The sequence below is a fragment of the Sessilibacter sp. MAH3 genome (assembly GCF_054658275.1).
This window is the reverse complement of record NZ_BAAGIE010000018.1, coordinates 1-57,671: the sequence shown is the minus strand read 5'-3', so window position 1 is coordinate 57,671 and position 57,671 is coordinate 1. Positions and strand designations below refer to the sequence as shown.

At 43.1% G+C, this 57,671-nt stretch carries 47 protein-coding genes and 1 pseudogene (1 of these 48 running past the window's edge); 25 read left to right on the top strand and 23 right to left on the bottom strand.

The window, feature by feature from the left end; genetic code table 11:
- The 6 genes from glnT to ACYQ2C_RS12160 form a co-directional block, all read left to right on the top strand.
- A protein-coding gene (glnT, locus tag ACYQ2C_RS12185; RefSeq protein WP_460102912.1) for a type III glutamate--ammonia ligase crosses the window boundary here: on the top strand, window positions 1-569 show its 3' end. Its footprint begins 811 nt before the window's first position; the window shows 569 of its 1,380 coding nt (coding positions 812-1,380); its start codon lies off the left edge, out of view; the stop codon is at window positions 567-569.
- A 10-nt stretch (window positions 570-579) separates the two neighbouring features.
- Window positions 580-1,443 carry a phytanoyl-CoA dioxygenase family protein gene (locus tag ACYQ2C_RS12180; protein WP_460049216.1) on the top strand — a complete coding sequence of 288 codons (864 nt, stop codon included), beginning with the start codon at window positions 580-582 and terminating at the stop codon, window positions 1,441-1,443.
- Window positions 1,443-2,168, top strand: coding sequence for a type 1 glutamine amidotransferase (locus tag ACYQ2C_RS12175; protein WP_460102910.1), 726 nt, complete (start codon window positions 1,443-1,445; stop codon window positions 2,166-2,168). The genes ACYQ2C_RS12180 and ACYQ2C_RS12175 overlap by 1 nt, the downstream gene beginning before the upstream one ends.
- A 32-nt stretch (window positions 2,169-2,200) precedes the next feature.
- Complete coding sequence (locus ACYQ2C_RS12170) at window positions 2,201-3,556, top strand: ammonium transporter (protein ID WP_460102908.1); 1,356 nt, start codon at window positions 2,201-2,203, stop codon at window positions 3,554-3,556.
- A 17-nt stretch (window positions 3,557-3,573) separates the two neighbouring features.
- Complete coding sequence (locus tag ACYQ2C_RS12165; RefSeq protein ID WP_460049213.1) at window positions 3,574-3,768, top strand: hypothetical protein; 195 nt, start codon at window positions 3,574-3,576, stop codon at window positions 3,766-3,768.
- A 241-nt stretch (window positions 3,769-4,009) separates the two neighbouring features.
- Window positions 4,010-4,462, top strand: coding sequence for a DUF6795 domain-containing protein (locus ACYQ2C_RS12160; RefSeq protein ID WP_460102905.1), 453 nt, complete (start codon window positions 4,010-4,012; stop codon window positions 4,460-4,462).
- Window positions 4,463-4,863: 401 nt separating this feature from the next.
- On the opposite strand, the gene ACYQ2C_RS12155 is transcribed toward ACYQ2C_RS12160, so the two are convergent.
- Both ACYQ2C_RS12155 and ACYQ2C_RS12150 read right to left on the bottom strand, forming a co-directional pair.
- Window positions 4,864-7,122, bottom strand: a complete 2,259-nt coding sequence (locus ACYQ2C_RS12155; protein ID WP_460102903.1) for a hypothetical protein — start codon at window positions 7,120-7,122, stop codon at window positions 4,864-4,866.
- A 456-nt stretch (window positions 7,123-7,578) separates the two neighbouring features.
- Entirely contained in the window at window positions 7,579-10,038 is a 2,460-nt protein-coding gene (locus ACYQ2C_RS12150; RefSeq protein ID WP_460102973.1) for a putative Ig domain-containing protein, read from the bottom strand.
- Between the two features lie 304 nt (window positions 10,039-10,342).
- Between ACYQ2C_RS12150 and aroE the strand changes: the two genes are divergently transcribed.
- Window positions 10,343-11,167, top strand: coding sequence for a shikimate dehydrogenase (gene aroE / locus ACYQ2C_RS12145; protein WP_460102901.1), 825 nt, complete (start codon window positions 10,343-10,345; stop codon window positions 11,165-11,167).
- A 73-nt stretch (window positions 11,168-11,240) separates the two neighbouring features.
- Here the strand turns inward: aroE and ACYQ2C_RS12140 are convergent, their stop codons facing one another.
- Complete coding sequence (locus ACYQ2C_RS12140) at window positions 11,241-11,786, bottom strand: gamma carbonic anhydrase family protein (RefSeq protein ID WP_460102899.1); 546 nt, start codon at window positions 11,784-11,786, stop codon at window positions 11,241-11,243.
- Between the two features lie 119 nt (window positions 11,787-11,905).
- Between ACYQ2C_RS12140 and prlC the strand changes: the two genes are divergently transcribed.
- Both prlC and ACYQ2C_RS12130 read left to right on the top strand, forming a co-directional pair.
- Window positions 11,906-13,981 (top strand): oligopeptidase A, encoded by a 2,076-nt coding sequence (gene prlC, locus ACYQ2C_RS12135; RefSeq protein WP_460102897.1) that lies wholly within the window; start codon window positions 11,906-11,908, stop codon window positions 13,979-13,981.
- A 225-nt stretch (window positions 13,982-14,206) separates the two neighbouring features.
- Window positions 14,207-14,461 (top strand): YheV family putative zinc ribbon protein, encoded by a 255-nt coding sequence (locus tag ACYQ2C_RS12130; protein ID WP_460048988.1) that lies wholly within the window; start codon window positions 14,207-14,209, stop codon window positions 14,459-14,461.
- Between the two features lie 358 nt (window positions 14,462-14,819).
- On the opposite strand, the gene ACYQ2C_RS12125 is transcribed toward ACYQ2C_RS12130, so the two are convergent.
- On the bottom strand, window positions 14,820-15,569 hold the full coding sequence (locus ACYQ2C_RS12125) for a hypothetical protein (protein WP_460102894.1): 750 nt from the start codon (window positions 15,567-15,569) through the stop codon (window positions 14,820-14,822).
- Window positions 15,570-15,601: 32 nt separating this feature from the next.
- Window positions 15,602-16,945, bottom strand: coding sequence for an MATE family efflux transporter (locus ACYQ2C_RS12120; protein WP_460102892.1), 1,344 nt, complete (start codon window positions 16,943-16,945; stop codon window positions 15,602-15,604).
- A gap of 1,358 nt (window positions 16,946-18,303) precedes the next feature.
- Between ACYQ2C_RS12120 and coxB the strand changes: the two genes are divergently transcribed.
- The 4 genes from coxB to ACYQ2C_RS12100 are packed head-to-tail and all read left to right on the top strand — an operon-like array spanning window position 18,304 to window position 22,565.
- Window positions 18,304-19,461 carry a cytochrome c oxidase subunit II gene (coxB, locus tag ACYQ2C_RS12115; protein ID WP_460048985.1) on the top strand — a complete coding sequence of 386 codons (1,158 nt, stop codon included), beginning with the start codon at window positions 18,304-18,306 and terminating at the stop codon, window positions 19,459-19,461.
- 24 nt (window positions 19,462-19,485) lie between these two features.
- Window positions 19,486-21,036 (top strand): cytochrome c oxidase subunit I, encoded by a 1,551-nt coding sequence (gene ctaD, locus ACYQ2C_RS12110; protein ID WP_460102889.1) that lies wholly within the window; start codon window positions 19,486-19,488, stop codon window positions 21,034-21,036.
- 18 nt (window positions 21,037-21,054) lie between these two features.
- Entirely contained in the window at window positions 21,055-21,615 is a 561-nt protein-coding gene (locus tag ACYQ2C_RS12105; RefSeq protein WP_460048983.1) for a cytochrome c oxidase assembly protein, read from the top strand.
- An 11-nt stretch (window positions 21,616-21,626) separates the two neighbouring features.
- On the top strand, window positions 21,627-22,565 hold the full coding sequence (locus ACYQ2C_RS12100; protein WP_460102887.1) for a cytochrome c oxidase subunit 3: 939 nt from the start codon (window positions 21,627-21,629) through the stop codon (window positions 22,563-22,565).
- Here ACYQ2C_RS12100 and ACYQ2C_RS12095 read toward each other — a convergent pair.
- Window positions 22,562-22,813, bottom strand: a complete 252-nt coding sequence (locus ACYQ2C_RS12095; protein WP_460102885.1) for a DUF2909 domain-containing protein — start codon at window positions 22,811-22,813, stop codon at window positions 22,562-22,564. The two genes, ACYQ2C_RS12100 and ACYQ2C_RS12095, sit on opposite strands and share 4 nt — an antisense overlap.
- 425 nt (window positions 22,814-23,238) lie before the next feature.
- Between ACYQ2C_RS12095 and ACYQ2C_RS12090 the strand changes: the two genes are divergently transcribed.
- From ACYQ2C_RS12090 to ACYQ2C_RS12070, 5 genes are all read left to right on the top strand, one after another.
- Complete coding sequence (locus tag ACYQ2C_RS12090) at window positions 23,239-24,057, top strand: SURF1 family protein (protein WP_460048977.1); 819 nt, start codon at window positions 23,239-23,241, stop codon at window positions 24,055-24,057.
- Window positions 24,032-24,697 (top strand): hypothetical protein, encoded by a 666-nt coding sequence (locus tag ACYQ2C_RS12085; protein WP_460102882.1) that lies wholly within the window; start codon window positions 24,032-24,034, stop codon window positions 24,695-24,697. Before ACYQ2C_RS12090 ends, ACYQ2C_RS12085 begins: the two co-directional genes overlap by 26 nt.
- Window positions 24,698-25,014: 317 nt before the next feature.
- Window positions 25,015-26,205 carry a COX15/CtaA family protein gene (locus ACYQ2C_RS12080; protein ID WP_460048975.1) on the top strand — a complete coding sequence of 397 codons (1,191 nt, stop codon included), beginning with the start codon at window positions 25,015-25,017 and terminating at the stop codon, window positions 26,203-26,205.
- Window positions 26,206-26,311: 106 nt separating this feature from the next.
- Entirely contained in the window at window positions 26,312-27,214 is a 903-nt protein-coding gene (gene cyoE / locus ACYQ2C_RS12075) for a heme o synthase (protein ID WP_460048973.1), read from the top strand.
- Window positions 27,215-27,229: 15 nt separating this feature from the next.
- Window positions 27,230-28,030: an SCO family protein gene (locus ACYQ2C_RS12070; RefSeq protein ID WP_460048971.1), complete on the top strand. Its 801-nt coding sequence runs from the start codon at window positions 27,230-27,232 to the stop codon at window positions 28,028-28,030.
- A gap of 2 nt (window positions 28,031-28,032) precedes the next feature.
- Here the strand turns inward: ACYQ2C_RS12070 and ACYQ2C_RS12065 are convergent, their stop codons facing one another.
- Window positions 28,033-29,043 (bottom strand): lysophospholipid acyltransferase family protein, encoded by a 1,011-nt coding sequence (locus ACYQ2C_RS12065; protein ID WP_460102878.1) that lies wholly within the window; start codon window positions 29,041-29,043, stop codon window positions 28,033-28,035.
- Between the two features lie 210 nt (window positions 29,044-29,253).
- Here ACYQ2C_RS12065 and glyQ point away from each other — a divergent pair, with 210 nt between their 5' ends.
- The 4 genes from glyQ to ACYQ2C_RS12045 all read left to right on the top strand — a co-directional run bounded on the left by glyQ (window position 29,254) and on the right by ACYQ2C_RS12045 (window position 33,722).
- The gene (gene glyQ / locus ACYQ2C_RS12060; protein WP_460048968.1) at window positions 29,254-30,234 is read left to right on the top strand and encodes a glycine--tRNA ligase subunit alpha; all 981 of its coding nucleotides are present in this window, start codon (window positions 29,254-29,256) and stop codon (window positions 30,232-30,234) included.
- Window positions 30,231-32,303: a glycine--tRNA ligase subunit beta gene (gene glyS / locus ACYQ2C_RS12055; protein ID WP_460102876.1), complete on the top strand. Its 2,073-nt coding sequence runs from the start codon at window positions 30,231-30,233 to the stop codon at window positions 32,301-32,303. Before glyQ ends, glyS begins: the two co-directional genes overlap by 4 nt.
- A 26-nt stretch (window positions 32,304-32,329) precedes the next feature.
- On the top strand, window positions 32,330-32,878 hold the full coding sequence (locus ACYQ2C_RS12050; RefSeq protein WP_460102875.1) for a D-glycero-alpha-D-manno-heptose-1,7-bisphosphate 7-phosphatase: 549 nt from the start codon (window positions 32,330-32,332) through the stop codon (window positions 32,876-32,878).
- Between the two features lie 124 nt (window positions 32,879-33,002).
- On the top strand, window positions 33,003-33,722 hold the full coding sequence (locus ACYQ2C_RS12045) for a lysophospholipid acyltransferase family protein (protein ID WP_460102873.1): 720 nt from the start codon (window positions 33,003-33,005) through the stop codon (window positions 33,720-33,722).
- Between the two features lie 274 nt (window positions 33,723-33,996).
- Here the strand turns inward: ACYQ2C_RS12045 and ACYQ2C_RS12040 are convergent, their stop codons facing one another.
- From ACYQ2C_RS12040 to ACYQ2C_RS12030, 3 genes are all read right to left on the bottom strand, one after another.
- Window positions 33,997-35,469 (bottom strand): PepSY-associated TM helix domain-containing protein, encoded by a 1,473-nt coding sequence (locus ACYQ2C_RS12040; protein WP_460102872.1) that lies wholly within the window; start codon window positions 35,467-35,469, stop codon window positions 33,997-33,999.
- A gap of 6 nt (window positions 35,470-35,475) precedes the next feature.
- Window positions 35,476-36,021: a hypothetical protein gene (locus ACYQ2C_RS12035; protein ID WP_460048961.1), complete on the bottom strand. Its 546-nt coding sequence runs from the start codon at window positions 36,019-36,021 to the stop codon at window positions 35,476-35,478.
- 255 nt (window positions 36,022-36,276) lie between these two features.
- Window positions 36,277-38,409 (bottom strand): TonB-dependent siderophore receptor, encoded by a 2,133-nt coding sequence (locus ACYQ2C_RS12030; protein ID WP_460102870.1) that lies wholly within the window; start codon window positions 38,407-38,409, stop codon window positions 36,277-36,279.
- 453 nt (window positions 38,410-38,862) lie between these two features.
- Between ACYQ2C_RS12030 and ACYQ2C_RS12025 the strand changes: the two genes are divergently transcribed.
- From ACYQ2C_RS12025 to ACYQ2C_RS12015, 3 genes are all read left to right on the top strand, one after another.
- Window positions 38,863-40,506: a sodium:solute symporter family protein gene (locus ACYQ2C_RS12025; protein ID WP_460102869.1), complete on the top strand. Its 1,644-nt coding sequence runs from the start codon at window positions 38,863-38,865 to the stop codon at window positions 40,504-40,506.
- Window positions 40,507-40,593: 87 nt separating this feature from the next.
- Window positions 40,594-40,806 (top strand): hypothetical protein, encoded by a 213-nt coding sequence (locus ACYQ2C_RS12020; protein WP_460048957.1) that lies wholly within the window; start codon window positions 40,594-40,596, stop codon window positions 40,804-40,806.
- Between the two features lie 3 nt (window positions 40,807-40,809).
- Window positions 40,810-41,136, top strand: coding sequence for a YbjQ family protein (locus ACYQ2C_RS12015; RefSeq protein ID WP_460048955.1), 327 nt, complete (start codon window positions 40,810-40,812; stop codon window positions 41,134-41,136).
- 55 nt (window positions 41,137-41,191) lie between these two features.
- Here ACYQ2C_RS12015 and ACYQ2C_RS12010 read toward each other — a convergent pair whose 3' ends face one another.
- The 13 genes and pseudogenes from ACYQ2C_RS12010 to ACYQ2C_RS11950 all read right to left on the bottom strand — a co-directional run.
- A complete protein-coding gene (locus ACYQ2C_RS12010; protein ID WP_460102867.1) occupies window positions 41,192-41,944 on the bottom strand; it encodes a dienelactone hydrolase family protein in 753 nt (250 codons plus the stop codon).
- A gap of 228 nt (window positions 41,945-42,172) precedes the next feature.
- Window positions 42,173-43,006 carry a DUF6999 family protein gene (locus ACYQ2C_RS12005; RefSeq protein WP_460102866.1) on the bottom strand — a complete coding sequence of 278 codons (834 nt, stop codon included), beginning with the start codon at window positions 43,004-43,006 and terminating at the stop codon, window positions 42,173-42,175.
- Window positions 42,999-43,706, bottom strand: a complete 708-nt coding sequence (locus ACYQ2C_RS12000) for an iron-containing redox enzyme family protein (protein ID WP_460102865.1) — start codon at window positions 43,704-43,706, stop codon at window positions 42,999-43,001. The genes ACYQ2C_RS12005 and ACYQ2C_RS12000 overlap by 8 nt, the downstream gene beginning before the upstream one ends.
- A 2-nt stretch (window positions 43,707-43,708) precedes the next feature.
- On the bottom strand, window positions 43,709-44,818 hold the full coding sequence (locus ACYQ2C_RS11995) for a beta-ketoacyl-ACP synthase III (RefSeq protein WP_460115688.1): 1,110 nt from the start codon (window positions 44,816-44,818) through the stop codon (window positions 43,709-43,711).
- Window positions 44,819-45,640: a hypothetical protein gene (locus ACYQ2C_RS11990; protein ID WP_460102863.1), complete on the bottom strand. Its 822-nt coding sequence runs from the start codon at window positions 45,638-45,640 to the stop codon at window positions 44,819-44,821.
- A 1-nt stretch (window position 45,641) separates the two neighbouring features.
- On the bottom strand, window positions 45,642-46,202 hold the full coding sequence (locus tag ACYQ2C_RS11985) for a diguanylate cyclase (protein ID WP_460102861.1): 561 nt from the start codon (window positions 46,200-46,202) through the stop codon (window positions 45,642-45,644).
- Between the two features lie 21 nt (window positions 46,203-46,223).
- Window positions 46,224-49,271, bottom strand: coding sequence for an efflux RND transporter permease subunit (locus ACYQ2C_RS11980; protein ID WP_460102859.1), 3,048 nt, complete (start codon window positions 49,269-49,271; stop codon window positions 46,224-46,226).
- Window positions 49,272-49,286: 15 nt separating this feature from the next.
- Window positions 49,287-50,375, bottom strand: a complete 1,089-nt coding sequence (locus tag ACYQ2C_RS11975; RefSeq protein ID WP_460102857.1) for an efflux RND transporter periplasmic adaptor subunit — start codon at window positions 50,373-50,375, stop codon at window positions 49,287-49,289.
- Between the two features lie 357 nt (window positions 50,376-50,732).
- Entirely contained in the window at window positions 50,733-53,150 is a 2,418-nt protein-coding gene (gyrB, locus tag ACYQ2C_RS11970) for a DNA topoisomerase (ATP-hydrolyzing) subunit B (RefSeq protein WP_460102855.1), read from the bottom strand.
- A gap of 13 nt (window positions 53,151-53,163) precedes the next feature.
- The gene (gene recF, locus ACYQ2C_RS11965; RefSeq protein ID WP_460102853.1) at window positions 53,164-54,279 is read right to left on the bottom strand and encodes a DNA replication/repair protein RecF; all 1,116 of its coding nucleotides are present in this window, start codon (window positions 54,277-54,279) and stop codon (window positions 53,164-53,166) included.
- Window positions 54,280-54,298: 19 nt separating this feature from the next.
- Window positions 54,299-55,408, bottom strand: coding sequence for a DNA polymerase III subunit beta (gene dnaN / locus ACYQ2C_RS11960; protein ID WP_460102851.1), 1,110 nt, complete (start codon window positions 55,406-55,408; stop codon window positions 54,299-54,301).
- A gap of 171 nt (window positions 55,409-55,579) precedes the next feature.
- The gene (gene dnaA / locus ACYQ2C_RS11955) at window positions 55,580-57,331 is read right to left on the bottom strand and encodes a chromosomal replication initiator protein DnaA (RefSeq protein WP_460102971.1); all 1,752 of its coding nucleotides are present in this window, start codon (window positions 57,329-57,331) and stop codon (window positions 55,580-55,582) included.
- 51 nt (window positions 57,332-57,382) lie between these two features.
- A pseudogene (locus ACYQ2C_RS11950) lies at window positions 57,383-57,571 on the bottom strand (DnaA N-terminal domain-containing protein); the annotation flags it as partial.
- Window positions 57,572-57,671 lie beyond the last annotated feature (100 nt).

Sequence of the window (57,671 nt, the reverse complement as noted above, 5' to 3'; positions counted from 1 at the left end):
TCCACGATGCCAATGACCCAAATGGAATGGGATTATCAAAGCTTGCCTATCAGTTTTTAGCGGGCGTTACTCTCCACGCTAAAGCACTCACCGCCCTACTGTGCCCTTCGGTCAATTCTTATAAGCGTTTAGTGTCAGGCACGCCCGAACGACCCAGCTGGGCCCCGGTATACATCGCTTACGGAGACAATAACCGATCGGCCATGCTGCGAATTCCCTACGGACGCATTGAGATTCGAATAGGCGACAGCAGCATGAATGCCTACTTGGCCACCGCCGCAATCATCGCCGCCGGTCTGCACGGTATTGAACAAGAATTAACACCCAGCAAACCAATCAACACCAACTTTTTCACACTCACCCACGCGCAGGTTGATGAGTTGGGCGTTGAGCGCCTGCCAGAAACCCTAAACGAAGCATTGGACGAGCTTGCCAGTGATCTGGTGCTGCAAGAAGCCTTAGGTCCCGAGCTGATCAACGCCTTCATAGCCATCAAGCGTACCGAATGGCAGGAATATCACCGGCACGTTTCAGAGTGGGAACTTAATCGCTATCTCGAATTTTATTGAGGTCAAGACCATGAAAGCACTTACCGATGCGCAAGTCGCACAATTTAAAAAAGACGGATTTTTAATCGTCGATAAAATTATTGAGCCAGAGCACGCCATTGAGATTCGCAATCGTTTTGAGGCGATATTCAATGAGGGGGAGTATCTAACCGGCATCAAGCCCGATGAGGTTAATTTACCGGTTGGTGATCCTCCTTACACCAAGCAAATCTGTAACGCGTGGAAGTCGGATTTAACCGTAGCGCGACAAGTACTCAGTGAGCAGATGGGTCGATTCTGTGCCCAACTTGGCGGTTGGACCGGAACGCGTCTGATGATTGATAACCTGTTGTGGAAGCCGGTTGGAGGCCGATCTATAGGTTTTCATCAAGATAGTATGTACTCACTATGGATCGATAAGCCCGCTTTAGTGAGCTGCTGGATTGCGCTCGATCAAACAACCGCTGAAGGTGGCACCTTGGTGTACATCAAAGGTTCCCACACCTGGGGTGAAGCAAAACCCATTATGCAGTTCCACGGACCCGAAGACGATCTGAAAGAGGTTCGTGAATGGGCCGAGCGTCACGGCTTTGAGTTGGAGCTTGTGCCGGTGGTGGTGCCTCCCGGTGGTGGCGCCTTCCATGATGGTTGGTTGTGGCACGGGTCGCGAATCAATAAAGCCGACGTTCCTCGCCGGGCCCTAGCGATGCATTGCTTCCAGTCCGACATCGAATTCAACCCCAATTTGATGACCATTGGTAATGGGCCAATTTACGGTAAGTACAAAAAGTTTGGCTCAAATGAGGTCGATGAAAGCTACTTCCCAATCACCTATCGAGAGGACGGTTACCGAACGCCGGGTCTAGACGATTTCTTAGAAAAGGGAGTGTTCTGATGAAGATCGCGGCCATTATGGCTGGGAGCATGGATGGCCCTGTGGAATCAGGTGCCATCGGTGCAGTCGTGGCGGAGCGAGGAGCAGCGTTAATCTGGCATTACCGGCGCCAAAATCACCCGATGCCCGCGCCGGATGACTACGATGCACTGATTGTCTTTGGCGGTGAGGTCAGTGTTCATGACCTCGCCTTAAAACCGTATTTTGATTCACTGGCACAATGCATTCTGGCGTTTCACAAGCTTAACAAGCCGATTCTAGGCTCGTGTCTTGGATCGCAGGCCATCGCCTACGCGTTTGGCGCCAAGGTATTTGCGCAAGGGTTTTTAGAATATGGATTTACACCGCTAACGCCAACCCAAGCCGCCGAGACTGATCCGCTACTGGAGGGATTGGATTTCACTCCGACAATCTTTGAGATGCATTCGGATACCTTTGAATTACCTGTAGATGCCTCTTTGTTACTCACCGGAGAAGCCATTCGTCACCAAGCGTTTAGATTGGGCGAGAGCACCTACGGTTTTCAATGCCACTTCGAGGTGAATCCCAACATAGTAACAACCTGGACTGAGCGCGAACTGATCGGTAATCCCAATCATTCGCCCGCAACCGTGAGCGAGATTTACCAACAAGTCATGCTTGACTTTGAGCGTTATCAGTCCGATCAGCAGCGTTTTGCGCATCAGGTGGTGAATCGTTGGCTGGATCTGATCCCTAATTCTTAACGGGCGACCCGTACTAATCCGAGGTAGGTGCAATGAATCAAGAGAATTTGAGCCTAGAACAACTTAGTGAGATGGTGCAATCGCAACAAGCGGTGATTGAAATGCACCAAACCATGAATATGGAAGTATTTTACTGGTGGTGCACAGCATTGATGATCATGATCCATGCTGGGTTTTTGGCCTACGAAATGGGCGCCTCCCGGGGCAAGAATGCCTTAGCCGCCGGAATAAAAAATATTCTGGCGCTCGCTATGATTATTCCCGCTTTTTACTTGGTGGGTTGGTGGATATACCTGTCTTTCCCAAGCGGGATTGTGCCTTCATCTGTTGCAGAAGCATTACCTTGGTCGACCAGCATGGGACCCAAGCTCGATGAGATGGGCACCGGCGTATTCTGGGCGGCCTTTGCGCTTTTTGGCGCAACTACTGGATCAATATTATCCGGAGCGGTTATCGAGCGGATTCGCGTCAGTGCGTTTTTAATTCTCACGATCTTGGTGGGTAGTGTCATTTGGATTTTGGCCGCTGCTTGGGGGTGGCATGGCGAAGGCTGGCTGTTGACCAAATACGGGTACCATGATGTTGGCGCAGCTGGAGTTGTCCATGCGGTAGCTGGATTCTTCACCCTGGGCGTGCTAACTAACCTTGGCCCTCGCACCGGTAAATTTATTAACGGTATCGCGCAAACCATCGCACCGCACAGTCTGCCAATGACATTGATCGGCCTGATGATGATTATTTTTGGCTTCTTCGGATTTTTGGGTGGCTGCATCATCTTCAATACCGGAGACACCGGTTGGACGACGATTTACAACACGCCAACCAATCTATCCGCGTTTGCGTTCAATACGCTGATGGGTTTTGCCGGTGGCATTATTGGTTGTTACATCGCCACTCGCGATCCGTTTTGGACAATGTCGGGTGGTCTTGTTGGCATCATTTCCGTTGCCGCTGGACTCGACCTCTACGATCCCGCGTTGGCCTTTATTGTCGCTGTTGTCGCCGGGGTGCTCAGTGTCCAAAGTGCTAAATTTCTTGAGCGATGTGGCATTGATGACGCCGTTGGCGCGGTTGCTGTACACGGTTTTGCGGGCATTTTCTCTGTGATCATGGTGGGTGTTTTCGCGACAGGAACACCAAATGCCGAGGGCATGCCGCCCATTAGCTTCACCGGGCAACTGATCTCTGGCTTGGTCATGGTGTTACTCGGATTTATACCGGGCTACGGAATATCTCTGCTGTTGAAGACATTGAATATGCTTCGCGTGCCTGAAGCGGTCGAAGAGTTGGGCATTGATGAAGTAGAGCTTTTGGCTAAACCCTACCCAGAGGCCAATGTTCCGGCAACGCGTCAAAGTGATGTTCCAAACAAACTCGCCAACGTATAAATAGAGAGGAATTTCAAATGGGTACATCTATTTCTCAATGGGACGGTGCAACAGCTTACTTTATTTTCGCGAATTCTCCGTTAGCCTTGGTATTGTTCGCCCTTTTGATGCTGGTGATATGCGTGGGTCTGATTGCGCTTATCAAGCGTCACGAAGATAAAGCATTTGCTAAATACACCTCGATTGCTGTTAAAAATTCCCGGCACAAATAAAGCTGCGGCCCAATGGGCCGCACCTTTTTCTCAGATACTCTCAAGCAACCTCTGATTAGTTCGTCCTCGATCTGATCAGAGGATGGCCCAAAAATCTCCTATTCTCTTATTCCAACCTTTCACAAGCCGCGTCGTAAGCGCGGTTTATCGCACTTGCCCGTTCAATGAAGAACACCGGATAGCGTGTCATAATTAATTGCATTATTGTCTAATTAAGCTGTTACCCTTAACGAGAATTAAAATGCTTTTTTTGTTGAATCTATTTGCTCGAAAACCCAAAACCGAAATCGTTTTGTTCGCCGGTCTTGAGGGTGTGATATGTTTTCGTGGCGAACCGGCCAAGGGCGCCGAGGTTAAGTTGGTTGTTAAATGGGACCCGGTAAAACCCGAGACCTGCTCGGTTGTTACCGATGAGCGGGGTTGGTTTTCATTAGAAAGAAAAACCAGTTTTTATCGCCCTACACCATTGGCGCGAACCATGGTGTCTCAACGAGTTACCGTAAACTATTACGAGCAGGAGTTTTTAATTTGGAGTTTAACGTCAAGCGATGGCATTTTGCCCGAGGACAATTTGTTTGAAAAAAACACAATAACCTGCGAGCTGACCGACGAAATAAAACAATACTCTTGTGGAAGGCTCGGTGTTAACACCAATTGCCAATGGAGCGAGATGCCTAAAGCAGAAGATTTTTGAATTAAAAATCAAGGCTAATTCCGAGGCAATCTAATAGACATTTATTTTCTTAAGATGCGTTTTAAAGTCTATTTTTAAATAAAAATTAAATGATTAATAAGTGCAGATGCCTTGTGTTGATATCGGCATTTTTCGCGAAAGACATTTAATTAACGGAATTCCAAACTAAAGGAACCTCTGATTAACTCATCCATGATTTAATCAGAGGACAGAAATTGAAAATGCGATTTCCAATTTCTTCACAAAGAAATTGGAAATCGCATTTTCAATTTCTGTCCTCTGATTAAATCATGGATGAGTTAATCAGAGGTTCCTATAGATTAATCAGAAATTTTTAGAAAAATATACAAAAATTTGATACTAGAAAAATCAGGCGATTCACACCTGATTTTTAGAGAAATTTATTGATTAAACAACGTGGGTTCCGCTAAGTATTCCTGTGGATAATCCCGAGCTAAATTAATCAGTTGTAACACATTAATTCTTGGTAATTCTTCGATAATTAGCTCGGCGGAATTTGTTTGCGTAAAACTGTGATCTAAAACAACCGCACGTTGTCGATCTTCATCATAGCTAAGAACCTGCAATTCACGGGTTCTATTAGCTAATGTTGGATTGTTCAAAATCGGCAGGTCCGACAACGTAATACGCTCACCTTCTAATCCAACCACAAGCGTATCTCTAACTTGAAAACACTCGATGGTGCTTGATTCAATACAATTAGAACCAAAAGCGCCAATTTGGTTGGCTTCGATCTCATTAATTACATCTAACGAACCGACACTTTGTGAAAATGAAAACCCGGTTACTAAACCGAAATCAACGTTTCCGTTTTCATCATAATCACGCGTTTCAAAAAATAAGTGCGCATCAGAAAGCCAGACTTCCGCAGATTCAACGGTAGGTTCTGCGCGAATAAATTCCGTTGCAAAACTAGACGTTTGTTCCGAGATTAATTTCGCCATGTTGGTGGCGATAACTGTGCGATCACCTTGGGGGTCTATACGCTCAAGAATCGCAAAGACATCATCCTGCGTTTCTAATAATGGATAATATCGCAGATTGTTATCACCTATTTCTAGGTTTAATACTCCGTCTGCAACATTCCAGTTACCACTGCGACTGTTAATTAACCCTAATCCAGTTGTACCATCATCGTTAAAACTGAGTAATTCTTGGCTAGGGCGGTCCGACGTTGGGCTATCAAATACACCTCTCACGTCAAACTCGGCAGTTAAAGCCCACTGTTCAGATACAAAGTCGGCACGGTTAAAAACTACTTGCGGATTGTTAACGGTAACAAACTCTCCGTTTAAAAATCCATTGCCAAAAATCTCTGGAACTTCACCTTCAAAATTCAACCCCTCAAGAACATTATCTAAATTTATGCGTACGCTATGATCAAGAAATAAATTCGTGGATATTTCGTTGACTGAAATCGGAATCAAATTAATTTCTTCGGTGATCATTAATATTTCAACAAAACCTCCTCCGGTGTTTTCTCGTATAAAATTGGCAATATCTCCGGGAACACCAAATAATTCCAGTTGCTCAGTCTGCACAAATACAAATGACTCCATTGAATCACCCGCAGTAACCGATGTTGAAATAACACCAGCTTCTGTTTGCTGCCAAGTCAACCTCGTTGATTCAAATTGAGCTAGATTTCTTTCGAAGAAATTAGCGGTACCATTGTCATTGAGCTCCAAAATATTTGTAGACATATCTGGATGTGTCCCACGCACGAACGGTCTAGACAATATCAGCGGCTGATTTGTTAATCCTGTAATTGTTGGCAATGTAAAAGATCCCGAAAATAGAACAGAGCCGAGAATAGTATTTAGTTGGTTTTGTAGTTCTTCACTGAAACTTCCCTGTGCATTTAACAAACCATTGAAATCAAATATTCGACGGCTGATTTCTTCAGAGCTATTTGCATTGGAAAAATAACTCTCTACGAGTGTTAAATCGCCTTCCAGTGTAAGATCAGATTCAATAATAAATCTTATGGCGGTCAATAATCTAATCGTGCTAAACGTACCTGCTTCTATTTCTAGAGCCTGAATTTCGTCCCAATTGTTAGAAATTACATTGTTGTTAACATCACGAGCTGCAATTGCAAGCGCTGTTGATAACGGCGATACGTTAAGCCTAGATAATTCCTCAGTAGTAACAATTTCGCCGCCACCAGAACTTGCTAATAGAAAATCGATATCTCCGACTTGGCTGATCAGTTCAATCTGCGATTGCTCCCCTACGCCTCGAATAGAAACGGTAACAAGTTCGTCACCGGAAAAATCGCCGGCAATGAATTGCGCGTTTATTTCGAAGTTACCGTCTTCGTCGACAATGGCTGTTAACATCTCACCATCTATTTTCTCGGAGTTTGCACTCAGCGTGGTGAGCTGATTGGCTTTAGTAAATCCGAGTTTACGCTGTAATTTATTTGACGATGAAGTTTCCGATAAATCCGGCGCTGTAAAGGTTAATGTAACTTGCGATCCAGGCAGCAATCCGCCAGTTGTCGAGCCAAGAATAGTGAGGTTTTCTGTTTCAACGCCAACGACAGCTCTTTCGCTGCTACTGTTTGATCCTCCACAAGCGGTAAGCATAGCCGCCGCAAACAAAATGCTATAACTCGATAGCTTTAGATTTTTCATCCAAACTCTTCCCTAGGTGTTGTTTTAAATAACGCTGGATAGTAGCAATACAGCTCGTAAACTTTTGCGTGATTTAGAAAGAATTTTCTAGTTAAGATCCCAACCGCTACTCTGAAATTAATGCATTGAATTGAAAGTATTGAATTAATAGTATTTAAAATATATCTGAACAGCTTGTCGTGTCTAATCTGTTGGAATGAATAAATCTTAGGAACCAAAAACCGGGTAGGTATCGTTGAAGATAAGGAATAGTATTTTGATTACGGAACTTCTTCACACGAAAAATATAATATTAATAAATCATGATAATTCATGTATTTTCTGAAAGTTAATTTTTCACTCATTTCCGATATTTTTTATCGTTTTTTCTCTAGATTATCTTAATTTGAATCGCACTAGATAGTTAGTGAGTATTAAAATATCAGGTGATTTACACCTGATATTTTAAGTTAACCTTTAATTAAATATGGTAGGTTCTGCCAAGTATTCCTCGATATATTCTTCTGATAAATCGATCAGCTCTAATACCGTAACTCGAGGATCGATAAGCACATTACCGTCAATACCCGGCACATCAAAAAAGACTCTTTCTAGGACAACAGCTCGCCCTAAATCTGGATCGTAATTGAGAACATCCCAGACTCTGCTTCGAAAGCGCCCATTACCTAATTCATTGACCTCGGTGATCGTAACTCTTCGGCCTTCAAACGTAAATGAATTCGTATCTAGCACTTCGAAGCAAGATCGGCCTACAAAAGCTATACAATCATCAATTTCACTTTGAGTTGAAGGTACTGCGGAAATTCGATCAACCAAATTCTCGTTACCAGCTCTAAATCCAAAGCCAGTTAAACCGGTAAAAACTCTGCTACCATCGTCCTCGAAATCAGCGGGAGATGAGAAAAACTCAACATTGGTAGCCCAAAATAATCCCTGCTCTGCACTCAGTTCTGGCAATACAAAATCTTGCGTGAATTGATCGAGATTACCTTCTATTTGTCTTGTTATAAATCCGGCAGATACGTTTCGTACACCGTCGCTTGTCAGGCGTTCGGATATTACGTAAATCCCATCTTGTGTTTCTATTAAAGGTGTAAGCGTCAATGTGTTAGATGCAGTAGTAAACTGTAGAGCACCGTCGACAACCTCCCATTGTGCTGACTCATCACTGAGCAAACCTATGCTTGTTGAACCGTTAGTGTTAAAGGTATATAGGTCTTGGCTAAGATGCCGAATACCACTAATCCCGCCTAATGGCTCGCCAAAATTCTGTTGGGCGGGTACAACCCAATTTTCGCCAGAAAAAGTTTCAGAGGTAAATTCAAACCTGGAATTTAGTACGGTTCTAGAGCCAAATAAAGCAGCTGTTACTGTATATTCTGGTAAAGTACCGGTATATCCCAACCCTGTTAAAACGTCATCTAGATTAAAAGTGATTCTATGATTGACATCAATAATTATCGAGCTTTCGGATACCGATACTAAACGTAATTCAATAACTTCACGTGTAGTTTCTGGATTTATTATTGTTCCAATTAACCCATTTTCTGCGAGAAAATTTTCAACCTCTTCATCAAGATCTAAGTTATTCCGATAAGTCATTGGTGTATCTAATGTATCATCTACGAAAGTATCAACTCCATTTATTATTAATACTCCATCTTCTCTTTTTTCCCATGTAATTGATCTGTTGTAAAGACTACGTCTGAAGTTATCGTAGAAATTCCCAGTACCATTAGAAGAAAACTCAAGAGCTGGTGTAAATATATCTTGGTAGGTTCCGAGTACAAATTCATTTGCAAATAAAAGAGGTCTATTTAATAGTGGAACAATATTTTGTTCACTAAAAGGAATATAATTATTTCCAGATTCTGTGATAGTTTGTAGTTGATCCGCTAACTCGGGTAATAACTGGCCGTTGTCACCTATAAATTCGTTGAACGCATAAATTGCATTGGTGTTAACCTCCGAATTTTCTTGATTAGATATAAACGCATCTAAGAGTGTGTCGCCATTCACGAAGTTCGCGTTATTGGAAATAAATAAAGAAATAGAATCTGCCAGTTGCAAAATCTGTTGTGCATTTAAGCTATTTTCTAATTGCTGAATTTCATCCCAAGTCCGCGACAATACGTTATTATTTCTATCTCTCGCCCTCAACGCCAAAGCAGTAGAAAGTGGCGAGATATTAATTCTTGATAATTCATCTACAGTTAATTGAAAATCATCGCCAGCACTTTCTAATAAGAAGTCGATATCGCCAACTTGGCTTAACAGTTCGATATTATCTTGATCGCCTACACCACGAGCGGTTATTTCTACAAGTTCTTCACCGGTAAATTCACCGGAGATTAGTAAGACATCAAATTGGAAGTTACCATTCTCGTCGCTTGATGTAGTAATTGTGGTATCTACTATTTTTTCGGATGTTGAATTTTGAGTGGTTAATTTATTTTTTTGAGAAAAGCCGCGTTTCGTTGTAAGTTGCGACTTATTATTTTGCGGGGCTGCAAATTGCGGAACAACAAAACTAACTGAGATTTCTGCATTAGGTAAATCCACATTAGACACAGAACCAAACACCGTCAGGGTTTCGGTTTGGATTACCTCAAGATCTAAGCTGGTATTTGCGCTCGCCCGACCATCGCTTACTGTTAAGGTAATACCTTGAGTTATACCAACATCTTGTCGCTCCGGTGTTCCGCTTAGTAAACCGGTAGAAGCGTTTATTGATAACCACTCCGGTAATCCTGTTGCCGAATAAGTAAGTGTGTCTCCATCGGCATCTGTTGCCGACAAGGCTAGGCTAAACGCTTGGTCTTCTAGCGCTGTTACGGGTGTTGGAGCTGAAAATACAGGCGCCGAGTTTTCACCGCCTGAGCCAGAACCACCGCCCCCACCGCAGGCCGTTAACATCGCCGCAGCACATAAAATACTAAAACTCGATAGCTTTAGATTCTTCATCCAAATTCTTCCCTAAGTGTTGTTTTAAGTGACGTTGGATATTAGCAATACAGGTAGTAAACTTTTGGATGATTTGAACACAGACTGTGGATAATAATCATGCAATTGTGTCTGATCCGAATGCCGTTAACGTTATCTATTTAGTGGACACGCTGATTAGATTTATCGTGTCGTTTAAACTTAAGCTAAGCGTTGATATTCGGTTAGAATTACGACTTGAAATTGCTATCTACGCTCATGAAGAAAAGGCTTTCCAATGACAGACAATTACGCGGTTTTCGGCAATCCCATTGCTCATTCCAAATCTCCGGATATTCATCGCTTATTCTCCGAGCAAACTCAGCAGACTATGAGTTACACAAAGCAGTTGGTTGAGCTGGATGAGTTTGAAAAAACGGTTACCGAGTTTGCCAGTCAAGGTGGTTGTGGTTTAAACATTACGGTACCGTTTAAATTGGAAGCCTTTGACTTTGCCGATGAATTAACTTCACGAGCACAAAATGCTGGTGCCGTTAATACGCTGTTATTTAAAGACAATAAGGTGATTGGCGATAATACCGACGGTTTTGGCTTAGTTTACGATATTACCGAAAATTTGGGCTGGTCTTTTTCTGGTAAAAAGGTTTTGATTCTTGGCGCAGGTGGTGCGGTTCGCGGTATTTTGCAGCCCATATTGGAACAACATCCTAATAACGTTTGCGTCGCAAATCGTACCGCCAGCAAAGCGGTTGAATTAGCAGAGCATTTTTCTAAATTTGGTTCTATTACGGGTTGCGGTTTTTCTGAAATCGAAGACTCACCGTTTGATATTATTATTAATGGCACATCCGCAAGTATTTCTGGAGATTTACCGCCATTACCTGAAAAGGTCGCCGATAACACTACTCACGCTTACGATTTAATGTACGGCAAAGAACCTACGGTCTTTATGAAGTGGGCAGCCTCTAAAAATTGCACTGCAATTGCCGACGGTTTAGGAATGTTGGTTTGCCAAGCGGCGGAATCGTTTTATTTGTGGCGCGGTGTACGACCAGAAACAAAACCTGTGATTACTTATTTACGTAATGCGTTAAATAGTTGATTGAATAACTTGTTCCGTTGAATTAACAACTATAAATCGTATTGGTAATTTATAGTTGTTAATTTTAACCATTCTATTCGTTAGGTTCTGCTAAGTACTCGTCTTTCAATTTTGCGTAATTTCCGGCGGTATATTTAAAGAAGGCTTTTTCTTTATCTTTTAACGGTCTTACTTGTTTGGCTGGCGAGCCCATGTACATGTAGCCGCTCTCCAATCGTTTTCCCGGTGGTACCAAAGAACCGGCACCAATAATGACTTGGCTTTCAACCACGGCACCGTCTAATACTGTGCAACCAATACCAATTAAGACTTCGTTGTGAATGGTACAACCGTGCAGGGTTGCACCATGACCAATGGTTACGTCATCACCAATAATCAGTGGCCAGCCGTCTTCGTTAAAAGGCCCGGCGTGGGTGATGTGTAAGGTGCTGTTGTCTTGCACGCTGGTGCGCGCGCCAATGCGAATTCTGTGCATATCACCGCGAATAACGGCGCATGGCCAAACTGAGCTGTCGTCGCCCAGCTCTACATCGCCAATAACCACGGCGGAATCATCAACAAAAACGCGTTCACCCAATTTTGGCGTTTTTCCTGCCAGAGTACGGATTGATCTTGGCATAGGTCACCCCCAACTTAGTTACATTCGATCATAGACTTTGAACGCTAGCATACTTCGCACTTTAGATTGCGTCGATTACCGTATAGTCTTATTCGCAATGTCAATCTTGAGGATTCACAATGAATAACCCAGCCAATACTGACAACCCTTTACTCAGTAATGCCGTTTTGCCACCGTTTGCGGATATCAAAGCCGAACACGTAGTCGAGGCAATCGATACGCTCATCACCCGTAACAAGGCATGTTTAGAAGATTTGTTGGCCGCTAACGACACACCCACCTGGGAAGGTTTGCTCGCAAAAATTGAATCCTTTGAAGATGACTTGAGTAAGGCTTGGTCACCCATCAGTCACTTAAATGGTGTGAAAAACAGCGCAGAGCTGCGTGAGGTTTACAATCAAGCATTAATGAAGCTCACCGAATACGGTACCGAGCTGGGCCAACATCAAGGCTTGTACGACGCCTATAAAAAGTTATCCACAAGCGATGCTTTTAATGCTCTCTCTAAAGCTCATCAAAAAGCTGTAGAAAACAGCTTACGTGATTTTACTCTGTCTGGAATTGGTTTACCCAAGCAGCAACAAGAGGCATTTGCCAACAACAGCAAACGTCTTTCGGAGTTATCCACACAGTTTTCTAACAATGTCTTAGATGCCACTCAAGCCTGGTTTAAACATTTAACCTCGCCAGAGCAGCTCGCCGGATTACCTGAATCTGCACTTGAACTCGCCAAGCAGGCCGCCAGCAGTAAATCGTTGGAGGGCTATGTGATTACACTCGATATTCCTTCTTACCTAGCGGTAATGACCTACGCCGACGATCGCTCTCTGCGTGAAGAGATTTATACGGCCTACTGCACCCGTGCGTCGGAGCTGGGCAAAAAGGCCGATGGCACCAGCGCCGCCGAATTTGATAACACCAACCTTATTTTAGAGACCTTAAAGCTCCGCCAAGAACGCGCTGAACTTCTAGGTTTTAGCAACTACGCGGAGCTTTCTTTAGCGCGCAAAATGGCGCAAACGCCAGAACAGGTTGAAGCGTTTTTATTAGACTTGGCCGATCGCAGCAAAGCCATGGCCGAACAAGAACTGCAAGAGCTGCGCGACTATGCGAGCAAGTCCGGTGTGAGCGAGCTGAAGCCTTGGGATGCGCCCTACTACAGTGAAAAACTCAAGCACGAACAACACGAAATATCCCAAGAAGCCTTGCGTCCGTATTTTCCAGCAGAGAACGTTATTAAGGGACTGTTTACCGTCAGTCAAAAGCTGTTTGGCTTAGAAATTCAAGAAGATAATACTGTTGCAACTTGGCATCCAGATGCCCGGTTTTACCGTGTTTATCGCAACATTGATGGAAAACCGCAAAACATCGCTGGTTTTTACCTAGACATCTATGCCCGTGAAAATAAACGTGGCGGCGCTTGGATGGACGAATGCCGAGTGCGACGCAACACTGGCGATGGCGTGCAACTGCCGGTTGCTTATCTAACCTGTAACTTCAACCCGCCCACGGCTAAGTTGCCGTCTCTGCTCACCCACGACGAGGTAACAACTCTGTTCCATGAATTCGGCCACGGCTTACACCATATGCTGACCGAAATTGATGTGGCCGCAGTGAGCGGTATTAATGGTGTTGCCTGGGATGCCGTAGAATTACCCAGCCAATTTTTGGAAAACTGGTGCTGGCACCCTGAAGTTATCGGTTTACTGTCGGGACACTATGAAACCGGCGAACCCTTACCCAAAGATTTGCTCGACAAGATGCTCGCCGCGAAAAACTTCCAATCGGGTATGCAAATGCTGCGTCAAATCGAGTTTGCGCTGTTCGATTTACGACTACACTGGCATTACCCCGAACTGAACCCGGTTGATGTCGCAAGCGTATTAAACGCTGTACGTGATCGTGTTGCGGTGATGAAACCACCAGCATTTAACCGCTTCGAAAACAGTTTTAGCCACATATTTGCAGGTGGCTACGCCGCTGGTTACTACAGCTACAAATGGGCCGAAGTATTATCGGCAGATGCCTTTAGCCTGTTTGAAGAAAACGGTATTTTCGACTTTGAAAGCGGCCAACGCTTTTTAACGGAAATTCTGCAAAAAGGTGGCAGCGAAGACGCCAATACTTTATTTGTGCAATTTAGAGGTCGCGAACCTAATACAGATGCATTATTGCGGCACAGTGGCATAAAATAATAACGCTAGGAACCTCGGATTGCCTCATCCATGACGTAATCCGAGGACAGAAATTGAAAATGCGATTTCCAATTTCTTCACAATTTCAATGATTTGCAGTTGTTGAAATTAACGACACATCCTTGTGTCGCGGGAAACTCTGGGTTAATCAGAGTTGCCTCTATCAAAACATGGGTCGCTAGTTTTAAACGCTCGCTCTATAAGCAATATTTTTTGGATGTAACCGTGGAAGAAAAACCTGTAAAACGATTTATTGCTGGCGCCGTTTGCCCAAAATGCGCGCAAATGGATCGTATTGTTATGTATAAAAAAGACGGCGGAGATTTTCGTGAGTGTGTTGAGTGCGGCTTTAACGACGAGCTACACATTCAACCGCAGGTTAGAGAACTTGAAACTCGCGTAAATATCAGTAAAGAAACCATCGAGGCCGAAACTCAAGTCCTACAGTTTAAGCCAATTGCAAAAAATAAAGACGACTAAAACTATTTAGATGTGATAAAAAACCTCGATAATGGTTTTATCAGTAACATTGCACACTTTATAAAAAGCAGCGCACGATAAAAAATCGTCGCTGCTTTTTTATAATGTTTTAGATAAACAACTTTTGAAAAGTTAAACGCTAACAATTTCAAAAGTTTCTATTTTAAATTTAAACGTATTAGAAAATATTCATTAACCTAAACTTTCTATCGACACCTGAATATATCGGCGATTTAAAGAACGTTAGGTGATTGAAATTGTGAAGAAGTCGGAAATGACTTTGTCAATTTCCGTCCTCTGATTAAATTGCGAACGCATTAATCAGAGGTTCCTTTAGTACGTAGTGTGGATATTTAATTTAGTACAAATATTTAATTTGTACCGAAAGGTCATCACCAAGACGTGGCCATTTATCAACGGCTTCGGCCAAAATATCTACAGGTACCGGCTGTAGTCGAGACACCGCCTCGCGCTCCAACTCGTGTTTACTCTCAAGGGCATAGTGCACCGCAAAATCCAGCTCATTGGCAAAGTCTTCGCCTAATAAATGATGAACGATTAAATTCGCCATCATCGTATCGGCTGGAATTAAGGGCTGCCCAACGTAACCGCAACAGCGATCGTTTAATTCTTCGAGTGTGCGATACGCTAAATAAGTTTGTGCCAATACCGAAACTAATTTACTGTCGGGATCGGTTACAAAATCGTCTTGCGTTAAAAAGTCTACGGCGATATTTAATAAAATACCCGTATACTCGTACACGTTAATACTTGAACTGATGTCGATGAACGCTTCTATACAACTGGGTAAAAATTCAAAGTACTGATCAACAAATTCCACCAGAGCTCGTTGCTGTTGCCCCTTCGGAATATGAATCATCTTGTGCAAATTCTTACTGTGCTCAATTACCCACTGACCGAAAATTTTATCCGAGCCGACCTCAGAGCGAGCTTCACTCAACTTTTTGCGAAGATGAATTAATTTATCTTGATCCATAACAGCAACTACATGACCACCTTCTTGCCCTAAAAATAAATCTCCCTTTACGATGTAAAAGGTACACTCGGAAATAGACTTCTTATGATAACCAGTTCTCTTTATTTTCAAAGTTAAAGTCTTTTTATATAATTAAGGCGTTACTAATAGATTTTTTGGATCGTCTTAAATTTATAGTTCACAAATCCCAATAAAGATATGCCTCTGAACACATTGAATAATAAAAATGCTAACCACAACCCATGATTGCCCAGTTCCCGACTTAACCACCACGCTGGAATAAAAATACAAAACGTACAAAATAGCATGCTGTTACGCATGGCGCCTGTTTTCCCCCAGCCAATTAAAATACCATCCAAATGATAGGCTAAGAAAGAAAAAACGGCGAACAACAACAGCCACTGGTAATATTCATCTAATAGAATTAACACATCATTAATATTCGTAAAAAAATGTACAATAGGAATTTTTAGCAGCCATAACATCAACGAAAAGAATAAAGCGGTTGCCAGCGCCCAAAAACCTGTTTTTAAACAGGCTTCTTTAAAAAGCTTAAGATTATTAGCACCAGTGGCACGACCAACCAATGCTTGAGCAGCGTGTGCGAATCCATCCAAACCGTAAGAAATAATGGCTACAATTTGCATAAGAATTGCGTTAGCTGCTAGGTAATATTCACCGAGACGAGCTCCTTGCGAAGTGAAAAATGTTATTACACCGAGCAAACACGCTGTTCGTATAAACAATTGTGAGTTTATTTGAATCAACTCAAAATATTTTTTTTGCACCGATAAGGCTTTTATCGATACAAACAATCTATTTGATATATTTAACCGTTTTAATACCGTGTAAATATAAATCAGGCCGAGTAAAAACCCGAGCACATCAGCAATGACACTTGCCCAGGCTGCACCTGTACTTTTTAGATCGAAACCAATAACAAAAATGTAATCAAATAAAATATTGATTAGGTTGATAAACACCATCAAAACTAAAGGCGTTTTGGTATTTTGAAATCCAATAAACCAACCAACTATCACAAAATTCATTAAAGTAAACGGAGCTGCCAATAACCGAATACTGGTGTATTCGAAAGCCCATTGGTAACTGTCTGGATTGGGATTAATTAACAACAACGCTGTCGGTAAAAAAGCCCACTGTAGTATCCAAATTAAAACAGAAAGGCCAATTGCTAAAACCGAACTTTGTAGTAAACAATCTAAAGCTGAATTTAAATTTTTGCTGCCGACGCTACGGGCCACTATGCCCGTTGTTCCCATCTTTAAAAAGCCAAAGCCCCACAGCAAAAATGTCAACAAGGTGGTGCCGCCGGCTACCGCGGCTAAATAGACAGGATCACCCAAATGACCAAGGATTGCCGTATCAACCACACCCAGCATGGGAATAGTTAGGTTACTTAAAATCATCGGCCATGCCAGCGACATAACTTGCCGGTGAGTGATACCAGATTCTTTCTCATTTAGCATCGCTTAGTTTGCATCTCGGTCGGTTATTTGATCCACATCAGATAATTTATCAGACAAAGGAATAAGACCCTTCATTTTCACCCAATTGGTAGATGACTCATTATGAGGTAGGCTTTGAGAGTTATTATCAAGCAATATTTTTGATATTGGAAGAATGAACTATAAATTAAATTTTTAATATCTTAATGGTATTAAAATAATCAACGTCAAGGATCAGAGACGTTTTTAACACTCAGAATGGATCTATATTGCTGACGATTGATTAAAATAAATAGTCATTTTAAAAAAGATCACTTATAGCAAAAAATGATATGGAGATTCTGTTGCATTGCCGACTATTACTTTTTTATCAATAAAATTCTCTATAACTTCTTTAATAATGTCGGCGAGTCATCAACAGCAAGATGCCTTAGAATTCTGTGATTAACCCTTTCAAGATGTAATCGCAAGTTCATTGACTCTTTAATCAAAAGCTCATCTTATGGCACTCGGTCTAATACTTATTACTCTGATGTAATACTGAGTTATCTTCAAAATCGCGCGTAGAGTAAAACATGTAAATATTTACAACACGATTACTTTTACTCCTTTATTTTTACCGTAAAACCGTTACAGGAATCTTGGATTTATTTTTCTATAATTTAACCGGAACACAGAGATTGATAATGCGACTATTAATTTCTTCACAATTTCAATCACTTACCTTATTTAAAATTGATAATTCGCAGGGTGTTGTTAAAAACGCGGCGTTAATCGGCGCACTCTTTACTTATTGGATGCTTAGCAGGATAAATTAGAAAAATGCTTTTCTAATAAACGTCTATATTAGAAAAGCAAATAATAATTTTTCTTTAATTTTATGATCGTTCGTTACTGTGATGGAAATATTTGTAATCATCCAATTATGTAGTAATCTATTATTTGAAGTAAGCGGAACTAAAACTATAGAAACCTCGGATTAACGAATTTATTGATTATTTAATCTGAGCGTAAATTTTCTAATACCATTATTTGTGAATTCGTTTTACTTTGAGTCTAAGGGCTCCGTGTTGCGATAACAGAACGTCAGCTGCTAAAACTAATGTGCATCTTGTTATTTTTGATCACATTTTTTGAAGATTAAAGACCTGAACACCCTATAAATATAAAGTAGGTAAGATAGGCTTGTGCCAAATAACAACAAACCTACTAAGATATTTCATAAAGCTGACCAATAAAGCGAAAATCTACGATATATAAGATTGAATCGCCGACTCTTTTAACCATAAAGAGAGCAACATCCTGCCTGCATTCGACTCAGCGGTAGATCACCAAAACATTCGATAATAATCAATTATAAAGTTGATGGAGATCTTGGCATGTTGCACATCGGGCCAAATAATCCGGCAAAGGCTTTTCATGCTTTTTATTTAGGAATAGCCGTTTCCACTCTTTGTTTTACTCAAAATGCGTTTTCATCCTCCTTAAATATGACCGAAGGTGTGACGTCGGTTAGTAAAGAAATATATTCATTGCACATGAATATATTTTGGTGGTGTGTTGCAATTGGTGTGGTGGTTTTTGGGGTGATGTTTTACACCATGATTGCACATCGTAAAGAACATGGTGCCAAAGCATCGAATTTCCATGAAAGTACATTTTTAGAAGTTCTTTGGACTCTCATTCCTTTTGTCATATTAATTGCTATGGCGGTTCCGGCTACCAGTAGTTTGGTAAAAATTTACGATACCGAAGAAGCCGATATCGATATTTTAATTACTGGCTATCAATGGAAGTGGAAATACGAATATTTGGGCGAAGATCTGAGTTTTTTCTCTAACTTATCGACGCCTAACAACGAAATTTATAATCGCTTAGAAAAAAATCCCAATTATTTATTGGAAGTCGATAATCCTCTTGTAATACCTACCGGTAAAAAAGTTCGCTTCTTATTAACATCGAACGACGTCATTCATTCTTGGTGGGTTCCCGATTTTGCCGTAAAAAAAGACGCTATTCCTGGTTTTATTAACGAAGCTTGGACTATTGTTGACGCTCCCGGAATATTTCGCGGCCAGTGCGCAGAGTTATGCGGAAAAAATCACGGTTTTATGCCAATTGTTGTCGAGGTAAAACCAGAAAATGAATTCAATCAATGGTTAAGTGAGCAGAAAGCCGTCGCAGCTAAATTAGAGGAATTGAATTCCACCACATTTACTTTTGAAGATTTGGTAACGCGCGGCGAGCAAGTGTATTTGAATAATTGCGCCGCTTGTCATCAAGCCAATGGCAAAGGTGTTCCCGGCGCATTTCCATCAATTGCCGGAAGTAAAATCGCCACCGGTGCGTTATCCGATCATCTCAATATCGTTATTTTTGGTAGTCAAAAAAACCCGGCAATGCAAGCTTTTGGCGCGCAACTCTCAGAAGCCGATTTAGCCGCGGTTATTACTTATCAACGCAACGCCTTTGGTAACAACATGGGCGATTCCGTTCAGCCAAAAGAAATTTTAGCGTTTAAACAAAATAATAAATAACACGCAAAAAATTGGAGAAAGTTCATGTCTCACGGTCCCGCAAAAGGCATTGGGCGCTGGCTCTTTACCACTAATCACAAGGATATTGGCACACTTTATTTGTGGTTTAGCTTTTCGATGTTTTTTATCGGTGGTTTTTTTGCTCTGGTCATTCGCGCCGAATTATTTGAACCCGGTTTACAAATAGTCGAGCCAGAATTTTTTAATCAAATGACCACGCTTCATGGCTTAATCATGGTCTTTGGTGCGGTGATGCCAGCCTTTGTGGGACTCGCCAATTGGATGATTCCCATCATGATTGGTGCACCCGACATGGCGCTGCCCAGAATGAACAACTGGTCGTTCTGGATTTTACCCTTCGCGTTTGCCATTTTGTTATCAACGTTATTTATGGAAGGTGGCGGCCCCAATTTTGGTTGGACCTTTTACGCACCGCTTTCTACGACCTACGCGCCACCAAGTGTAACCTTCTTTATTTTCGCCATTCATATTATGGGCGCGAGCTCCATTATGGGTGCCATTAATATTATCGCGACCATTTTAAATATGCGCGCGCCAGGCATGACGTTAATGAAAATGCCGTTGTTTGTTTGGACTTGGTTAATTACGGCGTATTTATTAATTGCTGTTATGCCGGTGCTAGCGGCTGTGGTTACCATGATGTTGATGGATATTCATTTTGGTACCAGCTTTTTTGATGCTGCCGGTGGCGGCGATCCGGTATTGTTTCAACACGTCTTTTGGTTTTTTGGCCACCCAGAAGTGTACATTATGATTTTACCGGCCTTCGGTATTATCAGTGCCATTATTCCAACCTTTGCTCGCAAACCTCTTTTTGGCTATGCATCAATGGTGTATGCCACCGCGTCTATCGCGTTGTTGAGCTTTATCGTTTGGGCACACCACATGTTTACTGTTGGTATTCCATTGGTTGGCGAATTATTCTTTATGTACGCCACCATGCTGATTGCCGTTCCCACCGGTGTAAAAGTCTTTAACTGGGTGACGACCATGTTTCGCGGGTCATTAACCTTTGAAACGCCCATGCTGTTTGCCGTCGCCTTTGTGATTTTGTTTACCATCGGTGGATTTTCTGGATTGATGCTCGCCATCGCACCGGCGGATTTCCAATATCACGATACCTATTTTGTAGTCGCGCACTTCCATTATGTTTTAGTGCCCGGCGCTATTTTCTCAATAACCGCTGGCGTTTATTACTGGTTACCCAAATGGACCGGACATATGTACAACGAGCTGATGGGCAAAACCCATTTCTGGTTGGCATTTATTGGTTTGAATTTAACGTTCTTTCCAATGCATTTTGTTGGTTTGGCGGGAATGCCACGTCGTATTCCCGATTACGCATTGCAATTTGCCGATTTTAATATGATATCGAGTTGCGGCGCGTTTTTGTTTGGTGCCGCGCAGGTGGTGTTTTTATTTAACGTTGTAAGAACCATCTTCAGTAAATCCAAAGCCAGTGCCGAAGTTTGGGAAAGACCCACCGGGTTGGAATGGCAGCTTCCGTCACCAGCGCCCTATCACACCTTTACTAAACCACCCGTTATTCAATAGTACTTGGAGGTGACCACGGTGGATACACGCACAAAAATACTACTACTAAAAATAAATACCGCTGTAGTGGCAAGTTTTGTTTTTGCGTTTTTTGTGCTGCCGCCTTTATACGATGTATTTTGTGATATTACCGGCCTAAATGGTAAAACTGCCGGTCGCTATACAGTTGAAGACGACCGTTTTAATCAAATTGAAGATGCCAGAAATATTCATGTGCAATTTATTGCTAATAACAATGAATCTATGCCGTGGATTTTTAAACCGAGAGATTTTCAGGTTGAAACCATTGTTGGTAAATCAAAAACGGTTTTTTATTTCGCACAAAACCCTACCCTTAACGATATGGTTGGCCAGGCAATTCCAAGTATTTCACCTGCCGAGGCCGCCCGCTATTTTCATAAAACAGAGTGCTTTTGTTTTAACAATCAACCATTAATTGCGGGTGAGTCCACAGACCTTGCTTTGCAGTTTATCGTTGATCCCGATCTGCCCAAACATATTAAAACCATTACCTTGTCTTACACGATGTTTGACATTACTCCCGAGAAAAGGACGCAACTAACGTACAACTCTAATTAAGTGAGATTCCTATGGCTGTCACTAGCGTGAATTCTCCGTCCGATATCTATTACGTTCCAGAGCAAAGTAAGCTTCCTATCTTTGCATCTATGGGTCTTGCCAGCAGTGTGATTGGCTTGGCCTTAATTCTCAACGGCCATTCGGCCGGAACCATGGTACTGATGTGCGGTTTTACCGTATTTGCGTTCGTATTGTGGTGCTGGTTTCAAGCCGTCATCACAGAAAATCTGGCCGGGCTGAATAACGATCAACTGAAATCTTCTTACGTTTGGGGAATGGGTTGGTTTATTTTCAGTGAGGTTATGTTTTTTGCGGCTTTTTTTGGCACCTTGTTTTATGTTCGTAATTTCGCCGTACCTTGGCTAGCGGGCGATGGCACTCATGATAATTTCACGAATTCCATTCTCTGGCCCGGCTTTGAACACACTTGGCCGCTAATGCAAACCCCAGACAGTGCAGTGAATGGCGATACCGCCGCTATGCAAGGGCCGGATCAAAACATGGGATTATCCAGCGCCGGATCTATTTGGGGTTGGTTACCTTTTTGGAATACGGTTGTACTTTTGACATCAAGCATTACCGTACACATGGCTCACACCGCCCTAAAGTTTGGGCATCGTAAACCTTTTTATTTATGGCTGGGCGCTACCGTTGTCTTGGGCGTAGTTTTTTTAATATTGCAAGCAGAGGAGTATATAGAAGCTTATCACCACATGGGTTTGACACTTAGTTCCGGTATTTATGGCGCCACCTTTTTTATGTTAACGGGGTTTCACGGCGCTCACGTCTTTTTAGGCACGTTTATGTTGTTGGTCATGTTTTTGCGTGCAACTCTAAAAAATCATTTTGACGCCAATAATTGTTTTGGTTTTGAAGCTGCAAGTTGGTATTGGCATTTTGTCGATGTGGTTTGGCTGTGTTTATTTATTTTTGTTTACGTGCTGGCTTAATTTTTGATGGTACTTTCATTAACCGGTTTAACTTCCCACGGAGCATGGCTATTTAAACGCCCCGTGTAATAACCAATAAATACTGTCACTAATAAAGCAATTGTTAATACTAATCGGATTGCCAAGGTAAAAAGTACTCGCTTTCTTTCGGGAAAATGACGATCGATGAAAAGCGACATCAAAGCTTTGGACAAGCTTAAAACAATAAGAAATAACAGCACAACGATGATTAACTTAAATGGATTCATTAGTAATTATTTTTCGTTAATTTTTAATATTTATCGTCAGAAATTGAAGTTCTTAGCATTTTTTTACGATTAATCGTTCAAAATAAAATAATTGATCTACGCTTAGTAAGCGATATCAAAAAATAGAATGAATATTGTATTTAATACATTTAATAGCTTTGTTTTTGGAATTAGTGCAATTGATTCAAACCAGAAGAACCTATTAACGTTTATGTGTTTGCGCTTTATAAATAGAATCTAAAATCTCTATCTATTTAATCTTTAAAAATTATTTATATCTATAAACAATTTATGCAAAACTGCTTATTGGATATATAGTAACCGCACAAACACATAATAATAAAGAAGTCGCCCGATAGCCTCCGAAATAAATTAGTAATAACTTAAGTTAGTTTTAGAGGTTTTTGGCGTCAAGAGAGAAGCATATGATTCATAGCCTCCATTTAGATCAAATTAAATTTAATACTAATTTTGCCTCCGTCGCTGTCTTTTCTGTCTTTGTTGTTCTATTTTTAATATTAGGAATTTGGCAAATAAATAGAGCCATCGAAAAGCAACATTTAGAAAACCAGTTCCAAAAATTCGACATGTTATCGCCGGATCATCCTTATTCATTAAAAGAGTTATCACCAACGGAATTTCAAAGCGTTTCTTTAGATGGATATTTCGATTTCGAATCTGCTTGGTTTTTAAAAAATCAGGTGATCCGCGGTGAATATGGGTACGACGCTTTAGTACCGTTTGTTACAAGAGATAAGATTTCAGTATTGGTAAATCTGGGTTGGATAGCGGGTCATCCGTCGCGAAATCCAAGTACAGAACAACTTTTAGCGCTCATGAATCAAAAAGGTTTGTTGAATACTAGCAACTTTAGTGTGAATAGAACGACCATCGAAGGTAAGTTTCGCGCACCGCTGAATTTACCTTTTGTAGATAACCTATATGCCGGTGAGCCTATGGCCACTGATTCATATACGATTAGTCCTACTACGTCGATTCTGGAAATTACACCAACAAGCTTTCCTTATCAGAACTTGTTGAGTAATTGGTACATTCAGATTTCACCACAGGATTCCCACGCGCTGAGAACACATTGGCAAGTGAGTAATATGCCTCCATCAAAACACATTGGTTATGCAATTCAATGGTTTGCGATGGCGATTACCGTTTTTATTGCCTTTACCCTAACACAGAGTAATTTCTCGCAATGGTGGCACAATGAATTCCATGGACATTTCCGTTGAACACGAACGTCGTTCCTACTTTACCGCGTTATTGTTAATTTTTACGGTGCTCGGTCCAATGGTCGGTGCTTACCTGATTTACAGCACCGGCTCGGGAATTCCTGAGGCTACTGTTAACAAAGGTGATTTGCTGTTTCCACCGGTTAACGTAAGTCATCTACCTATTGATAACTCTGGCACGGTTCAAACACTGCTGCCAAGTGAAGCCCAAGAAAAACGTAAATGGCGGCTCGTTATCCCTGTCAGCAGCAGTTGCGATGAAGCCTGTATGGGCAATTTGTACACAACCCAGCAGGTGCAAAAACGCCTAGGCAAAGATGCTAATCGTCTTGAGCGGATTTTGGTTTTGCTTGAACACGGTAAAACAACGGAAAACAATCTAAATACTGAATCTGACGCGAGTGTTGTCGATCAACTATCACTGCCACAACATTATTTTAATAATTTGCAGATTGGCTCTACCGAACTGAATGAATGGCAGCGCTACTTTAGTGATACCAGTGCGCTCAACAGCTTTCAAAATGACTCGGTTATTTTGGTCGATCAAGAAGGTTTTGCCATGATGTCCTACGCAAAGGGTTTTCAAGGCAATGATTTGCTGGATGACTTAAAACGCTTATTGCGTTATTCCTACGAATAAAATCTGGCATTCAATAAAGTCCTTCCAATGCTGTAAGAAAGTGACCAATAATTCACGCAAGACTGACTTTGAATAAATAATCGGTTTCAGTTCGTACAAACAACTGTAGCCAATCTCAAGAGCAGTCAGTCATTGAAATTAAAAAGAAATTGGAAATCGCACGTTCGATTTCTTTCCTTCGGTTAAATGTCTATTGAGTTAATCGTAGGTTCGTTAATAAATGTACCATTAGAAATTCAAATAGAAGTTCCTGTAAGAAGCTCCTGTAATAGTTTCACTAAGCATTCTCCAACAATAACAATGATAAAGGCTTAGTCATGACATTCTCGTATAAGTCACAGAATTCCTCTTTTTTTCCAGCAGATTCGCATGACTTAAGTAAATCCGCTAATGCAGATATACGGTGGCAGTTATCTCAATCAAAACTGCTGCTACGAATTACATCGGCAGCATTATGTTTTGCTTTTGTGGTGGTGTGCTTGGGTGCGTTTACGCGATTAGTTCACGCAGGTTTAGGTTGTCCTGATTGGCCCGGTTGTTACGGTCATTTAACTTGGCCGGATAGTCACCACGAAATTGCCGCCGCAGAACAAGCTTTTCCGGAATCACCCGTAGATACGTCTAAAACCTGGCCGGAAATGGTTCATCGTTATGCAGCCAGTATTTTGGGCTTGCTGATTTTAATCATCGCAGTTGTGTCGGTAAGAGTCCGATTAAAAAAAATCGATTCGTCTCACCCTTTTTGGTTGCCACTGGGTTTGTTGGTTCTGGTTATTTGCCAAGCATTGTTTGGTATGTATACCGTAACGCTTAAACTCTGGCCGCAGGTCGTAACGCTGCATCTTTTGGGCGGTTTTGCCACGGTGAGTTTGTTGTGGTTGCTAGCGTTGCGTCTAAGAACGCTTGTGTACATTGGTAGGCAAAAAACCGCAGAAAAACCTATAGAGAACACGATCACCTCGACTTCAAAATCTTTACAGCCTCGTTCGCTTGGGTTTATAAAATCCTTGTCTTGGTGCGCTGTTGCAGTGGTTTCTTTTCAAATTGCACTCGGCGGTTGGACTGCCTCAAATTACGCGGGCTTTGCATGTCACGATTTTCCGACCTGTCAAAACCAAATTATTCCGAACATGAATTTCTCAGAAGGTTTTAATCTTACGCAATCTATCGGCCCAAATTATTTGGGTGGCTTGTTGGAAGGCCCAGCGCGTACGGCCATTCATGTTACCCATCGCATCGGCGCCGCAGTTACATTATTTATTGTTTTGGCTCTGGCAATTACGTTATTACGAAACACGTCATTAAAAAAATCGTCTTATTTTTTAATGACTGTTTTAACGATTCAACTTGTTCTTGGAATCAGCAATGTTCTTCTGGCAATTCCCTTAACAATCGCGTTACTGCATAACCTTTTTGGCGCAATACTGTTACTAACCGTGATTTATGTGAGTTATCAATTAATTTCTATAAACAAACAGACGCTAATCTCTAAAAGCATCAATAATTAAATTCGTAAAAAATAGACAACAGCGGTTTAACTTTAGGCAAAATACTTTTTAAAACTGCATGTCTTAAAACTTTGCCAACAAGAACATAATAAATAGAGGCATATAGATGAGAGTTACTAGCACACGCGCGGGCTTTTTATTTACGTCACTTAATTGGCGTGACTATCTAGCGCTTTGCAAAATAAAAGTGGTTATTGTGATGTTAATAACTTCTGTCATTGGAATGTTATTAGCGTCAACGTCGTTTGTGGGTCTTTCGGTACTTTTTTGGGGAAATTTAGGTATAGCCCTGTGCGCTTGTGCAGCGGCTGCGGTAAATCACGTAGTGGATCGCGAAATTGATGCAAAGATGTCACGTACTCACAAGCGTCCCGTTGCCAGCGGTAAGGTTCCCGCACTGAACGCGTTATTATTTGCCGCTTTATTAACGTTGATTGGCCAAACCGTATTGGTGGTTTTTGTCAACGAGCTAACCGCTTATCTTACATTGGCATCGTTACTTGGTTATGCCCTCGTTTATACTCTATTCTTAAAGCGAGCAACACCGCAAAACATTGTTATTGGCGGTATTGCTGGTGCCGCGCCTCCGCTTTTGGGTTGGACGGCCGTTACTAATTCTGTTGATGGCGGCGCGCTTTTATTAGTACTGATTATATTTGCCTGGACACCACCACATTTTTGGGCTTTAGCTGTTTATAAACGCGATGAATATGCCAAAGCCGGTGTTCCTATGTTGCCGGTAACCCATGGCATTCGTTACACCAAATTGCATATTTTATTTTATACCTTGATTTTATTTGCGGTGTCTTTACTACCGTTTAGTACACAAATGTTTTCTTGGATTTATTTATTTGGTGCTGTTATTTTAGGACTTGGCTTTTTACTCTATGCGCTAAAATTATTATTTACTACAGACAATAAAATAGCGCTGTCTACTTTTAAGTATTCAATTAATTATTTGCTTATTTTGTTTGTGTTTATGTTGCTGGATCATTACCTACTCATCTAATTTTAGAGGTGTGTCATGGTGAGTCGTACTATTTCTTCCGAATCAAAGATTACTTTTGATAAAAATTCTGTCACCCAGAATAAAAACATCGAAGATTTGGAGGTAGAAATAAATTCTTATAACGAAGAAAACCCGTTTTCAGAAGAAGGCAACGGCGTACAAAACCGAATCTGGTTTAATGTATTTTTATCGTTTTTTTTTATGGCATTGGTGCTGCTGCTTTTTTTAAACAAATTCGCCATGTCGCGAGACAGTGCCTCGACACCGGTTTTGAATTTGGATATAGAAGGTTTAGTGCTAACTCAATCGCCCAAGCTTTTAGCCATGAATCCGTTAGTCGATAAACACGGTGCGGTAGTAACCGCGGATATTTGGCAGGGACAATGGGATTTATTATTTTTTGGTTTTACTCATTGCCCGCACATTTGCCCAACGACCTTGGCCGAGTTAAACAGAGCCAATAACAATTTACCCAGTACAATTCAATCGCAAGTGAATGTTCATTTCGTTAGTGTTGATCCAAAACGCGATACGCCGGAGCGAATTAACACTTATCTTGATCAGTTTAATCCTAATTTTTACGGATTAACCGGAGATTTTATTGACCTGAAAATTTTTGCCGACAACGTCTTTGTACCATTTTTGAAAAGTCCACAAGATGTCGGCGAACCGGACTCGAATGTGTACAACATCGATCACGGTGGTCAGGTTATTGTTGTTGATCCCAAAGGGCGTTACGTGGGCTATTTTCAAACGCCCATTAAATCGAACATTATTGAAGAGTCGTTACCTAAACTGATCGCTGCTTATCGCTAGGATTAAAACTGGTACGGCCGCGGCAGGCCTTCTGGTTGGCGACGGTAACGCTTGTATTCCCATTGATATTGTTCGGGCACCACGTTTACACACAGCTCTACAGATTTATTCAAACCCGCTACGGCCACGGCGGGATCTTCACTGTAAATATCGGTGTGGGGTTCTTTAAAGATAATTCGGTAGCCACCTTTTATACGCTTAGCAAAGGCCATCATCACCGCTGCGCCGGTTTTCTGTTGCAGCTGGCGTATTAAGGTCATAGTTAGGGCCGGTTTACCAAAGAAGTCGGCAAATTCACCGCCGCCATCGAGTGGTAATTGATCGGGTAAAATACCCACGGTTTCGTTGTTCTTCAGCGCCTTCATTACCTGCATAACACCACGGCGATCGGTGGGCGCCATTTTCATATTAATGCTGCGCGCACTTTTGATCATGGCATCCATGGCCGGAAGTTGAACCGGTTGATACATGGCCGTAACTACTGGGCAAAAAATTCCCAAACAACGCCCCATAACCTCCCAATTACCAAGATGCGGGCCCAGAATAATCAGGCCGCGCTCATCATTAACGTGCTGTAAAAATCTTTCTTTGTTTTCGACTTCTATAAAGTGCTTTTCGAGCCAAACGTCGTCTCGCGTCCAAATTTTGGCAAGTTCGGTAAAGGTGCGCGCCGATTCAATCACACTCTGTTTAGATAAGGCCAGTTGCTCTTGGCTTGATAACCCAGGGTACGCATAACCAATGTTTTCTCGTGTGACCTTGGCCGCCGAACCGTTAGTTGCCCATAAAAACTTACCGACCAAACCGCCTAATGCGCGCAAGGTTGATAACGGCAAGATGCTCAATGACTTATAAAGAGCCACAGCGATATTGCCTTTAAGATCAAAAGCGGCTGAATCATCCATGGCGCGGTTGCGGCGATTACGACGGCGATTCGAATCTGCCTTGGTATCCGACGATTTGATGTTCGACGACTGAGCTTCGGATGACGGGTTTTCGGGCCCTTGGGCCATAGGAATTCCTTAATCAACTGACTTATAGGTGAATGAACGCGTTTCGCGAGCAGTATTTCGCGCGAAGACTAGCGCAAATGCCTAATTTGACTCAAATTTTAATGCTTTTACGGCAAATTTTAATTGCTGGGTGAGAAATCAGCCTAGGACGTCTATAATCCGCCCTCAACTTTTTTTGCCAATAACCAGTTTCAGTGGAGCAAGATCACCGTGGCCGAATCTAACGCCGCGTCCGGGCCCGACGTCAGCACCTTTCAAGGGCTCATTTTCGCATTACAGCAGTACTGGGCCGAACAGGGCTGCGTAATATTACAACCTCTTGATATGGAAGTCGGCGCCGGTACTTTCCATCCAGCCACGGTTTTACGTGCGCTTGGCCCTGAGACCTGGAATGCCGCCTATGTGCAACCCAGCCGTCGTCCTACCGATGGTCGCTTTGGTGAAAACCCCAACCGCTTACAGCACTACTATCAATTCCAAGTCGTGATGAAACCATCGCCCGACAACATTCAAGAATTGTATTTGAATTCGCTGAAGCATTTGGGAATTGATCCGCTGATTCACGACATTCGCTTTGTTGAAGACAACTGGGAATCGCCAACTCTTGGTGCATGGGGTTTAGGCTGGGAAGTGTGGCTAAACGGTATGGAAGTCACCCAGTTTACCTATTTCCAACAGGTTGGCGGCCTAGAGTGTTATCCCGTTACCGGTGAAATCACTTACGGTTTAGAGCGTATCGCCATGTATTTGCAAGGCGTGAACACCGTTTACGATCTAGTCTGGGCGAAAAACCCAAATGGCGACATAGTCACCTACGGCGATGTTTTCCATCAAAACGAAGTCGAAATGTCGCACTTTAACTACGAAGAAGCCGACGTTCCGTTTTTATTTCAGTGCTTCGACAAATACGAAAGCGAAAGCCAACGTTTGGTTGAAAAAGGCTTGCCATTACCGGCTTACGAAATGGTTATGAAAGCTTCGCACACCTTTAATTTATTGGATGCCCGCCACGCGATCTCGGTGACCGAGCGCCAGCGCTACATTTTGCGCGTACGCACCCTTGCCCGCGCCGTTGCTCAAGCTTACTTTGAGCGTCGCCGTGCTTTGGGCTTCCCACTTGCTCCAGAATCGTTACGCAATGAAGTATTAGCCGCGTGTGAAGCACAAGATGCCGCGGGAGAAAAAGCATGAGCCAAGATTTTCTAGTAGAACTCGGAACCGAAGAGTTACCACCCAAAGCCCTTAAAACCCTCGCCAATGCCTTCAAAGAAGGAATTGAGCAGGGTTTAAAAGCCGCCGATCTTGAATTCGCCAGCATTAAAGCACTGGCAGCACCGCGTCGTTTGGCAGTTATCGTTACCGATCTCGCCGACACCACGCCTAAGAAAGAAAGCTTAATGTTTGGCCCACCGGCAAAGATCGCATTCGATGCTGAAGGCAAGCCAACCAAAGCCGCAGAAGCCTTTGCCCAGAAAAACGGTTTGAGCCTTGATCAGTTAACCACTCAAAACGATGGCAAGGTAGAGAAGTTAGCGTTCACTCAGGTTAGCGGCGGAGAACCTACCACAGATCTATTGGCTGATTTGGTAAGCAAATCTTTAGCGGCCTTACCCATTCCAAAACGCATGCGTTGGGGTGCAACACGTACCGAGTTTGTGCGTCCTGCGCACTGGTTAGTCCTGTTGTTCGGCAAAGAGGTTGTTAGCGGCCAAGTACTTGGCTTGAACGCCGGTAACCTAACCCGCGGTCATCGCTTTCACTGCAATCAAACTCTCGAAATTACCGAACCAAGCCAGTATGTAAGCACTCTCTTACAAGACGGTTTTGTGCAAGTAGACTTCGAACAACGCCAGGCTGAAATTCGCAAACAAGTAGAGGCAGAAGCCGAAAAAATCGGCGGTATAGCGGTTATTGAAGACGATCTTTTAGATGAGGTTACCGCTCTTGTGGAATGGCCCGTTGCTTTGACCGGTCGATTCGACGAAGCCTTCTTAGAAGTACCAGCCGAAGCCTTGATTTCGTCCATGTCGGAACATCAAAAGTATTTCCACGTGGTTGATAGCAACGGCAAGCTACTGCCTAACTTCATTACTGTCGCCAACATTGTCAGCCAAAATCCAGACGCGGTTATTGACGGTAACGAGCGCGTCATTCGCCCTCGCCTTGCCGACGCGGCGTTCTTCTTTGAAACCGATAAAAAGCACACCTTGGACGAATATCGCGATCGTTTAAAAACCATCGTCTTCCAAGCCAAGCTCGGCACCCTATTCGAAAAGACCGAACGTGTGGCGGGTTTAGCCAGTGCTATTGCCGCTAAATTGGGCTACGACGCCACAAAAGCAGCACGCGCCGGTGAATTGTGTAAGAGCGATCTTGCCTCTGATATGGTGTTGGAATTCGACAAGATGCAAGGTATCGCCGGTCGTTACTACGCATTGAATCAACAAGAAGACGGCGAAGTTGCCGAAGCATTGGCCGAACAATACTTGCCAAAATTCGCCGGCGATAAGTTGCCCAAAACCAACATTGGTACCGTGCTGGCGTTGGCCGATCGCCTAGATACCTTGGCGGGTATTTTTGGCATTGGCGAGCAACCCACTGGTTCGAAAGACCCGTTTGCGCTGCGTCGAGCCAGCCTTGCGGTATTAAGATTACTGGTCGAGAACAAACTCGATCTTGATCTTAACGAGTTGCTTGGTCTTGCCATCGCTCAGTATTCGCAGTTACCAAAGGCCGAAGGTCTGCAAGCAACGGTTGTGAACTACATGATCGAGCGCTTAAAAGCCTGGTACGAAGACGCCAACATCAGCGCCGAGATCTTCCAATCGGTGAATGCTAAAGGCTTGTCTACACCCACGGATATCGACGCACGTATCGCGGCGGTAGCGGAGTTCACCAAGCTTGAAGCAGCAACTGCTTTGGCGGCTGCAAACAAGCGTGTATCGAATATTTTGGCGAAAAACGAAACCGAAATCGTGCCAATGAAAACCAATTTATTGATTGAAGACGCCGAGATCGCGCTGGCCAATGCGCTAGTGGATATTACTCGCGAGACCGCGCCATTGTTTGCCGAGCAGCAATACACCCAAGCGCTTACGGCACTTGCGGCACTACGCGCGCCGGTGGATCGCTTCTTTGATGAAGTTATGGTGATGGCCGAAGACGATACGCTTCGCAATAACCGCATGGCCTTGTTACAGAGCTTGCGTGATCTATTCTTGCAAGTGGCCGATATCTCTTATTTGGTTGCGGCAAAGTAAGTTAATTTTTTGAAGTAGGTTTAAGCGTGCAATTATTGGTCTTAAATCGGGATGGTTTAATCAACCAATTCCGAGTAGGTGGTGTAACCGAGTTGTCCCAGTGGCAACCGGTCTGCGGGGCTGCTGACCAATTAGCACGCCTAAATCATGCTGGGTTTAACATTGTTATTGCCACCAACCAGCCCGCCATTGGCAGTGGCGAAATGGAGCTGGATCAGCTTGAGGCAATACACACCAAGCTTAATGAGTTGGTAGAAAATCGCGGCGCAACCATTGCCGGAATTTTTTATTGCCCGCATACGCCCGACGACAATTGCTTTTGTCGCAAACCCAAAACCGGCTTGATTGATGCCATCGAGCTGGAATTTGGCGTGCCTGCCGATGAAATCGTATTTGTCACCAGCCAAAAAGACGATGTGATTTTGGCCGAAACCGTGGGCGCCCAAGCTATTTTCGTGACACCGGTACTGGCTGAGGGTGTTGATGGGAATACAAGTACCCTTGAAAACGACGCAATTATTGCTCGCTTTAATCTGTTGTCCGATGCCTGTGATTACATTCTGCGGCATTTTTAACGAACTCTTCACTGACTTAATATCACTGGTTTATCGCTATGCGTTTAACAGCTCGCACACAGCTGGATGATTTAATTCTTTACCGTAAATTTATCCGTCTACACGGTTTTAAGTACGCGTATTTATGATCAATTATTTTCGCTCGGTTGTTTTTCATATCTTGTATGCAACCTCCGCCATTTTAGCCGGTATGTTTGCAGTTACCTTCTATTATGTTTTTCCTAAACCTCTGGCTCGAAAAATTATCAACCGCTGGAATTTTTTCGTTGTTGCTGCGGCAAACGCAGTCTGTGGTATTCGCTACCGTATTGAATTTCCTGAGGGCGAACCGGATTTATCGAAAAATTACGTTATCATGGCAAAGCATCAAAGTGCTTGGGAAACGTTTTATTTGCAGACGTTATTCAGACCCATGAGCACCATTTTGAAAAAAGAATTATTGAAGTTGCCTTTTTTCGGCTGGGGCCTTGCGCGGTTAAATCCTGTGGCGATTGATCGCGCTAATCCACTAAAAGCCTTAAAACAGGTAAAAAGCGACGGTGTTGCGCGTATTCGCTCGGGCCGTAATTTATTGGTGTTCCCCGAAGGCACGCGCGTAGAGCCAAAACAAACCGGTAAATACGCACGCAGCGGTGCCGAAATTGCGCTGGCCTGTAATGTCGATGTAATTCCTGTCGCTCACAATGCCGGTAGCTTTTGGCTAAATAAACAGTTTGTGAAAAAACCCGGCGTGATTACCGTAGTGGTTGGTAAACCCATTTCTACCGTCGGCAAAACCTCGCGCGAAGTAACCGAGTTGGTTCAAAATTGGATTGAAACCCAGCAGGCACGCATTGAACCGTAAAACAAGTAATGCGGAAAACACACAATCTGTAAAACAAGCAATTCCTGAAAAATAATCTCTAAAAATAGTCCCTAAAAATAGATTGCATTTATTAAAGGAAACTCTGATTAACCCAGAGTTTCTCGCAACACAAGGATGCGTCGCCAATTTCAAAAACGGTAAACTGAAATTGTGAGGAGATTGGAAATCGCATTATCAATTTCTGCCCTCTGATTAAATAAAAAAAGCCACGCTGATAAATGTGGCTTTTTTTGTTTAAAAATACAACCGTACATTACTGCACAAACACTGGTGTTAACTCTGCTGGGTTTATGCAACTTCGCTGTAGTTTAAAAGATCGATACGCCATCACCCCAAACCAAATCATCAAGGCCATTAAGAACAGATCACCGCCTATGGCTGCGGACGCTAAAATACTCGAACCAAAACTCACCACGTATACGATTAAAAGCACCAGCGCTAAAATTGCATTCAGTATCAGTAATTGTGTTTTCAAGGCTTGAGTGTTTTTAACCCACACGCTGGCGACTAATAAAAACGCCAAAGGCAACCAAAACCAAAAGGCCGTAGGATTTTTTAACAGTAACGATAAACTTCCGCACAGTAACATTACCGCCGGTGTTCCCCACACTAAGCTCGTCCACAGAGGATTAACAAAGGTTTCGTGTTTGCGTTTTAACAGCCAAATATTAACACCAGAGACGCAAATGACCGTTAAACTCAAACCCAATAGCGCGTAAATTATTTTTACGCTTAAACCTGCGAAATCACCAAAATGCAATCGATAGATTGAATAGGCAATTTGCTTTCCGACCGCGCCATCAATGTAATCACCCGTGGAAATAAATTCGCCGTTAATTGAAAAACGAAAAGTCTCTGAATACAACAATCGCTCGGGCTGTTGCACAAAAAAATCTAAGAATTGTTTGTCGGTACCGGCTTCGTGCAGAATCGCAAATAAGGGTTTACCACCGGGATTCATAGCTTCTACTTGTCGATAAGCATTAGCAAATTCAACATGACCTACTTGTTGCGTTAATTGCGGTTCGGCGCCGTAAATTTCTTCCAGTAATCCAGCGCGATCACCGTTGTGAGCAAATTCTGCGTAAGCAGCAAATAACAAACCCACAAAACCAAAATACACACCGGTCATGGCAATCATCAAATAAAAAGGTAAGCCCCAAACACTTAGGCGGTTGTGAATATCCACTTGATAAATGCGTTCGCTGTTATTTTTTCTCCATTTAAAGGCGTCTCTAATAATGCTTGGATGGGACAAGATACCGGAAATAATTAGCGCTGCTAAAAATACGCCGGTAATACTTACAACGTACAAGGCAAAGGATTCTGGCAATAACAGCGAAGTATGTAGGCGTGTGAGAAATTCTGCGTAAGGCGCTGCGGCCGATTGTGCAAATTCGCCTTCAGAGTCTAAATACCACGAGTCTTTTTTATTGCCAATTTTATAACGTGGCGACGCATCTGACGGAAAAAATACGTATTCGTGATCGGATAATTCTGTATTCTCATCTAAGTAGCGATTAAGAGACGCTTCTACCTGCTCGATACTGGCGATATTACCTTCTGGTGCTAGGGGTTGTTCCCAACGACCTATTTCGCTGTGAAATACGGCAACGGTTCCACTGATGCAAACCAAATATAAAATTGCAGCGACAAAAAGCCCGCTCAAGGAATGGCTACTTGTGCAGGCTTTAACGAGAGATTGGTTTTCTGTAGGCTTCAACATAAAAAACTACATAATAAAATTAATAGAAAATAAACCAACACCGGCACACAGAGTTAATGCAGGTTTAATTAATGACGGTTTGGTGTAACACCAAACGCACAAACAGGCCCACATTATGGGTAACAAGATAAAACCCAAAGCTAAACGATTAGCCGACTGCCAGGGCAAAAATTCAATCACTGTCGCCATAAATAAAATACTTACTACGCCACTGAGTAATACGCCTACTAAAAATCGTGCGGTGTGTTGCCAAACTTTTTTGGCACTCGGTGTTGCTGGCTGCCACGGCCTTGCCTGAATTTTTATATTTTTACTGCTAAGGTTTTGCACAAAAATAATTAACCAAGCGTAAAACCCAAAGCATAAAAATCCGAGTGTTAACCCGTATTCAACGCCAATGCCATGGGTCCAAGCTATCAACGCTAATGCCTGTAAAACCCAGCCGAGCACGGTATAAATGGCGGTAAGTCTAATAATTTTTCGCCACGACAAATACAAACACACTACACCGGCAAACTGAATAATAATTCCAGCCAAAATTGAACCGTTCATAAATTCCTCTGTGTTCAACAATAATGTACCAAACACCTGTAAATACTTTAAAAAACCCTGCCTAATTTAACGATGGGAAACTCTGATTAACCCAGAGTTTCCCTCAACACAAGGATGTGTCGCCAATTTCAAGAACGGTAAGTGATTGAAATTGAGAAGAAATTGGAAATCGCATTTTCAATTTCTGTCCTCTGATTACATCATGGATGAATTAATTAGCGGTCCCGATGTTTTCACCAGCGTCTTAAAACTTCGTTAAAAACGGTAACTTACCTTGGCAACCGCTGTTCTTCTTACACCCGGAAAACAATCACCACGAGTTAAGCACGACGTTAAATATTCTTTATCTTCTAAATTACGAATATTTAAGGTTAGATCTATCTTTTCAAATTCATAGCCAATCATAAAATCGGCCAAGGTGTAACTGGGTGTTTTATAACTTAATAAAGCCCCGTTACCTAAACCGGCTTCGGACACCGACTCACCAAAATAACGCAAACCAAATCCGGTTTTAAAACCATGTAAGTGATCAAAAATGGTGGGTCGCCAAGTAAGCCAAGTGCTGGCTTGTTTTTCTGCAATTGCAGGTAACGCCAAACCGTTAGGATCTTTGGCATTTAATAATGATGCCGCAAATTGCCAGTAAAAATCTTGCCAATAACCGCGACCTTCTAGCTCGACGCCCTTAATGCTTCCCTCGCCTTGTTGTTGTGCCGCGTCTCTGGGCAAACCATTTGGGTTGGGCAAATTGGTAATTTTAATGTCGTAGGCAGCTAGGGTAATTAATGAACGACCATCCTCGGGCGAATATTTTACGCCGACTTCGTATTGCTCGGCCTCTTCGGGATCTAACTGATTACCGGCAAGATCGGTTCCGACGACCGTTTCAAAAGACTCTGCATAGTTAACGTATGGCGCCAAGCCATTCTCAAAACTGTATAAGGCACCCACACTGGTGGATATCGCTTTATCGTTTTGCGTTACCGCACCGTCATCGTTATCGACTTCATCGGAGCGAAGACCCAGAGTAAAACGCCATTGATTCCACGCAATTTGATCGGAAAAATAAAAACCGATGTCTTCTACGGTTTGCTCCGGAGTATCCACAAAACCTGCGGCAAAATCGGCGTCGCTTGGAACCAAGCCGTTGTAGGTTGGATTGGCTAAGTCCAAAATAAAGCTAAAGTCGCCTTCTAAAACACCGGCGGCGCGTATTCTCGATGACTCATCATCGGTGCGTACATCTTGATATTGCACACCCAATAAAACGTTGTGCTCAAGTGCGCCGGTAGTAAAGTCCAGTAAAAACCGAACGTCTAAGGCTTTTTGATCAAACGTATTTTTCGCCTGAAAAAATGTTCGTGCAACGGCTGCATCTGGGAAAATATCGGTATTTAAAAACTGATTTAAATATCTGCTAGCTCCGGTAAAGGTTGGCCAAGATTGACGATAATCGGCCTCACCGCTGCGGTACAATGCAGTCGCTTCGACGCTGGCAATGCTGTTAATTTGATGTTTCGCTAAAAACGTAAACTGCTCTGACTCGGTATCGTAGCGATCAAAACCCGGCACACCGGTAAAGACATCTTGATCAATAAAACCCACGCCCTCTAGCGGAAACAAGGTTCCTTCGACTGGAACAAATTGCGCTGCGGCAAGGCTGTCGGTTTTGTGGTATTCGTAAAACGCGGTTAATTCCGTGCTTTCACTAGGTCGGTAAGTAATAGACGGTAAAAATAATACTGTATCGTCATTAACAAAATCGACCTGTGTGTCGGATTCGCGGGAATATGCCACAAACCGGCCCAGCCATTGGCCGTTCTCGCTTAATACCGAATTAACATCGGCACCAAATACTTGGCGATCGTTATTCCCGAATTCGGCAAATATTTCCTTAAACGATTCTGCCTTTGGGGTTTTAGTCACCGCGTTAACTAGGCCGCCCGGCGTACCTTGACCATACAAAACCGACGCAGGGCCTTTGAGGATTTCAACTTGCTCTAGCGCGTAGGTCTCGATACGTGTGCTGTTAAAACTGCCAAACAGTTCTTGAATCGAGTCGCGATAGCGTGGCACCGAAAGCCCACGCACGTAAATAGCATCGCCACGGGTGGCAAAACCAAAGGTTTCCCCGGATACACCGGCTGAATAGGTCGCCACCTGGGATAGATTTAGCGCGCCCTTATCAATGAATAAGTCCGCCGATTCAATGGTTACCGAACGCGAGGTTTCTACCACCGGTGCCGACGATTTAGTCGCGCCAAACTCGCTAAGTTTACCCACGACTCGCACCTCTTCTAAGGTGTCGCCTTGGTCGGCAAAGACGTTGTGTGCAGCACAGGCGACTGCGACGGCCAGAAAACAGTGGGTAAAGCGTTGGTACATCATTAAAATACTCGTTTGATTAATATCTGTTAATGATATTAATTATCATTTGCAAATGATACAAGTAATTAAGTGTTAATCATTTCTAAAAATATTTTTATGGGTAATTCAATAACCCCTAGCAGTTTATCTGTATCCCAAAAAACGTTAGCAGAGTCTTATAACCACTATAAATATGAGGGTACTCGATCTATTTCTCTTAAGATTACGGGGTTACTTGTATAAACATCTCTAATTAACTTATCGGCGATTTAACTGGAGCACAGAAATAAAAGACGCGATTTCTAATTCCTGTACCCTTTCAATCACTTACCGTTCTAGAAACTACCAACCCGTCCTTGTGAAGCTGGAAACTCTCTGTTAACCGAGGTTTCCTGTGGTTTAATTTCGTGAATGAGCGTGATTTATTCGTCAATAGATAGCAAAGATGTTTTTTAAATAAAGCGAGCTTTGTCTATGGGTGAGATTACAAATTTAGATTGGTGGGTCATTGGCCTGTATTTATTCGGCCTAATGGCACTGGCGGTTTGGTTATCTCGTTCGCAATCTAATCGCGCCGACTATTACGTTGGTGGTCGCGACATTGGCAGCTGGCCGGTTGCTATTTCAATACTCGCTACACAATGTTCTACCAACAGTATTTTAGGCGCACCCGCGTTTGTGGCATTTACTCTTGGCGGCGGTTTGGTGTGGCTGCAATACGAGCTGGCACTGCCCTTAGCCATGATCGTTTTAATTTTATTTTTTATGCCGTTATTTAGGCATCTACGCTTGGTGTCTGTGTATGAATTTATCGAGCAACGCTACGATTTAAAAACGCGATTATTACTGAGTGGTTTATTTTTGTGGGTTCGAGCCTTTGCCACGGCAGTAACGGTTTACAGTATCGCCATTGTTATTGATTTAATTACCGGAATTGGATTTTTAGGTTCCGTTATTATGCTCGGTGTTTTTACGGTTATTTACGACGTATTTGGCGGAATAAAAGGTGTTATTTATTCCGATGTTATTCAGATGTTTATTTTGGTCGCCGTATTAATTTTAGTCTTTGTTTACCTGATTAATGGCATTGGTGGCTTTGGGCAATTATTTCAACTCGTCGATAGCGAACGCATTAACGCCATCGATTTTTCTCATCACGGTTTAGGTGACCAACATACCTTTGCTTTTTGGCCGATGTTATTTGGTGGCTTATTTTTGTATTTAGCCTATTACGGCTGCGACCAGAGCCAAGTACAGCGTGAGCTGAGCACTAAAAATATCGATACCACCAACCAATCCTTAATGATTAACGGCTTTTTACGGTTTCCGTTGGTGTTGCTCTATTGCTTTGTGGGCGTGGGTATTGCGGCCTACACTCAACTCGAACCCACGTTTTTAAGTCATCTTCCTACGACTAGCTCGGGTCAGCCTCAATACAATTTAGCCGTACCCGCCTATATGATTTCGGCACTGCCTTCAGGTCTGGTGGGTCTTGCATTAGTGGCACTGTTTGCCGCCGCCATGTCGTCGCTGGATTCTGTACTAAATTCACTCAGTGCGACGACCATGGAAGACTTTGTGGTTCGTTTTAGACAGTCGCCGTTGTCTTCGATACAAGAATTGTGGATTTCTCGACTTGTTACGGTGATTTGGGGAACTATTACGCTGGCTATGGCGTTCTTTGTCGGCGATATTGCGCCAACCGTTCTTGAAGCCATCAATAAGATTGGCTCCCTTGCCAATGGCTCTATTTTAGCGGTTTTTACCGCTACACTCTTTATAAGAATGCCCAGCGCGCTCGGTGCGTGTTTTGGCTTAATATTGGGTATTTTTGTAAATGCTCTGTTTTGGAAATTTATACCCAGTGTTTCTTGGCTTTGGTGGAATCCGCTTGGTTTTACGGTGACCTTATTGGTGATTCTGCTGGGTGGTTCAATAAACCAATTAACCAAAACCAACGTCAGAACTCCAAAGGCAGTATTTGCAACAGAATCCCGTATGACTGCTCTTCAGTTGCTGGCAGAACAAAGCGATTTAAACTGGCCACGCCGTTGCGGTTATTTAGTGCTGTGGTTTTTTGTGTTATTAGTATTTTTGTTGATGTTGTCGTATTACTAAAAAAGGTCCTCTGAGTAACTGTTGTGTAATCTATTCAGAGGTTCCTAAATATTTAACCTTCGTCTACTAGAGGTTAGCTAAATTATTATGGATAAATACGAAAAAATATCTTATTCCTTATTAGGATTTGTTGCTGTTATTTATGTATTGCTGTTGATTTTTGGACTGGTCGCCGCATTTCCATTTGGCATTATCGGCTTTATTGCTATTGCCGGGGTTGGCCTATTAATCATTAAAGTCATTAAAGAACGATTAAATAATAAAGAAGACGATTACTACTCTAAAAACGTGGATCAATAACTAATGCTTATTACTACTCAAGACGAATTAGCGGGCTTTGAAATCGTAGAAACACTGGGCTTGGTACGCGGCAATACCATACGCGCCCGTCACATTGGCAAAGATTTATTGGCGAGTTTACGTACCATTGTTGGTGGCGAAATTACCGAGTACACCAAAATGCTCGCCGAGGCACGCGAGCAATCATTAGATCGCATGATTGCGCAGGCAAAAATTAAAGGCGCCGATGCTATTGTGGGAATGCGCTTTGTAACCTCGCCGGTTATGCAAGGTGCCGCAGAACTTCTCGCCTACGGCACCGCAGTTAAGGTTATTCCAAAGCGCGACTGAATATTCTTTACTATCGGTTTATTTGTTGACGAACTCTTATTAAATCACAGAGAAATTAATCGGCGCTTCTGGCAGTGACTTTTTCTAGGAATTCACCAAAACGCTGCCAAGATTTTTTGTCGGCGTCTTCGCGATAATTATTACCGCCAAACACCGTAAAGGCATGGGGCGCACCGCTGTAGGTGATCATTTCGTGGTGAATGCCCGCGCCTTCTAATTCATTGGCCAAACCGGCAAATTGATCCATGGTAATGGCTTTATCGGCTGTACCGTGCATGATTAACAGATCACCCTTAGTCGCCGAATAATTTTGCCCTTCCGGCGTTTTTAAACCACCGTGAAAGGTCGCAAAGCCGTCCATATCCATACCGGCGCGCGCCATTTCTAAAACCACGGCGCCACCAAAACAATACCCCATGGCAACGGCCTTGTCGGTATTAGCGCCTTTCGTCTTCGCGGTTTTTAAAGCACCTTCGGCAAGGGCGCGCATTTTTTCGCGATCGGTATACAACTCACCGGTATGTTGACGACGGTCTTCAACCTTGGTTGGGCGAATTCCAGCTCCGAACATATCGGCGGCAAACACCGCATAACCCATATCCGCAAGCATTTGCGCACGTTGAATTTCGTAATCGGTTAAACCATCCCAGTCGTGCATTAACAAAACCAAAGGTGCGTCTTTTTTTGCCGCTTCAACAAAATAACCTTCGTATTTATTACCGTTAACCTCATAGGTCACGGCCTGCCCTTCGGCAAAACTCAATGCAGAATAGAATAACCCCAAACCTAACAGCGTTTTTCGTAACATAGTGCCCACCTAAATTTGTTATTGTGATCAAGACGTTAATTTATGGTTGAGTTAAAACTGGTTACCTAAACATTTATAAGAACCTCTGATTAACTCATCCGTCATTTAATCAGAGGACAGAAATTGAAAATGCGATTTCCAATTTCTTCACAATTTCCATCACTTACCGTTCTCGAAATTGGCGACACCTCCTCGTGTCGCGAGAAACTCTGGGTTAAGCAGAGTTTCCTATACTGATTTTTCTTTCAGGTTATGCAAAACCGAATAAACGTATTCGCAAAAAAAGCCGTGCATTAAAAAGCGTTGGCTTAGGTTCCAAGGCCCAACGAGATAATGCGGAAATTTGTTGTAGGCCATTTCTACTAGGCTTTTATCGCCAATAATTTCGCCTACACGAATCGCCATGGATTGGTCGAGATTAAAACCATTAATGGCATCGCGGTATTCGTCACGTGTTAGCAGTAAACAAAATAAACACATAAATAATGCGTGTGAGGTTTCAAAATCGAAGACTTGGGTTTTCTTTTTAGTAACTTGCAAGGCTTGCATATCAACGGTTTGCCAGTGCTGCCAGTTGATTGCTGATTCTGAGGCTTTGTTGTAACGCCAATGTCCCATTTCTTTAAAGCAACGAAATAACTCTTGATCGTGTTTTACAAAGGAGTCGTCCATCATGTCGTTTATTTTTACGGGATAAAGCATGATGGGTTGAACCGGAAGATCACCCCCTTTTAAATACTGATTATCGATTAAAAAATTAATAATATTCGATTCACAACCGTAGTGACGCAGAATCAAAAGATTCGCTTCTACACTGACGAAATTTTCGCAAAACCAACAAATGGTTTTTTGCAGAAAGTTGTGCGCCGAGAACTGCGGTAAGGGTAAACGTTTAATAAACCACGTTAAATGCAAAAGCACAGCGAATAACGCTTGAAATAACGGTCTTAACGTCCAACGAAAAGGATTCTCTAAATCTTTTAACCAAAGCTTAAGCGCGTCTTTTTCAATGGGAAGACTGTCGTCGTATTCTAAGGCTTGTAAAAACGGGCTTTTACTCATAGTCGATAACTTCTAACTGTAAAGCGTAAAGGCGCGCTACCACCTTCGCGGTGGTGGTAATTTCTTCGATAGCGCTCTCGTCGATGCAAACTCGATTTAACATGATGTACAGCTTTTCCATGTGTGAGTCGTCGTTGTCACCGTGATACTGCATAAATTTTGTCGCGGTTTTTGGCAAGGCTAAAAGCTCGTCGATGCGCGACGCCCACTCGTTCGCCATTTTTTCGCCAAGACCTTCGATGATCCACATAGCACCGATAAGCCCTACTGGGTTTTTCTCACTGGATTTATGCATCATGTAACCGTGCAAGGCTTCGCTGCCGATATTTTTTGGCTGTTGTTGAATAAGACTAATATCGCCACCGGCGGCTTCAAAGTCTTTTTCTAGCAATAAATAATCGAGATGCTCTTCTTTGGCGTGACCAATAACGATAGAACGAATATCGGAAAATTCACGATCAAAACTCGATGCCGCTCGACTGATCCAGCGTGAACCTTCGATTACTTGTTGGCGAAGATTTAATAGCAGGATTTTGTAGTCGTCATTGGTTAACGAACCTGCATTAAGTTTGCGAATAATATCGGTGCGATTTAATTGTTTTTCAAAATTCAGCCAAACACTAATTAATGATTGCAAACAATTCTGTGCATGGGGAGTTAATGTTTCTTTTGTTGCGGTTTCTTTACTTGATGTCTGCATAATTAATTAACAGTTAATAGCATGTAGGCGGTATTAAAACGACCACTTTCGGGCACCATGCAAAATATGGTGTCGCCGCTTTGGTAGGTTTGCGTTTTTAGAAATTCGTCGAGCATAATAAATAGTGACGCACAGCCGGTATTGCCTCGGGTATAAAGGTTGGTGTACCACTTGTGTTCGGGAATCATCGCGCCGGCGTCGGTTAATAATTCAAATATTTTGCCGCGAAAGTGATCGGATGAATAATGGCACAATACGTGATCAATTTTATCAACATGCACCACGCCTTCTCGGATAAGCCGTAAAAATCCATCCACACCCAATTTAATAATGTTGTCGAGCAGCCGAACGTCTTGTTTAAGCAGTAATGCTCCCACCTGTTCTGCTTGTGCGTAGGTTGCGAAATCTTGCCAGGTTTTTCCCACCTCGGGATTGGTCGATCCCTGTTGCATACCCACGGACATGCACACGGGTAAGGTATCGGCGTGGGAAAAACTGCGTTGCCATTCGATTTTTACGCCGCCACTTTTGGGGTGGTCTTCTAGCAGTAATGCACCGGCGCCGTCGGATAACATCCAACGTAAAAACTCGGCATTAAAATCTACGGCATCGCTACAGGCTTCGTAACGACTGGCCTTGAATAAACGCGACGGTAATTCGCTGGCAACAACCAATGCACGTTTGTGTTCGCCTAGTCGTATTAAACTGGCGGCATTTTTTAACGCCATCATGCTGCACGAACAGATTCCGTGGCTGCTAAAAAGCTCCACGTCTTCCATATCCAGCTCGGCTTGCACCTGTGATGCAAAACCCGGTAACACCAAATCGCCCTGACTGGTGGCAACACTTAAGAGCTTTATTTTATTGGCACTGATACCTGCTTTGTCTAAACAGGTATGTGCGGCGCTCGCTGCGAGCTGTTGATTTAAATAAACCGTCTTTTGTTTGTTATCTATTGCGTAATGGCGGGTTTTAATGCCATTGGCTTTGAGTATTTTATTTTTTAATCGACTGGGTTTGCCGTTAACCATTCCTAGGTGCGCTTCGATATTGTCATTATCGATCGCCTCGCCCGGCAAAAAACTTCCTGTGTAATTTATATAAGCGTGCATCTATGCTAATGACCCAAAGTTAAAAGGATCTACATCTTGGATTTTATTAATTATATAATGCAGGTTATCTTCTTTTGTCCTATTTTTTTTAATTTCAATGCTATAATCAAATAAATAGCAAACCGTACTATTTTGAATCCTAGCATTCATAGAACTTAAACAATGAATAGTTGTAACTTTTTCTTTAGAAAAAGTCTCTATCTTTTTGTAATGAGCACACAGAAAGTCATCCCATATCAACTTTTTTGACATATCTTTTAATGAGCTACATATCGCTATTTTTTCAGAAAATGTTGGTGTTAAATCCAATGCGACGATCCCAATTCCGTTTTGTTGATCAATTTGATTACATGCTGATTTTATATTATTTAAAACCTTCCTTTTACTCTTAGGTCTCTTACATGCGATATTGTATCTTTGATCCTTGAAATAAAAATATATATCAGGTTCACCAAATTTAATATCAAACCCCGCTTGCAAAAAAATACTTGCAACTAATAATTCAAATTGTGTATTTCTACCTTTAGAATCTTTATTGCCTTTAGTTTCTGAAATTCCATCCGTAGTTATAGCTTTTATGACTAGCTCAGGATATTGGTCACCTAAAAAAATTATTATCTTGCCAATTTCATACAGTTCATGGTGCACTAAAATATTTTGCACATTTGAGTTATCGTTATCGCCTACAATTTTAATTATTTCTCTTATTCTATTTGAATTCGATACATTATGAATCTTTAAAAAATCATTTATTCTCTTTATTATTGCTTTCTTATCAACAACACCAGTCTTGGTAAAACTCCTCTTCATTGGTTTTTTCATACTATCTTCCTTGATTTAATTTAACTTTCAAACATCGAATTAATTCTTCGAGGTAAGGAAAAACACAGGCCACAGCCATAAACACAAGATACATAGGTAGGTAACCATTGCCGCCGGGTTTTTCCTGTAATTTTTCGAAGTGCAATTGGCCTTGCCAATTTAATTGGATTAAGTCTACCAACACCTGCCAGTTAATGACCAAAATAATAATCAATAAATACAGCGGTAAAGTGGCTAGATAACTGTGGGCGTGCATTTCCCAGATGGATATTTTGCGAAGATTTTGCGCGTAATTGACATCCCAGTGCGCGACCAGTTCGTGAAGTATTAACGCGGCGAAACAGATCAATAATATTAATACGTTTACGCGATAACTTAGGCACAAAATAATGGGAATCCCTATTTGTATTCCCATTACGCAATGCATCAAACTTTCTTTTACGCCGGAGGTAACTTCAATATTAGTGGCTTTGTGACAACACCAATCCACAAAACCTGCGATTCCCCATAGGGGCAAAAATAAAAACAATAATAAATTAATCAGCAGGTCTGTGGTTTCCACTATGTTGCATTACCTTTGCGTTTAGAGAGCCGTTTTCTTTACATTGAATAGTAAACTATAGAACACCGGTACTAGAATGAGTGTTAACAGGGTTGCGAAACTTAAGCCCGCCATAATGGTAATGGCCATACCAATAAAGAAGTCGTCGTCCAGCAGCGGAATCATACCCAAAACCGTTGTTGCCGCGGCCATTAACACCGGCCTGCTACGCGAGATGGCCGAATCCACAATGGCTTTATAAACCGGCTTACCTTCGGCTTCATCAAGGCCAATTTGCTCGATTAACACAATCGCATTTTTGATTAGCATGCCCGATAAGCTCAAAAAGCCCAGTAACGACATAAAGCCAAATGGTTCGCCAGTGGCGAGCAATCCGAAGCTTACGCCGATTACAGCAAAGGGTACGACCAGCCAAATAATGACGGGTTTACGAATGGAGTTAAATAACACCACCGAAATTATTACCATCAATATAAAGGAGCTGATAATCCCACCTTTTAATGCACCTTGTGCATTACCGGACGATTCGAATTCACCACCCCATTCCAAAAAATAACCTTCGGGTAATTCTAGAGCTTCTACCTTGGCCTTGACTCGTGCGTGTAATTCGCTGGCAAGTTCGCCATCTACGGGTTCTGCGCCGGTAGTAATGGTTAGGTGACGGTTTCTGCGATGAATCTGCGGATTTTGCCAAAGGGTTTCAAAACTGTTCACCACCTGCCCAATGGGAATGTAGGCGTTGGCACTGACACTCCATACTTGGATATTTTTAATTTGCGAAATATCTTGGCGTTCAACTTCTGTGGCACGTGAAACAATGGGAATTAACTCGTCGTCTTCACGATAAACACCAATGCGTTTGCCGACGAAGTTGGTTTGCAATGCACCGTTTAGATCATCGCGAGAAACTCCTGCCAATTGCGCTTGATTGGGCGCATATACGGGATTGATGGTTTTAACCGGTTGACGCCAATCGTCGCGTACTACTATTGCCCCTTCTGATTCGAAGATTTGCTTGGTTTGCTGGGAGAGCTTACGCAATACTTCGGCATCGTCGCCGCTAAATCGCGCTTCTATCGAGTTCTTAGGTGCTGGCCCTAAATTAAAGCGCTGCACCTTGGGTTGGGCGTCTGGGAAGTTCGCCGCTAAATAGTCGCTGATTTTTGGAAATAAACTGTTTATCTCGGGATATTTATTCACTTCAATTAATAAAAAGCCGTAGCTGGAATTATTAATTTCGGGTGCGTAGGTCAAAATAAATCTTGGTGCACCCTGGCCAATAAAACTCGATACTGATTTTACTTCGGTTTGGCTGCGAATAAATGCTTCGATTTGTTCAACGTCTGCTCGGGTTTCGCGAACATCAGAGCCTTCTGGCAACCAATAGTGAACCATCATAAAGGGCATGGTTGATTTTGGGAAAAACGAACCTTTAATTTGCCCAAATCCGTAAACCGCCACACCCATTAATAAAACAGAGGCAATGGTGGTTAGCGCACGTTGATTTAAGCAGCCCACTAAAAACTTTTTATAGGCGGTGAATAAAAAGCCTGAGTACACATCTTTTTGATTATCGGTGGCGTCTGTTTCTGGAATCAACCAATAACACAGCAGCGGCGTTAAGGTTAAAGCCAATACCCAGCTGGTTATGAGTGAAAACAACATCACTTGGAAGAGACTGCGACAAAATTCTCCGGTCGAGTCATCCGACAAGCCGATGGCAGCAAACGCTAAAATGGCGATGAAGGTTGCACCTAATAATGGCCATGCGTTTTGTTCCACCACTATCTTTGCGGCGGCCAGACGCTTTTCACCCTGCTGAATTCTTACCAGCATGCCTTCGCAAATAACGATGGCGTTATCGACTAACATACCCAAGGCGATAATTAAGGCACCCAGAGAAATTCGCTCTAGGGCAACACCTTCGAAATCCATCAGTAAAAAAGTCGCGACGACCGTTACCAACAAAACAATGCCGATAATTAAACCCGAGCGCCAGCCCATAAAAATCAGCAGCACTAAAATAACGATGCCAATGGCTTGTACTAGGCTCCAAACAAAACCATCGATTGCACGGGTTACGGAGTCGGCTTGTTTTATAACGGGTTCGGCTTCTAAACCAATCGGCACTTGTGTTTGCAATTGATTAAGCCGCTCTTCGATATTTTCAGCCAGTGTAATTACGTTACCGCCAGACGCTGTAGAAATCGCTAAACCGATTGCGCGCTTACCATTAAAGATCATTTGTGCCGTGGCGGGATTTACGTATTCGCGTTTTACGGTTGCGATGTCTTTTAAAACAATTAAGCGCCCGGCGCCGCTTTGGCCGGGAATAATTAAATTCTCGATGTCTTTTACGGCGTTAATGCCATTGGCGGAATTAATGCGAATATAATCGCGACCAATTTTTACCTGACCAGCCTGTGCCACTGAGTTTTGCGTGGTAAATAATTGCGCGATGGCTTGCGGTGTAATTTTAAGTTGATTCATGGTGTTGCGTGAGAATTCGACGTAGATCGCTTCTTGTTGCACACCCCACAAATCCACCTTGGCGACGTCTTTTACCAAGGACAATTCTTTGCGCAGAAATTTTGCGTATTCATACAATTCTTTATCGCTATACCCGTCGCCGGTTAGTGCGTAAACAATGCCGAATACATCGCCATAGTCATCGAAAATTTGCGGCTCGCCTGCGCCCGGCGGTAGATTTTGTTTAACGTCATTTATTTTGCTGCGTAATTGCTGCCAAATCGCCGGTAGGGTTTTTTTATCGTATTGATCTTTCATCGATACGGTAATGGTCGATAAGCCCGCCTTAGAAACCGAGGTAACACGCTTGAGTTGCGGTATGCGTTGGATTTCGGTTTCTAACACATCGGTGACTTGTTGTTCGACCTGCTCCGGCGTAGCACCCGGATAACGGGTAATAATAAGCGCGTCTTTAACGGTAAATTCCGGGTCTTCTAATCTCGATAAATTAAAAAAGGCGATCACACCGCCAATTAATAAAGCGATGGTTAGAACCAAGGTAACGGTTTTTTTCTCTATGGCGTATTGAGCGATATTCATATTATTGTCTCGCTCTTACAAGGTGTCGCCGACATAGAGTTTTACCTTGTCGCCTTCGTGCAGGTAATTTGCTCCAGCGGTGACAATTCTTTCGCCTTTATTTAATCCCGAAATAATTTCGATATTTTCTTTCGATAATTCTTTTGCCTCTACCACTCGCGACTGAGCTTGCCACAATTCGTTATCGATCTGAGTTAATACCCAGACTTTGCTTTCTTGTAAATTATCGATATTCGCAATAACAGCGCTTTCTGGAATCCAATAGCTTTGTGCAGTTTTGTCGTCTGTTTCAAGCAACACCTCTACACTCATACCCGCGAATATTTTATCGGTTTCATTTTTGGTTAAATTTAAAATCACTTCAAAAGTTTGCGTAACAGGATCTACCTCACTGGAATATTCCCGCAAATCCAGCGCGTATTTTTTATCGGGTTCATTGCTGGTTTTTGCAAAGGCTTGTATTTGGTCGCGTTGGTTTTCAATTGCAACGATTCTATTCTCGGGAATATTAATCGTGACTTCTAAGGTGTTCGGATTTTGTAAGCTGAGAATTGCCTGCTTTGCTGTGATGTCTTCGAAATTCTCGACGAAACGGCCAGCGATAACACCGGAAAACGGTGCTGTTAACTCGGTGTCTTCTAGGGCTTTTTGAGCTTGATCTAGATTTGCCTCGGCAATATCACGCTGGGCTTTTTTCTGATCGTATTCCGATTGTGATACCAGCTGTTTTTCTAGCAGCGGCTCCATACGACTGAACTCTGCCGATGATCGATCTAACTCTGCCTGGGCGGCTTTGACTTCGGCGGCGTAATTACGCTGGTCTAGCTTCGCTAGGACCTCGCCTTTTTTAACACTCTGCCCGGCTAACACATTCAGCATTTTTAATTGGCCCGAGACCTGAAACGATAAATCGACCTTTTCGAAAGCTTGGACTTTTCCTGGAAAAGTCCAGCGCGGACCACTCACAGACTCACCCACCACAATGGATTTTACCGGCCTAATTTGCTCGGTTTTACCAACCTCTTTTTGGTCGTTGCAGGCCGAAACGCCAGTAATGGTTATTAGGATAAAAAGGTACTTAAGGAGATTTTTGAAAACAGACATGAGATTTGCTCAATCCAAATGGGGTCTTTACGATGCTTTTTAGATTTTGGCCGAGAGCCAAATAAATTTGGTTTAGTGTAAGGGATCGCAACAATGCTATCACTGACCAATTACCGCAATTTGTATGATGTTTTTACGCAAACAGGACAGCTTTTTATTACTAAGATGTTTTAGCAGCGTTTACATTATTGGTCTTGAAATTTATCTACAGCTACTTGGGGATTATTTGTTTATAAACTGAGTGTAAGGTGTTTTTAACTTAAACGATAAGATCTTAAATAATTACTAATGCCTTAAATAAAAAAACCCGGAGTTAAATCCGGGTTTTTATTCAAATCTCTGTATCAACAGCTATTTTTACACATCTAAATTCGAAACCGCCAATGCGTTAGTTTCGATAAATTCGCGACGCGGTTCCACTTGGTCACCCATCAGTGTTGCAAACATTTGGTCGGCACCAATGGCGTCTTCGATGGTAACTTGCAGCATACGGCGGGTTTCTTGGTTCATGGTGGTTTCCCAAAGTTGCTCTGGGTTCATTTCACCAAGGCCTTTGTAGCGCTGAATTGCGTAACCACGTTTGGATTCATTCATTAGCCATTCTAAGGCCTGTTTGAAACTGGTGGCCGCTTCTTGCTTTTCGCCGCGCGCGATAAATGCGCTCTCTTCCAATAAGCCATCAAGCTTTTGGCCTAATTCACAGATAGAACGGTACTCGGCGCTTTTGAAGAAATCTAAGCCAAATCGGTAATCGGTAGGCACTCCGTGGGCGGTGATGGTTACCTTTGGTAGGTAAATGTTACGTTCCACATTGTGTTCTGCGGTAATTACATAGCTGGCGCTGCCCGAACGGTTATCGACGAGCATTTTGCCTTCGAGTTCTGCACACCATTTGGTTACTTCGCTTTCTTGGTTTAGATCTTCTGCGGAGAGTTTAGAGATGTAGATGGTTTGCTCTAGAACATCGGACGGGAAGACTTTATCCAGGCGTGCAATGGTCGCCATAACAGCTCTGTATTCGTTGACTAATGCTTCTAATGCGGAGCCTTGAATCGGTGGTGCATCGGCATTAACGTGTAATGCCGCGCTGTCCATGGCCGCTTGCAACAAGAACTTAGTCATGGCGTCGTCATCTTTGAGATATTGCTCTTGTTTACCTTTGGAGATTTTGTACAAAGGTGGTTGAGCAATATAAACGTGACCACGCTCGATTAGCTCGCGCATGTGGCGGAAGAAGAAGGTCAGCAATAAGGTGCGAATGTGCGATCCGTCCACATCGGCGTCGGTCATGATGATAATGCTGTGGTAGCGGAGTTTATCGGCGTTGAATTCTGAGTTACCGATGCCGCAACCTAAAGCGGTAATAAGCGTACCAACTTCGGCGCTGGATAGCATCTTGTCGAAGCGGGCTTTTTCTACGTTAAGAATCTTACCCTTCAACGGCAGAATTGCTTGGGTTCTGCGGTCGCGACCTTGTTTAGCAGAACCACCCGCCGAATCACCTTCCACAAGGTAAATTTCAGAGAGTGATGGGTCTTTCTCTTGGCAATCGGCGAGCTTACCCGGTAAACCTGCGATGTCTAAAGCACCTTTACGGCGGGTCATTTCACGCGCCTTACGTGCGGCTTCACGAGCGCGAGCCGCGTCTATCATTTTAGAGACGATGGCTTTTGAGTCGGCTGGGTTTTCCAATAGGTAATCATTCAAGGCGTTACCCATTTCTTGTTCCACCGCCGCTTTTACTTCTGAAGACACGAGCTTATCTTTGGTTTGGGAGCTGAATTTTGGATCAGGAACTTTCACGGAAATGATCGCCGTCAGACCTTCACGGGCGTCATCACCGGTGGTGTTTACCTTCTGTTTTTTCGCAAAACCTTCGTTCTCGATGTAGTTGTTCAAGCACCGAGTTAGCGCACCACGAAAGCCCGCAAGGTGAGTACCACCGTCTCGTTGAGGAATATTGTTGGTATAACAAAAGATATTCTCTTGGAAACTATCGTTCCACTGAAGCGCAACTTCTACGCCGATGCCATCTTCGCGAGTAGTGGTGAAGTGTAAGACGTTGTTGATTGGAGTTTTCGCTTGGTTTAAGTGCTGAACAAATGCTCTTAGACCGCCTTCGTATTCAAAAACTTCTTGTTTACCACTGCGCTCGTCACTCAACACAATACGAACACCTGCGTTTAGGAAAGATAATTCGCGCAGACGTTTCGCTAAATAATCAAAGTGGAACTCGATATTGGTGAAGGTAGCTGGTGAAGGCTTGAAGGTCACCGTGGTGCCGGTGGAAGACGTTTCGCCAATTACACTCAGTGGCGCTTGCGGTACACCGTGATGGTAAACCTGTTCGTGTACTTTTTTATCGCGACGAATGGTTAGGGTGAGCTTTTCTGATAATGCATTAACTACGGATACACCCACGCCGTGCAAGCCACCAGACACCTTGTAGGTGTTGTCGTCAAACTTACCACCGGCGTGTAACACCGTCATGATTACTTCGGCTGCCGATACGCCTTCTTCGTGCATTTCGGTTGGAATTCCACGGCCATTGTCGCTGACTGTGACGGATTCATCAGTGTGAATAACAACATTGATTTCGGAACAGTGGCCAGCTAAGGCTTCATCGATGGAGTTATCGACAATCTCGAAAACCATGTGATGGAGGCCTGAGCCGTCATCGGTGTCACCTATGTACATACCAGGACGCTTTCTTACCGCATCCAAACCTTTTAATACTTTGATACTGGATGAGTTATAGTTGTTTTCTTCTGTCATTTCATTTTCTCCGTCAGACAGCAGCGAGATTAATGGCACTGTCTTTTTCCAATTCTTTGAATATTCCATGTTCCACGTGAAACACTTTTATATTCTGTTCTGTGGCGATGATATCGCTGAAATATGGTAGATCTACTCCGGTAACAAACAATTGACTACCCAAATTCAAAAACTGTCGCAGCAGTATCTTGGCTCTATTCTTATCGAGCTCCGCCGGTAAGTCATCGATCAATATAATCGGCGCATTACCGAAAATATCCTTGTAGCAATTAGCCAACGCTAAAAAGAAGCGACAGACTACCGTTTTTAACTGGCCTCGGGAAAGCACGTCCGTTACTTTTTTACCGCCAGTGGTAAAAAGCAAGTCCGCACGATGGGGGCCTTTCTTTGTGGTCTGATAGCGCCTATCTTGATCAAAGGATTCCAACAAACATTCTTTTAGACTTTGATCTTGCTTCCATCCTTGATCAAATCTGAAATCCAACTCGAAGTCTTTCTCGTGCGTAGATAGTTCGTTAAGTTGCGTCGCCAAGACTTCAAAAACCTTAGCTCGATAGTCGGTAATCTTTTCGCCAAAATCGGAAAGCTGAGGTGCCCAGATATTTACATCGCGGGCTTGGGTTTCCTTCAGCTTCAATAGAGCATTGCGTTGTTTAAGCACCTCACGGTACGACAACCAGTTAACGTGAAAATTTTGTTCCACGTGAAACACTAACCAATCTAACAAACTTCTACGAAACTTAGAGCCACCCATTAACAACTCAAAAGACTGGTGATCAATCACCAACAAAGGAATTAATCGAGCCAGCGCTGAATTATTTTGGAGAGGTTTTTGATTCAACCGAATAGAGCTACCCTTGCCTATCGATTTCTCCACACCTATTTTGTAGAGCGTATTACCGTCGCTGGCTTCACCAAAAACGGTCGCTGCCTTTTGATCACGAGCTATGACAGGCGTTGTTAAATGGGATCGAAAAGATTTACCGCTGGAAAGTATCGAAAGAGATTCGAGAAAAGATGTTTTGCCGCTGCCATTTAAGCCGCAGATCACGTTCACCGAAGGTGAAAAGGTTAAATCTAGCGGCTCAAGATTTCTAACGTTGCTGACTAACAAACGCTTGTAGTACAAAAATTTTATCCAAGATAAGTTACATACGCATTGGCATAACAACGTACATCGAATCACCACCTTCTGGCTCTTCAATTAACGCGCTGGCGTTAGAATTAGAAAGCGTAAATTTAATGGTTTCGCTCTCCAATACGTTAGTGACGTCTTGGAGATAACTTACGTTAAAACCAATTTCGAGCTCTTCACCGTGGTAGTCCACAACCACTTCCTCGTTAGCTTCTTCTTGCTCCGGATTATTTGCGGTGATGGTCAGTAAGCTATCGTTAAGCAGAAGTCGAACACCACGATATTTAACATTGGATAAGATGGCAGCCCGAGAAAACGCTTCGCGCAACTCAGCTCGTGGACCAAATACAATCTTATCACCACCACGGGGAAGCACACGTTCGTATTCGGGAAACTTGCCGTCAACCAATTTAGACGTGAAGGTAAAAAACTCGGAGCTGACTTGGATATGACTGGGACCAATACCTATGTCTACGCTGTCTTCGTTGTCGTCAAGCAAGCGGGCCAATTCCGAAATACCCTTGCGAGGCACAATGCAGCTGTAAACATCGTTAATACCGGTTTGTAGTTCGGTATTTTCCGATAACGCAAGTCGATGACCGTCAGTCGCAACCACGCGAAAGCGGTTGGCACTGATTTCCCACAGCATACCGTTCAAATAATACCGAACATCTTGCTGGGCCATGGCAAAGCCGGTTTTCTCAATCAGGCGCTTTATCGTGTGTTTGGTACACTGAAAGCTGATCTCGTTTTGACGAGAATCTGAAGCGGGAAAATCACTGGCAGGCAAGGCAGATAACTGAAATCGGCTGCGGCCGGATTTCACCAAAACGCGCTCGTCTTTTAGCTCAAGAGTAATTTCAGATTCGTCGGGTAATGATCGGCAAATATCGGTAAGCTTTTTGGCGGGCACCGTAATTTCACCGGGTGTGAAGTCATCGTCCAAAACTACCCGAACAACCATTTCAACTTCCATATCCGTGCCGGTCAACGACAAGGTGCCGTCTTTGTGCAATGACATGTATACGTTTGCCAAAATAGGCATGGTTTGGCGTTTTTCTATAACGCCCGCAACTAGTTGCAGCGGCTTAAGTAGCTGCTCACGAAACACCTTAAACTTCATTACAAAAACTCTAAAAACCTTATTCGCAAAAAGATAGACTGCACAGATTTAGGTCTTTAATGATACCTTAAAACGCCGCTAAAGCTGAGTAAAAACTACCAAGAATCAGCGCTTTATCGATGTTTTTTAACGCCTAGAAAAGACCAGGAACAAACTCCTTATTAATAACCCTCAGGTTGTTAATAAGCGAGTTAGGTTTTTAACGTCGGTTTGAATATCGGAATCCAGCTCGCGCAGCTCTTTAATTTTTCGGCACGCATGCAAAACCGTGGTGTGGTCACGACCACCAAAGGCATCGCCTATTTCAGGTAGGCTGTGATTGGTTAACTCTTTTGAAAGCGCCATAGCGACCTGACGCGGCCGAGCCACGGACCGGCTGCGACGCTTGGAGTGCAAATCACTGATTTTGATTTTGTAATACTCCGCCACCACGCGCTGAATATTCTCAATGCTAACCTGTTTATCTTGCAAGGCCAGAAGGTCTTTAAGAGCCTCGGTGACCAAAGGAACATCAATAGAGCGACCGGTAAAGTGGGCATTGGCAATAACGCGCTTTAAAGCGCCTTCCAATTCGCGAACATTGGAACGAATACGTTGAGCAATAAAAAACGCCGCATCATTGGGTAAATCAATATTCGACTGCACCGCCTTTTTCTTCAAAATAGCCACACGGGTTTCAAGCTCCGGCGGCTCAACGGCAACGGTTAATCCCCAGCCGAACCGTGATTTCAAGCGCTCTTCTACCCCTTTAATTTCTTTCGGATAACGATCACAGGTCAGAATGATTTGCTGGCCACCTTCTAACAATGCGTTAAACGTGTGGAAAAACTCTTCTTGAGAGCGCTCCTTACCAGAAAAAAATTGAATATCATCAATCAACAAGGCATCAACAGAGCGGTAGTACCGCTTAAAGTCATTAATAACGTTAAGCTGTAGGGCTTTTACCATATCAGCCACAAAGCGTTCAGAATGCAAGTAAACGATCTTAGCGTTAGGGTTACGCTCAAGCATGGCGTTACCGACCGCGTGCATCAAGTGAGTTTTACCCAAACCAACACCGCCGTAGATAAACAACGGATTGTAAGCACCCCCTGGATTTTCTGAGACCTGTTGAGCCGCAGCCAAACCAAGCTGATTAGATTTACCTTCAACGAAACTTTTAAACGTAAAGTTAGGATTTAAACTACCAACGTGCTTAATGGCACCTTCGACCTGTACGCCTTTTTTGCCGTGGTTATTTACCAAAGGCTTAGGCGTATTTTGGGTGTGCGCAGTAAAAGGAGAACCTTGAAAAGTTGCCGTGTTTCGACCTGGACGCTTATTAAAAATACGCGGATCCAGATTCAAACTACTGGCCGCCGAACGAGGTACGGAGCCATTTTGTCTGGAGAAATTCTCAGGTGTAAAAACACCGGCATCACCACGATTAAAACCGGATTGATCATCCGAGCGGGTATTTTCTTCAGAATCTCTACCCCACCCGTTATCCTGAGACGAATGATCAACGGCGGTTGAATAACCACCGCCACCAAACGCAGAGTCCAAATCACGCTCTTCAGGTAAGGCCTGAGAATTAAAACCGTGATCGGAAAAAACATCACCACCACCGTAATTACCGATGGCAGAACTATTGCGCGCAGAGCCGCCAAAGCCGCTTTCCCGGACGATATCATTAACATTGGCAGAGGATTCGTCAGCCCACTGGTTGGCATCTAAACCGAGATCACTACCGTTAGTGTGAAAGCCATTAGAACGCTGACCAAAACCAACAGATCCGCCATTACGATCGGCAAACCCAGACGGGGACGCAGTGGAATTATCGTCGAAACCGTGCGAACGAGAGTTATGTTGGGCCGGCGGACGATTAGCCGTATAGGAAGCGCGACCGCCAGCTCCACGGGCCGCACGACTGATGCGTGCCACAGAAAGATTTATGCGCTGAATCTGCCCGTCGTTAAACTCGCTGACAAGCTCTTCGATCCTGTTTAAGAACTTAGAGTTTACCCAATCTAAAACGAAGCGATTGGGAGCAACAACGTTCAACACCCCCTGCTCAAGGTTGTCGTCCGATAACACCAAAGGTCTGATCCAGGTGTTAAATTGCTGTTTAGGCAGCTCTTTTTCAAGACTGGAAACACATTCATTCCAAACTGACTGTGGCAAAACTAGCTCCGATATTTAAACAAAAGCAAACCCAAAAACCCCAACGATAATGAATATCAGAGAGTCTCAAGCGCCATGGAAAAGATTTTTATTTAAACGA

Excerpts from the sequence above, each read along its gene's own strand:
- dnaN (WP_460102851.1), bottom strand. The coding sequence starts at position 55,408 with ATGAAGTTTAAGGTGTTTCGTGAGCAGCTACTTAAGCCGCTGCAACTA.
- ACYQ2C_RS12020 (WP_460048957.1), top strand. The coding sequence starts at position 40,594 with ATGGATAAATACGAAAAAATATCTTATTCCTTATTAGGATTTGTTGCT.
- ACYQ2C_RS12100 (WP_460102887.1), top strand. The coding sequence starts at position 21,627 with ATGGCTGTCACTAGCGTGAATTCTCCGTCCGATATCTATTACGTTCCA.
- ACYQ2C_RS12080 (WP_460048975.1), top strand. The coding sequence starts at position 25,015 with ATGACATTCTCGTATAAGTCACAGAATTCCTCTTTTTTTCCAGCAGAT.
- ACYQ2C_RS12030 (WP_460102870.1), bottom strand. The coding sequence starts at position 38,409 with ATGATGTACCAACGCTTTACCCACTGTTTTCTGGCCGTCGCAGTCGCC.
- ACYQ2C_RS11975 (WP_460102857.1), bottom strand. The coding sequence starts at position 50,375 with ATGTCTGTTTTCAAAAATCTCCTTAAGTACCTTTTTATCCTAATAACC.
- ACYQ2C_RS12005 (WP_460102866.1), bottom strand. The coding sequence starts at position 43,006 with ATGAGTAAAAGCCCGTTTTTACAAGCCTTAGAATACGACGACAGTCTT.
- ACYQ2C_RS12165 (WP_460049213.1), top strand. The coding sequence starts at position 3,574 with ATGGGTACATCTATTTCTCAATGGGACGGTGCAACAGCTTACTTTATT.
- ACYQ2C_RS12040 (WP_460102872.1), bottom strand. The coding sequence starts at position 35,469 with ATGTTGAAGCCTACAGAAAACCAATCTCTCGTTAAAGCCTGCACAAGT.
- ACYQ2C_RS11980 (WP_460102859.1), bottom strand. The coding sequence starts at position 49,271 with ATGAATATCGCTCAATACGCCATAGAGAAAAAAACCGTTACCTTGGTT.
- ACYQ2C_RS12160 (WP_460102905.1), top strand. The coding sequence starts at position 4,010 with ATGCTTTTTTTGTTGAATCTATTTGCTCGAAAACCCAAAACCGAAATC.
- ACYQ2C_RS12180 (WP_460049216.1), top strand. The coding sequence starts at position 580 with ATGAAAGCACTTACCGATGCGCAAGTCGCACAATTTAAAAAAGACGGA.
- ACYQ2C_RS12010 (WP_460102867.1), bottom strand. The coding sequence starts at position 41,944 with ATGTTACGAAAAACGCTGTTAGGTTTGGGGTTATTCTATTCTGCATTG.
- ACYQ2C_RS12015 (WP_460048955.1), top strand. The coding sequence starts at position 40,810 with ATGCTTATTACTACTCAAGACGAATTAGCGGGCTTTGAAATCGTAGAA.
- ACYQ2C_RS12095 (WP_460102885.1), bottom strand. The coding sequence starts at position 22,813 with ATGAATCCATTTAAGTTAATCATCGTTGTGCTGTTATTTCTTATTGTT.
- ACYQ2C_RS12070 (WP_460048971.1), top strand. The coding sequence starts at position 27,230 with ATGGTGAGTCGTACTATTTCTTCCGAATCAAAGATTACTTTTGATAAA.
- cyoE (WP_460048973.1), top strand. The coding sequence starts at position 26,312 with ATGAGAGTTACTAGCACACGCGCGGGCTTTTTATTTACGTCACTTAAT.
- coxB (WP_460048985.1), top strand. The coding sequence starts at position 18,304 with ATGTTGCACATCGGGCCAAATAATCCGGCAAAGGCTTTTCATGCTTTT.
- prlC (WP_460102897.1), top strand. The coding sequence starts at position 11,906 with ATGAATAACCCAGCCAATACTGACAACCCTTTACTCAGTAATGCCGTT.
- aroE (WP_460102901.1), top strand. The coding sequence starts at position 10,343 with ATGACAGACAATTACGCGGTTTTCGGCAATCCCATTGCTCATTCCAAA.
- ACYQ2C_RS12025 (WP_460102869.1), top strand. The coding sequence starts at position 38,863 with ATGGGTGAGATTACAAATTTAGATTGGTGGGTCATTGGCCTGTATTTA.
- ACYQ2C_RS12170 (WP_460102908.1), top strand. The coding sequence starts at position 2,201 with ATGAATCAAGAGAATTTGAGCCTAGAACAACTTAGTGAGATGGTGCAA.
- ACYQ2C_RS12065 (WP_460102878.1), bottom strand. The coding sequence starts at position 29,043 with ATGGCCCAAGGGCCCGAAAACCCGTCATCCGAAGCTCAGTCGTCGAAC.
- ACYQ2C_RS12045 (WP_460102873.1), top strand. The coding sequence starts at position 33,003 with ATGATCAATTATTTTCGCTCGGTTGTTTTTCATATCTTGTATGCAACC.
- ACYQ2C_RS12085 (WP_460102882.1), top strand. The coding sequence starts at position 24,032 with ATGAATTCCATGGACATTTCCGTTGAACACGAACGTCGTTCCTACTTT.
- gyrB (WP_460102855.1), bottom strand. The coding sequence starts at position 53,150 with ATGACAGAAGAAAACAACTATAACTCATCCAGTATCAAAGTATTAAAA.
- ACYQ2C_RS12120 (WP_460102892.1), bottom strand. The coding sequence starts at position 16,945 with ATGCTAAATGAGAAAGAATCTGGTATCACTCACCGGCAAGTTATGTCG.
- ACYQ2C_RS12090 (WP_460048977.1), top strand. The coding sequence starts at position 23,239 with ATGATTCATAGCCTCCATTTAGATCAAATTAAATTTAATACTAATTTT.
- ACYQ2C_RS11990 (WP_460102863.1), bottom strand. The coding sequence starts at position 45,640 with ATGAAAAAACCAATGAAGAGGAGTTTTACCAAGACTGGTGTTGTTGAT.
- ACYQ2C_RS12000 (WP_460102865.1), bottom strand. The coding sequence starts at position 43,706 with ATGCAGACATCAAGTAAAGAAACCGCAACAAAAGAAACATTAACTCCC.
- ACYQ2C_RS12150 (WP_460102973.1), bottom strand. The coding sequence starts at position 10,038 with ATGTTAACGGCCTGCGGTGGGGGCGGTGGTTCTGGCTCAGGCGGTGAA.
- ACYQ2C_RS12155 (WP_460102903.1), bottom strand. The coding sequence starts at position 7,122 with ATGAAAAATCTAAAGCTATCGAGTTATAGCATTTTGTTTGCGGCGGCT.
- ACYQ2C_RS11995 (WP_460115688.1), bottom strand. The coding sequence starts at position 44,818 with ATGCACGCTTATATAAATTACACAGGAAGTTTTTTGCCGGGCGAGGCG.
- ACYQ2C_RS12140 (WP_460102899.1), bottom strand. The coding sequence starts at position 11,786 with ATGCCAAGATCAATCCGTACTCTGGCAGGAAAAACGCCAAAATTGGGT.
- ctaD (WP_460102889.1), top strand. The coding sequence starts at position 19,486 with ATGTCTCACGGTCCCGCAAAAGGCATTGGGCGCTGGCTCTTTACCACT.
- ACYQ2C_RS12175 (WP_460102910.1), top strand. The coding sequence starts at position 1,443 with ATGAAGATCGCGGCCATTATGGCTGGGAGCATGGATGGCCCTGTGGAA.
- glyS (WP_460102876.1), top strand. The coding sequence starts at position 30,231 with ATGAGCCAAGATTTTCTAGTAGAACTCGGAACCGAAGAGTTACCACCC.
- ACYQ2C_RS12035 (WP_460048961.1), bottom strand. The coding sequence starts at position 36,021 with ATGAACGGTTCAATTTTGGCTGGAATTATTATTCAGTTTGCCGGTGTA.